Source organism: Candidatus Methylomirabilota bacterium (assembly GCA_036001065.1).
Lineage (GTDB): Bacteria > Methylomirabilota > Methylomirabilia > Rokubacteriales > CSP1-6 > MNEF01.
Genome location: DASYUQ010000222.1, coordinates 1 through 53,282, shown reverse-complemented (window position 1 = coordinate 53,282; position 53,282 = coordinate 1). Strand labels below are relative to the sequence as shown.

Annotated in this window: 49 protein-coding genes; 43 read left to right on the top strand and 6 right to left on the bottom strand. The window is 71.2% G+C overall.

The features are described from left to right. From hemW to pyrE, 32 genes are all read left to right on the top strand, one after another. The coding region (gene hemW / locus VGV13_21375; protein HEV8643637.1) for a radical SAM family heme chaperone HemW at positions 1 to 1,103 on the top strand (1,103 nt) is incomplete at its 5' end. 46 nt (positions 1,104 to 1,149) lie between these two features. Next, the gene (gene hrcA / locus VGV13_21370; protein ID HEV8643636.1) at positions 1,150 to 2,172 is read left to right on the top strand and encodes a heat-inducible transcriptional repressor HrcA; all 1,023 of its coding nucleotides are present in this window, start codon (positions 1,150 to 1,152) and stop codon (positions 2,170 to 2,172) included. Between the two features lie 66 nt (positions 2,173 to 2,238). After that, positions 2,239 to 2,775 carry a nucleotide exchange factor GrpE gene (locus tag VGV13_21365; GenBank protein ID HEV8643635.1) on the top strand — a complete coding sequence of 179 codons (537 nt, stop codon included), beginning with the start codon at positions 2,239 to 2,241 and terminating at the stop codon, positions 2,773 to 2,775. After that, positions 2,776 to 3,864, top strand: a complete 1,089-nt coding sequence (gene dnaJ / locus VGV13_21360; GenBank protein ID HEV8643634.1) for a molecular chaperone DnaJ — start codon at positions 2,776 to 2,778, stop codon at positions 3,862 to 3,864. It begins immediately after the preceding gene. Positions 3,865 to 3,890: 26 nt separating this feature from the next. Next, positions 3,891 to 4,772 (top strand): 50S ribosomal protein L11 methyltransferase, encoded by an 882-nt coding sequence (locus tag VGV13_21355; protein ID HEV8643633.1) that lies wholly within the window; start codon positions 3,891 to 3,893, stop codon positions 4,770 to 4,772. 181 nt (positions 4,773 to 4,953) lie between these two features. Beyond that, complete coding sequence (locus VGV13_21350) at positions 4,954 to 5,736, top strand: 16S rRNA (uracil(1498)-N(3))-methyltransferase (GenBank protein ID HEV8643632.1); 783 nt, start codon at positions 4,954 to 4,956, stop codon at positions 5,734 to 5,736. After that, on the top strand, positions 5,729 to 6,151 hold the full coding sequence (locus VGV13_21345) for an archease (protein ID HEV8643631.1): 423 nt from the start codon (positions 5,729 to 5,731) through the stop codon (positions 6,149 to 6,151). Before VGV13_21350 ends, VGV13_21345 begins: the two co-directional genes overlap by 8 nt. 159 nt (positions 6,152 to 6,310) lie before the next feature. Then, entirely contained in the window at positions 6,311 to 7,228 is a 918-nt protein-coding gene (lpxC, locus tag VGV13_21340) for a UDP-3-O-acyl-N-acetylglucosamine deacetylase (protein HEV8643630.1), read from the top strand. 413 nt (positions 7,229 to 7,641) lie between these two features. After that, complete coding sequence (locus tag VGV13_21335) at positions 7,642 to 8,208, top strand: DUF4390 domain-containing protein (GenBank protein ID HEV8643629.1); 567 nt, start codon at positions 7,642 to 7,644, stop codon at positions 8,206 to 8,208. Continuing rightward, entirely contained in the window at positions 8,208 to 10,445 is a 2,238-nt protein-coding gene (locus VGV13_21330; protein ID HEV8643628.1) for an ATP-binding protein, read from the top strand. The genes VGV13_21335 and VGV13_21330 overlap by 1 nt, the downstream gene beginning before the upstream one ends. 7 nt (positions 10,446 to 10,452) lie before the next feature. After that, positions 10,453 to 11,811, top strand: a complete 1,359-nt coding sequence (locus VGV13_21325) for a sigma-54 dependent transcriptional regulator (GenBank protein ID HEV8643627.1) — start codon at positions 10,453 to 10,455, stop codon at positions 11,809 to 11,811. A 28-nt stretch (positions 11,812 to 11,839) separates the two neighbouring features. Then, the gene (gene fdrA / locus VGV13_21320; GenBank protein ID HEV8643626.1) at positions 11,840 to 13,375 is read left to right on the top strand and encodes an acyl-CoA synthetase FdrA; all 1,536 of its coding nucleotides are present in this window, start codon (positions 11,840 to 11,842) and stop codon (positions 13,373 to 13,375) included. Between the two features lie 61 nt (positions 13,376 to 13,436). Then, a complete protein-coding gene (locus VGV13_21315) occupies positions 13,437 to 14,387 on the top strand; it encodes a MoxR family ATPase (GenBank protein ID HEV8643625.1) in 951 nt (316 codons plus the stop codon). Positions 14,388 to 14,609: 222 nt separating this feature from the next. After that, positions 14,610 to 15,953, top strand: a complete 1,344-nt coding sequence (locus VGV13_21310) for a DUF58 domain-containing protein (protein ID HEV8643624.1) — start codon at positions 14,610 to 14,612, stop codon at positions 15,951 to 15,953. 184 nt (positions 15,954 to 16,137) lie between these two features. Further along, positions 16,138 to 18,156 carry a DUF4129 domain-containing transglutaminase family protein gene (locus tag VGV13_21305; protein ID HEV8643623.1) on the top strand — a complete coding sequence of 673 codons (2,019 nt, stop codon included), beginning with the start codon at positions 16,138 to 16,140 and terminating at the stop codon, positions 18,154 to 18,156. A gap of 240 nt (positions 18,157 to 18,396) precedes the next feature. Beyond that, positions 18,397 to 19,809, top strand: coding sequence for a DUF1116 domain-containing protein (locus tag VGV13_21300; GenBank protein ID HEV8643622.1), 1,413 nt, complete (start codon positions 18,397 to 18,399; stop codon positions 19,807 to 19,809). A gap of 43 nt (positions 19,810 to 19,852) precedes the next feature. Continuing rightward, positions 19,853 to 20,797 (top strand): carbamate kinase, encoded by a 945-nt coding sequence (arcC, locus tag VGV13_21295; GenBank protein ID HEV8643621.1) that lies wholly within the window; start codon positions 19,853 to 19,855, stop codon positions 20,795 to 20,797. Next, positions 20,794 to 21,540, top strand: a complete 747-nt coding sequence (locus tag VGV13_21290; GenBank protein ID HEV8643620.1) for a 3-oxoacyl-ACP reductase family protein — start codon at positions 20,794 to 20,796, stop codon at positions 21,538 to 21,540. Before arcC ends, VGV13_21290 begins: the two co-directional genes overlap by 4 nt. A 190-nt stretch (positions 21,541 to 21,730) precedes the next feature. Further along, positions 21,731 to 22,447 carry an aspartate/glutamate racemase family protein gene (locus VGV13_21285; GenBank protein HEV8643619.1) on the top strand — a complete coding sequence of 239 codons (717 nt, stop codon included), beginning with the start codon at positions 21,731 to 21,733 and terminating at the stop codon, positions 22,445 to 22,447. 448 nt (positions 22,448 to 22,895) lie between these two features. Then, on the top strand, positions 22,896 to 24,293 hold the full coding sequence (locus tag VGV13_21280; protein ID HEV8643618.1) for an adenylate/guanylate cyclase domain-containing protein: 1,398 nt from the start codon (positions 22,896 to 22,898) through the stop codon (positions 24,291 to 24,293). Further along, a complete protein-coding gene (locus tag VGV13_21275) occupies positions 24,290 to 25,285 on the top strand; it encodes a polysaccharide deacetylase family protein (GenBank protein HEV8643617.1) in 996 nt (331 codons plus the stop codon). The genes VGV13_21280 and VGV13_21275 overlap by 4 nt, the downstream gene beginning before the upstream one ends. After that, on the top strand, positions 25,282 to 26,400 hold the full coding sequence (locus tag VGV13_21270) for a LysM peptidoglycan-binding domain-containing protein (protein ID HEV8643616.1): 1,119 nt from the start codon (positions 25,282 to 25,284) through the stop codon (positions 26,398 to 26,400). The genes VGV13_21275 and VGV13_21270 overlap by 4 nt, the downstream gene beginning before the upstream one ends. A gap of 14 nt (positions 26,401 to 26,414) precedes the next feature. Next, complete coding sequence (locus VGV13_21265; GenBank protein ID HEV8643615.1) at positions 26,415 to 26,942, top strand: PPC domain-containing DNA-binding protein; 528 nt, start codon at positions 26,415 to 26,417, stop codon at positions 26,940 to 26,942. A 3-nt stretch (positions 26,943 to 26,945) separates the two neighbouring features. Then, a complete protein-coding gene (locus VGV13_21260; protein HEV8643614.1) occupies positions 26,946 to 28,196 on the top strand; it encodes an amidohydrolase family protein in 1,251 nt (416 codons plus the stop codon). 249 nt (positions 28,197 to 28,445) lie between these two features. Then, the gene (gene pyrR / locus VGV13_21255; protein HEV8643613.1) at positions 28,446 to 29,009 is read left to right on the top strand and encodes a bifunctional pyr operon transcriptional regulator/uracil phosphoribosyltransferase PyrR; all 564 of its coding nucleotides are present in this window, start codon (positions 28,446 to 28,448) and stop codon (positions 29,007 to 29,009) included. Positions 29,010 to 29,044: 35 nt separating this feature from the next. After that, positions 29,045 to 29,971, top strand: a complete 927-nt coding sequence (locus tag VGV13_21250; protein ID HEV8643612.1) for an aspartate carbamoyltransferase catalytic subunit — start codon at positions 29,045 to 29,047, stop codon at positions 29,969 to 29,971. A gap of 136 nt (positions 29,972 to 30,107) precedes the next feature. Then, a complete protein-coding gene (locus VGV13_21245) occupies positions 30,108 to 31,382 on the top strand; it encodes a dihydroorotase (GenBank protein ID HEV8643611.1) in 1,275 nt (424 codons plus the stop codon). Further along, positions 31,379 to 32,509 carry a glutamine-hydrolyzing carbamoyl-phosphate synthase small subunit gene (gene carA, locus VGV13_21240; protein ID HEV8643610.1) on the top strand — a complete coding sequence of 377 codons (1,131 nt, stop codon included), beginning with the start codon at positions 31,379 to 31,381 and terminating at the stop codon, positions 32,507 to 32,509. The genes VGV13_21245 and carA overlap by 4 nt, the downstream gene beginning before the upstream one ends. A gap of 8 nt (positions 32,510 to 32,517) precedes the next feature. Continuing rightward, positions 32,518 to 32,784, top strand: coding sequence for a hypothetical protein (locus tag VGV13_21235; protein HEV8643609.1), 267 nt, complete (start codon positions 32,518 to 32,520; stop codon positions 32,782 to 32,784). 101 nt (positions 32,785 to 32,885) lie between these two features. Beyond that, positions 32,886 to 36,092 carry a carbamoyl-phosphate synthase large subunit gene (gene carB, locus VGV13_21230; GenBank protein ID HEV8643608.1) on the top strand — a complete coding sequence of 1,069 codons (3,207 nt, stop codon included), beginning with the start codon at positions 32,886 to 32,888 and terminating at the stop codon, positions 36,090 to 36,092. Next, positions 36,079 to 36,837 carry an orotidine-5'-phosphate decarboxylase gene (pyrF, locus tag VGV13_21225; protein HEV8643607.1) on the top strand — a complete coding sequence of 253 codons (759 nt, stop codon included), beginning with the start codon at positions 36,079 to 36,081 and terminating at the stop codon, positions 36,835 to 36,837. The genes carB and pyrF overlap by 14 nt, the downstream gene beginning before the upstream one ends. After that, entirely contained in the window at positions 36,834 to 37,403 is a 570-nt protein-coding gene (gene pyrE, locus VGV13_21220) for an orotate phosphoribosyltransferase (GenBank protein HEV8643606.1), read from the top strand. Before pyrF ends, pyrE begins: the two co-directional genes overlap by 4 nt. Before the next feature lie 15 nt (positions 37,404 to 37,418). Here the strand turns inward: pyrE and VGV13_21215 are convergent, their stop codons facing one another. The 6 genes from VGV13_21215 to VGV13_21190 form a co-directional block, all read right to left on the bottom strand. Further along, positions 37,419 to 37,919 carry a carboxypeptidase-like regulatory domain-containing protein gene (locus VGV13_21215; GenBank protein ID HEV8643605.1) on the bottom strand — a complete coding sequence of 167 codons (501 nt, stop codon included), beginning with the start codon at positions 37,917 to 37,919 and terminating at the stop codon, positions 37,419 to 37,421. A 195-nt stretch (positions 37,920 to 38,114) separates the two neighbouring features. Continuing rightward, positions 38,115 to 40,118, bottom strand: coding sequence for a DUF3488 and transglutaminase-like domain-containing protein (locus VGV13_21210; protein HEV8643604.1), 2,004 nt, complete (start codon positions 40,116 to 40,118; stop codon positions 38,115 to 38,117). A gap of 1 nt (position 40,119) precedes the next feature. Next, positions 40,120 to 41,121 carry a DUF58 domain-containing protein gene (locus VGV13_21205; GenBank protein ID HEV8643603.1) on the bottom strand — a complete coding sequence of 334 codons (1,002 nt, stop codon included), beginning with the start codon at positions 41,119 to 41,121 and terminating at the stop codon, positions 40,120 to 40,122. 5 nt (positions 41,122 to 41,126) lie between these two features. After that, entirely contained in the window at positions 41,127 to 42,044 is a 918-nt protein-coding gene (locus tag VGV13_21200; protein HEV8643602.1) for a MoxR family ATPase, read from the bottom strand. 391 nt (positions 42,045 to 42,435) lie between these two features. Further along, entirely contained in the window at positions 42,436 to 42,792 is a 357-nt protein-coding gene (locus tag VGV13_21195) for a hypothetical protein (GenBank protein ID HEV8643601.1), read from the bottom strand. After that, on the bottom strand, positions 42,789 to 43,292 hold the full coding sequence (locus tag VGV13_21190) for an ABC transporter permease subunit (protein ID HEV8643600.1): 504 nt from the start codon (positions 43,290 to 43,292) through the stop codon (positions 42,789 to 42,791). The genes VGV13_21195 and VGV13_21190 overlap by 4 nt, the downstream gene beginning before the upstream one ends. A 245-nt stretch (positions 43,293 to 43,537) precedes the next feature. On the opposite strand from VGV13_21190, the gene VGV13_21185 reads away from it, so the two are divergent. The 11 genes from VGV13_21185 (at position 43,538) to rpe (ending at position 53,145) form a co-directional block, all read left to right on the top strand. Then, entirely contained in the window at positions 43,538 to 43,957 is a 420-nt protein-coding gene (locus VGV13_21185) for a response regulator (GenBank protein ID HEV8643599.1), read from the top strand. 165 nt (positions 43,958 to 44,122) lie between these two features. After that, positions 44,123 to 44,995, top strand: coding sequence for a YicC/YloC family endoribonuclease (locus tag VGV13_21180; GenBank protein ID HEV8643598.1), 873 nt, complete (start codon positions 44,123 to 44,125; stop codon positions 44,993 to 44,995). A 51-nt stretch (positions 44,996 to 45,046) separates the two neighbouring features. Further along, on the top strand, positions 45,047 to 45,673 hold the full coding sequence (gmk, locus tag VGV13_21175) for a guanylate kinase (GenBank protein ID HEV8643597.1): 627 nt from the start codon (positions 45,047 to 45,049) through the stop codon (positions 45,671 to 45,673). Then, entirely contained in the window at positions 45,673 to 45,885 is a 213-nt protein-coding gene (gene rpoZ, locus VGV13_21170) for a DNA-directed RNA polymerase subunit omega (protein HEV8643596.1), read from the top strand. The genes gmk and rpoZ overlap by 1 nt, the downstream gene beginning before the upstream one ends. Continuing rightward, the gene (gene coaBC, locus VGV13_21165; protein ID HEV8643595.1) at positions 45,885 to 47,117 is read left to right on the top strand and encodes a bifunctional phosphopantothenoylcysteine decarboxylase/phosphopantothenate--cysteine ligase CoaBC; all 1,233 of its coding nucleotides are present in this window, start codon (positions 45,885 to 45,887) and stop codon (positions 47,115 to 47,117) included. The genes rpoZ and coaBC overlap by 1 nt, the downstream gene beginning before the upstream one ends. 77 nt (positions 47,118 to 47,194) lie before the next feature. Continuing rightward, complete coding sequence (locus VGV13_21160) at positions 47,195 to 47,803, top strand: uracil-DNA glycosylase (protein ID HEV8643594.1); 609 nt, start codon at positions 47,195 to 47,197, stop codon at positions 47,801 to 47,803. Further along, complete coding sequence (gene priA, locus VGV13_21155; protein ID HEV8643593.1) at positions 47,800 to 49,638, top strand: primosomal protein N'; 1,839 nt, start codon at positions 47,800 to 47,802, stop codon at positions 49,636 to 49,638. Before VGV13_21160 ends, priA begins: the two co-directional genes overlap by 4 nt. Then, the gene (gene def, locus VGV13_21150) at positions 49,626 to 50,150 is read left to right on the top strand and encodes a peptide deformylase (GenBank protein HEV8643592.1); all 525 of its coding nucleotides are present in this window, start codon (positions 49,626 to 49,628) and stop codon (positions 50,148 to 50,150) included. Before priA ends, def begins: the two co-directional genes overlap by 13 nt. Before the next feature lie 33 nt (positions 50,151 to 50,183). Further along, entirely contained in the window at positions 50,184 to 51,125 is a 942-nt protein-coding gene (fmt, locus tag VGV13_21145; protein HEV8643591.1) for a methionyl-tRNA formyltransferase, read from the top strand. Next, a complete protein-coding gene (rsmB, locus tag VGV13_21140) occupies positions 51,122 to 52,495 on the top strand; it encodes a 16S rRNA (cytosine(967)-C(5))-methyltransferase RsmB (GenBank protein ID HEV8643590.1) in 1,374 nt (457 codons plus the stop codon). The genes fmt and rsmB overlap by 4 nt, the downstream gene beginning before the upstream one ends. Then, positions 52,492 to 53,145: a ribulose-phosphate 3-epimerase gene (rpe, locus tag VGV13_21135; GenBank protein ID HEV8643589.1), complete on the top strand. Its 654-nt coding sequence runs from the start codon at positions 52,492 to 52,494 to the stop codon at positions 53,143 to 53,145. Before rsmB ends, rpe begins: the two co-directional genes overlap by 4 nt. Positions 53,146 to 53,282: the final 137 nt, after the last annotated feature.

The window sequence follows — 53,282 nt, the reverse complement described above, 5'->3', positions numbered from 1 at the left end:
TACATGTGCCGTTCTGCGCGAAGCGGTGCTACTACTGCTCGTTCAACACCGCCCCGATGGACGCCGGCGCGATGATCCGCTATCTCGGCGCCCTCCAGCGCGAGGTCGAGCTGCTGAGCACCCTGCCGTGGGCGGGCGACGTCACGCTGGCGACGGTGTTCTTCGGCGGCGGCACACCCTCGTTGCTGGCCGCCGACGAGGTGGCGGCGATCCTCGCCGCGCTCCGGACGCGCTTCCACGTGGCGGCGGACGCCGAGGTCACCGTGGAGTGCAACCCGGAGAGCGTCTCGCGGGAGAAGTTCGAGGGCTACCGCGAGGCCGGCGTGAACCGGATCAGTCTCGGGATCCAGTCGCTGGACGACACGCTCCTGCCGCGCCTGGGCCGCCTCCACAGCGCCCGCGACGCGCGCGCCGCATTCGAGGCCGCGCGCGCGGCGGGGTGCGCGAACGTCAGCGTCGACATCATGTACGGCCTGCCCGGCCTGGACCTCGCCGGCTGGACGGGGGCGGTCCAGCGGGTGCTCGACTGGCAGCCCGATCACCTGTCCGCCTACGGGCTGACGCTGGACGCCGGAAGCCTCTGGGGCGTGACCGGGGTCGCGGGGCTGCCGCCCGAGGGCACGGTGGTCGAGCAGTACTGGGCGCTGGTGCGCGCCGCCGCCACCCACGGCTTCGAGCACTACGAGGTCTCCAACTACGCGCGCCCCGGCTTCCGGTCGCGGCACAACCAGATCTACTGGCGGGCGGCAGAATATCTCGCCGCCGGGCCCGGCGCCTGCGCCTTCGCGGGCGACCTGCGCTACTGCAACGCCAAGCCCGTCCCGCGCTACTGCGAGACGCTCGAGCGCGGCGCGCTGCCCATCGCGGAGGCCGAGCGCCTGACGCCCCGCCAGCGGCTCGGCGAGCGCCTGATCCTCGGGCTGCGCACCGCCGACGGCGTACCGGCGGCGTGGCTCAGCGAGCGGCTGGCCGGCGACCCCGCGCGGGAGCGGCGGCTCGACGACTGGGAGCGCGCCGGGCTGCTCGCGTGGACCGGCGCGCGCGTCGCCCTCAGCGAAGCCGGGTTTCTCGTCTCCGACGCGCTGTTCGTGGAGCTGCTGTAGTCCACTCACCTTGACTTGGCCACACCCGGTTGCTACAAGAGCGTTGATGGATGAGCGGCATCGCGACGTTCTCATCGCCCTGATCCGCGAATACATCGACTCGGCGCAGCCCGTCGGCTCGCGCCTGCTGGCCAAGCGCTACCTGAAACAGCTCTCGGCGGCGACCATCCGGAACGCGATGGCCGACCTCGAAGAGATGGGCTACCTCGCCCAGCCCCACACCAGTGCCGGCCGGGTGCCCACGGACAAGGCCTATCGCCTCTACGTGGAGTCCTTCCCGCCGTCGCTGGCGACACCGCCGGGGCCGCCCGAGAGCCTGCCGGCGCGCCCCTCCGGCATCGACGGCTTCATGGAGCGCACGTCCGAGCACCTGTCCAGCGTCACCCGGATGACGGGGCTGCTGCTGGCGCCGCCGCTCAAGCAGACGACCATCACTCGGGTCGAGATGATTCCGCTGGAGGAGGACCGTGTCCTGGCCGTCCTGGTGACGGATTCCGGCTGGGTGACGGCCCGCGCGATCGCCGTCGACCCCCCGCTTCCCGCGGACGAGGTGCGCAAGATCGGCCGCGAGCTGACGCGGCGCTTCCGCGACCGCACCGTGGCGGAGATCGTGGAGATGGAGACGCCGCCGGCCGATCCGCTGGACGAGCTGCACACGCGGGCGCGCGCCATCATGGAGCAGATCCTGGTGCTCCTGCGCGGCCGCACGCTCTATATCAGCGGCGCCATCAACATGCTCGACCACCCGGAGTTCTGGGACATCGAGACGACCCGCGAGCTGCTGCGCACCTTCGAACAGAAGGAGCGGCTGGCCGATCTGATGGCCAACCTGGCCGAGGACGAGGGCCTGCACGTCACCATCGGCCGGGAGAATCCCTACGCCGAGATGCGCGAGTGCACCCTCATCACCTCGACCTATCTCTATCGCAACCAGGTGCTGGGCATCCTCGGCGTCGTCGGGCCCCGGCGCCTGCCCTACCCCGACGTCATCTCGGTAGTCAACGAGACCGCGCGCCACGTCACCGAGGCGCTGTCGCGCGTCCGCCAGGACCTCTACCTGCCGTCGTAGGCCCGGCCGACCGCCGGCGCCGCGACGCCGGCTGCTATAATTCGAGACATGAGCGACGCTGACCGTATGAAATCGCCGGCTGATCGCGCGGAGTCCCAGGACTTACGGGAGACCGAGAAGGTCGAGATCACGGCGGAGCGCGAGGAGCTCCGGCGGCAGCTCGACGACAAGCAGGACCGGCTCCTCCGCGCGCTGGCCGAGATGGACAACATGAAGCGCCGTACCCAGCGCGAGCGGGAGGAGTCCATCCGCTACGCCAACGAGGGCCTGGTCCGCGAGCTGATCCCCGTGCTCGACAACCTGGACCGTGCCCTGGCGGCGGCGCGCTCGGCCCCGGACGTCAGCAGAGTGGTCGAGGGCGTGGAGCTCATCCAGCGCGAGCTGCTGCGCGTCCTGGAGCGGGCCGGCGTCACGCGCTACTCGGCGGTCGGGCATCCATTCGATCCGACGCGCCACGAGGCGACCGAGCGCGTGGTCAAGCCCGACCAGCCGCCCGGCACGGTCGTGTCGGAACACGTCCCGGGCTACCTCCTGAACGGTCGCGTGCTCCGCCCCGCCCAGGTCGCCGTCGCCGTCGCCCCCGACGCGGACGCGGCCTCGTAGATGCCGCGCGACTACTACGAAGTACTGGGGGTCTCGCGCAACGCCAGCGAGGCGGAGATCAAGCGCGCCTACCGCCAGCTCGCCATGCAGTACCACCCGGACCGCAACCCGGGGGACAAGGGGGCCGAAGATCGCTTCAAGGAGGCCAGCCAGGCGTACGCCGTCCTGTCGGATCCCGACAAGCGCGCCCAGTTCGACCGGTTCGGGTCGGTCGGGGTCGGCGGCGGCTTCGCCGAGCAGGGGTTCGGCACCCTCTTCGAGGACATCTTCGAGAGCTTCTTCACCGGCACCGGGCGCGGGCGGCGCGGCCGCACAGCGCGGGGCGAGGACCTCCAATACGAGCTGAAGATCTCGCTCGACGAGGCCGCGACCGGACTGGAGACCAAGATCCAGATCCCGCGCATGGAGCGCTGCGGGGAGTGCAACGGCACCGGGCTCGAGCCGGGCAGCCGGCGCGCCGCCTGCGACATGTGCCACGGCCGAGGCGAGGTCCGGCTGAGCCAGGGCTTCCTCACCGTCGCCCGCACGTGCCCGAAGTGCCACGGCGAGGGCGAGCTGAACCGCAACCCGTGCCCGGCCTGCCGGGGCGAAGGCCGCCAGCGCGCCGAGCGCCTGCTGCAGGTCAAGATTCCGCCCGGCATCGACGACGGCATGCAGCTGAGGGTCTCGGCCGAGGGCTCGGCCGGCTACGGGGGCGGGCCGCCGGGCGATCTCTACGTGCTGGTGCGGATCAGGGAGCACGAGCTGTTCGTCCGCAACGGGGCGGATCTCTACTGCGATCTGCCGATGACGTTCGCGCAGCTGGCGCTGGGGGCCGAGGCGGATGTGCCGGTGCTGGGCGGGACGGCGAAGCTGAAGATCCCTGCCGGCAGCCAGCCGAATCAGATCCTCAAGCTCCGCGGCCGCGGCATGCCGCGCCTCCGGGAGCGGGGACACGGCGACGCGTGCTACCGGCTGATCCTCGAAGTGCCCCCGAAGCTCAACGCCCGCCAGCGCGAAGCCCTCGAGGCGTTCGAGGCGGAGTCGAAGGGGCAGGGGGGGCCGCTCATCACCTCCTTCCTCGAGCGGATGAAGAAGCTCCTCGAGTAGGCGCGGATGCGCCGTCGAGCCTCCCGATGAGCGCGGCTTCGTATTGGGAGCTCGCCCTTCCCGTCTCCGGCGACGTCGCCGAAGGGATCACCAACTTCCTCTGGGAGCTGGGCGCGCTCGGGGTCGTCGAGGAGCAGGCCTCCGGTGAGGAGCCGCGGCTGCGGGCGTTCTTTCCGGGCCACCTCGACGCGCAGCGCCTCCACGCGCGCATGAGCGACTACATCGGCGGACTGCGCGCGCTGGGCTTCGCGGCTCCGGGCGCGCCGCGCGTGGCGCCGGTCGCGGAGGCGAACTGGGCCGAGGCCTGGCGCGAGCACTTTCGGCCGCTGCGCGTCGGGCGCCGCCTGCTGGTGGCGCCGCCGTGGGACGTCCCGGCGGTCCCCGGGCGGCTGGCGATCGTCATCGAGCCGGGCCGCGCCTTCGGCACCGGACATCACGGCAGCACCGCAGGCTGTCTCGAAGCGCTCGAGACGATCATCGGCAAGCGCCCACCGCGCGCGGCGATCGATCTGGGCACGGGTTCCGGCATCCTGGCCATCGCGGCGGCGCGACTGGGCGTGGGGCGGATCCTGGCGGTGGACGACGATCCCGACGCGGTGGCCTGCGCGACCGCCAATATCGCACTCAACCGCGTAGCCGAGCGCATCGCCTGCATGACGGCCGACGCCGGCGCGCTCACGACGGACCCGGCACCGCTGGTGCTCGCCAATCTGTTGTCGGCCGCCCACCGGCGCCTGGCGGCCGCCTACGCGCGCTACGTCGCCCCCGGCGGCAGGCTCGTCCTGGGCGGCCTGCTCGACGGCGAGGCGGCCGGCCTCGGCCCCGCGTTGCGCGCGCAGGGCTTCGCGCCGGGGGCCGCCCGGTCTGTGGACGGCTGGACCACCCTCGAGCTCCGCCGCACAGGATGAGACATCCTGTGTCAATCCAAAGGTCGCACGCGCTTCCTCGAGCGCCGGCCTCGGCGGCGCCCCCTTGGGGGTGGTTCGGAGGGGGCCGCGAGGCTCCCTCCGACTATGGATTCGGAGGGGGCCGCGAGGCTCCCCTCCGACCAGGGATCTCGGAGGGGGCCGCCGAGGTCCCCTCCGACCTATGAGCGCTCTGCGGCGGTTCACGATCGCGCCCGAGCGGATCGACGGCGACCGCGTCGTCTTCGACCGCGACGAGACGCGCCACATGGCGGCGGTCTTACGATTGGCGCCCGGCGATCTCGTCGTCGCCGCCGACGGGCGCGGTCGCGACTACACCGTGCGCATCGAGTCGCTCGGCGAGACCGCCACCGGGACCGTGCTCGGCGTGGCCACCAACCGGGCCGAGACCCCGCTGGCGATCACGCTCGTCCAGGGCGTTCCCAAAGGCGACAAGATGGAGCTGATCGTGCGGGCGGCCACCGAGCTCGGCGTGGCGCGGGTGCTGCCGGCGATTACGGAGCGCACCATCGTCCACCTGGAGCCGAGTCGCTGGCGGGAGCGTGCGCGCCGGTGGCAGCGGGTGGCCAAGGAAGCGGCCAAGCAGTGCGGGCGCGCGATCGTTCCCGAGGTCGGCGTGCCTCGCCCTCTCGCCGAGTGGCTGGAGATCCCCGCCGGCGCGACCGAGCTGAAGCTTTGCCTCTGGGAGGGCGAGGGGCCGTCGCTGGCGCGCGCGCTGGAGGCGGTGGCGGCGCCGCCGCGCGTGGCGCTGGTGCTCGTCGGCCCCGAGGGCGGGCTGGCGCGCCGCGAAGTCGAGCTGGCGCGAGCGCAGGGATGGATGACCGCCCGGCTCGGTCCGCGCATCCTGCGCACCGAGACGGCGGGCCCGGCCATCGCCGCGATTCTTCAATTCAGGTTCGGCGATCTCGGTGGCGGGGCGCCGGCCGCGGAGCGCCTTCGTGACTGAGGCCGGCTACGACTACTTCGATGTGGCCGCCGACGTCGGCGTGAGGGCGTGGGGACCGACGCTGACGGAAGCGCTCGCCCAGGCCGCGCTCGGGGTTCTCGCCCTGACGATCGCCCCCGAAGACGTCGAGGAACGCGAGACGCGGGAGGTCCGCGCGCAGGGCGACTCGCCCGAGCGCCTGCTCGTGAACTGGATCAACGAGTGCCTGTACGTGCACGAGATCGAGGGGTTCGCGGTGCGGCGGGTGGAGGTGACGAGGCCGGGGCCGGCGCTGGTGCACGGCCTCCTGCGCGGCGAGGCGATCGACACCCGCCGCCACCGTCCCGGCACGGTCGTGAAGGCTGCAACCTACCACCAGGTGTCGGTCACCGAGGAGGGCGACCGGTCGGAGGTCCGGCTGATCGTCGATGTTTGATGTTTCTAAAACGAGACAATGTGGCGGCACAGCGTGTCGTGAACGCAACACGGAGACGCTTGTAAAGCCGACAATGTAAGGGACCCAGAGCGAGTGAAATCAATCTGTTATCCCTCGTAATCGCGTCTGGCACCTCAGTTGCTCTTCTCTCCGCCGGCCATGCACCAGACAACGATCCGGAAACCGGTGACGATGGACGGCGTCGGTCTTCACTCCGGAAGGCCGGTGCGGATCACGATGTCTCCCGCGCCTGCCAACTCCGGCATCATCTTCAGAGTGGCGAGCCACGACGAGCCGATTCCCGCCGCGCCAGAGAGCGTCGTCAACTGCCATTACGCGACGACCATCGGGCGCAATGGGACGCGGATTCAGACGGTGGAGCACCTCATGGCCGCCGCGGCCGGGCTCGGCATCGACAACCTCGACGTCGAGGTCGACGGCCCGGAAATCCCCGCGGGGGACGGCAGCGCCAAGCCGTTCGTCACCCTGCTGGCGACGGCGGGGCGCGCCGAGCAGTCGGCGCCGCGCCGGCCCATCAAGATCCCCTACCCGATCCGAGTGGGCAGCGGTGGGCGCTGGATCCAGATGGTTCCCTCCGAAACGCTCCGCATCAGCTACACGCTCGACAACGACCATCCTGCGATCGGCACCCAGGCGCTCACCTGCACGCCGAGCGAGCGCATGTTCATCGAGGAGTTCGCCCCCGCCCGCACCTACGGCTTCCTGAAAGATCTCGGCCCGATGCGCAAGAACGGCCTGGCCCGCGGCGCCTCGCTGGAGAACGCCATCGGCGTGGGCAAGCGCGGCGTCCTGAACGGGCTCCGGTACCGTGACGAGTTCGTGCGGCACAAGATTCTCGACCTCATCGGAGACCTCGCCCTTCTCGGTCGGCCGGTGGTGGGCCACGTCATCGCCCGCAACGCGGGCCACGCGCTGAACTTCGAGCTGGTGCTCGCGGTCCAGCGCGCGCTAGGCCTCGAGCGCCGTCCGGCCGGCGCCGGCCTGGCCGTAGTGCCGTTCCCAGCCGTCCGCCGCAACGGCGCGCTCGTTCCCGCACCCGGCCTCGCCGCCTTCTAGAAACTCGGAGGGGGGCTTCGCCCCCCTTCCGAAACCTCCCCCCAGAAAGGATTGCGCCGGCAAGGCCGGCGCTCGAACCGAGGTTACTCCGACACGCTTCTAGGCGGCGTAACCGCGCTTCGAGCGCCGGCTTTGCCGGCGCAACGAGTTTATGCGGGGAGGTGTCGGAGGGGGCGAGACGCCCCCTCCGACGTGATCGATCCGCCGGTCTCCGCCGGCGCAATCCCTTCCTGGGGGGGGCCTCGGAGGGGGCCTCGACGGCCCCCTCCGACTGAGCTAGTGCCGTTCCAACTTGTTGATACTAAATCTGTCCACGAACGACGTACACGGTGCCTTCCTCGGCGCGAATAGTTGGAACGGCACTAGGCGGCCCTCGGCCGCCCGCTGGAGGGCTATAATGGCCTGTCTGCCGTATGCGTGGTGCGCGTTCCGGACTCTGTGTGCTGGCGGCGGCGCTATGGCTCGCCGTGGGAGCGCCGGCGCGGGCCGAGATTCGTCTCAGCGATCTGACCATCTACCTCAACGACCATGAGGTGACGGTCCACGTCGTCGCGCTGGGCGCCGTGCCGCCGACGTTCTACGAATCGATCCACAGCGGCATCCCCGCCCACGTCCGCTTCACCATCGAGCTCTGGCAGTACAACCGGTTCTGGCGCGACCGCCTCCTCACCACCCAGCTGGTCGAGCGCCACCTCACCTACAACCTCGTCACCAAGGAGTACCGGGTGACCTTCCTCAAGGGTGAGACGCGGCCGGTGTACAGCACGCGCGACCTGCGCGACGCGCAACGGGTGCTTTCGGAGCTGCGGGCGACGAAGCTCACGCCGGCCTCCGAGCTCGACCCCGACGACATCATCTACGTCCGCGTCCGCGCCGCCACCGCGCTGAACGGCGAGAATACGTTCGTGGCGCGCATGGCCGGCACCGCCGAGCAGACCCTGCAGCAGTCCGACTTCCGTCGCATCAGGCGGGTCCAATAATGCCGCTCTACAGCGACCAGGGCCGGCGCCGGCGCAATCTCGTCATCATCAGCGGGCTGCTCGTGCTGGTGGCGATCGCCAGCGCGCTCAGCCTCGAGATGCGCGTGCCCCAACTGCCGCTGGCCTCGAACATCGTCGTCTTCGCCCTGTTCAACCTGAACCTCATCGTCTTCCTGCTGCTGCTGGTCCTGCTTCTTCGCAATCTCGTGAAGCTCTGGGTCGAGCGTCGGCAGAAGCTGATCGGGGCCAGGTTCAAGACGAAGCTCGTGCTGGCCTTCCTGTCGCTGGCGCTGGCCCCCGCCATCCTGATCTTCATCATCGCCTCCAACTTCATCAACAAGTCGATCGAGGGCTGGTTCAAGCCCCAGGTCGAGCGCCCCCTCGACCAGGCGCTGGGGGTGGCCCAGACGTACTACCAAAACCTCCAGGCCACCGCCCTGCGCCACGCCCAGCACATCGGCCGTGTCATCGACCGCGACGACCTCCTGGACGAGGCCAACCGGGAGGAGCTGGCCGCCTACCTGGTCGAGCAGCAGGAGCAGCTCGGACTCAGCGCGCTGACCGTGTTCAGCGCCGGCGGCCAGGAGCTGGTCCACGTGAAGGACCCCGGGCTCGGCGATCTCCCCACTCGCGAGGTCAACGAGAGCCAGCTCCGGCTGGGGCGGGCGGGTCAGAACGTGACCACCGTCCGCGAGCTGGCGTCCGGCGACTTGATCGAGGCGATCACCCCCGTCTTCTCGCACGACCCCCGGCGCGGCGTCATCGGCGTGGTGGTGGTGGGCACCCACGTCTCCGAGCGGCTGGAGCAGAAGATCCGCGGTATCGAGCAGGCGTTCCAGGAGTACAAGCAGCTCAAACTGGTGAAGAACCCGATCAAGGGCATCTACATCCTGCTCTTCCTCCTGATGACGCTGATCGTCGTCTTCTCCTTCGCCTGGTTCGGGCTCTACCTGGCCCGCGGCATCACCGGCCCCATCGCCGAGCTGGCCGAGGGCACCCGCGAGGTGGCGGCCGGCAACCTCAGCTACAAGGTGCAGGCGCGGGCGGACGACGAGATCGGCGTGCTCGTCGACTCCTTCAACCGGATGACGGACGACCTCGCCCAGTCGAAACGACAGCTGGAGGAGGCGTACCTGGACCTGCAGGACAAGCACACCGAGCTGGAGGACCGGCGGCGCTACATCGAGACCGTGCTGGAGGCCATCACGACCGGCGTCGTGTCGCTCGATCCGCAAGGGGCGGTGACGACGCTCAACCGGGCCGCCGCCGGGATGTTCGGCCTGCACAGCGCCGCCGCCGTCGGACGCCCCGTCGAAGAGGTGTTCGGCAGCCCGGCGTTCAGGGACGTGGTCGGGCTCGTGGCCCGCATCCGGCGCGCCAAGGCCGGGGTCGCCATCGAGCAGGAGTTGCACCTGCGCCGGAGCGGCGTGAGCGTGTCGCTCCTGGCCTCGGCCACCGCGCTGCGCGGCCCCGAAGGCGAGTACACGGGCGCGGTCATCGTCTTCGACGACCTCACGGAGCTGCTCAAGGCCCAGCGCCTGGCCGCCTGGCGCGAGGTCGCCCAGCGGATCGCCCACGAGATCAAGAACCCGCTGACGCCCATCCAGCTCTCGGCCCAGCGGCTCAAGCGGCGGCTGGCCCGCAACCCCGGCGACGAGCAGCTCATCACCGAGTGCACGGAGACGATCATCCAGGAGGTGGACGGGCTCAAGCGGCTGGTGGACGAGTTCTCGCGCTTCGCCCGGATGCCGGTGCTCACGCCGCGTCCCACGGACTTGAAGTCGCTGCTGGACGCGGTGGCCGGCCTCTACCGCGAGTCGCACCCCGCGCTGCGGCTGACCACGCGCTACCGCGACGACCTGCCGCGGCTCGAGGTGGACCCCGACCACATCAAGCGCGCGATGCTCAACCTCGTGGACAACGCCGTGGAGGCGGTGGGCGGCACCGGCGAGGTGGACGTCGAGGCTCTCCATCTGCCCGAGGCGGGGCGGGTGCAGGTCATCGTGAGCGACACCGGGCCCGGGATCAGCCCCGAGGACAAGGACAAGCTGTTCATGCCCTACTTCTCGACGAAGACGAACGGCATGGGGCTGGGGCTGCCGATCGTGCACGAGATCGTCACCGAGCACGGGGGCACGATCCGGGTGGAGGACAACCAGCCCAAGGGGAGCCGCTTCGTCATGGAGCTGCCCGTGTCGCGCTCCACCGCGCCCGTCGAGGCCTACGGCGGGGCCTGAGCGAGCCATGGCGGGCGAGCACATCCTGATCGTCGACGACGAGCCAGCCATCCAGGCGACGCTCCGGGGCGTCCTGGAGGACGAGGGCTACCGCGTCACCGCCGTGGGCAGCGGCGCCGACGCGCTCTCGGTCTTCGCCGACGAGGCGCCGGATCTGGTGTTCCTGGACATCTGGATGCCCGGCAAGGACGGGCTGGAGACCCTGGCCGACCTCAAGCGGCTCCGGCCCGACGTCGCCGTGGTGATGATCTCGGGCCACGGCACCATCGAGACCGCCGTCCGGGCCACGCGGCTGGGCGCCTACGACTTCATCGAGAAGCCGCTCTCGCTCGAGAAGACGCTGCTCACCGTCGCCCGCGCGCTCGAGCACTCGCGCCTCGAGCGCGAGAACGCCACCCTGCGCCAGCGGCTCGAGCAGCGCACGGAGATCATCGGCCAGAGCCTGGCCATCCGGCAGCTCCGCGAGCAGATCGCCACGGCGGCGCCGACGAACGGGCGGGTGCTGATCCACGGCGAGAACGGCAGCGGCAAGGAGCTGGTGGCCCGGGGCATCCACGCGCTGTCGACGCGGCGCGACCGGTCGTTCGTCGAGGTGAACTGCGCCGCCATCCCCGAGGAGCTGATCGAGTCGGAGCTGTTCGGCCACGAAAAGGGCGCCTTCACCGGCGCGCTGGCGCGGCGGCGGGGCCGCTTCGAGATGGCCGACGGGGGGACGCTGTTCCTCGACGAGATCGGCGACATGAGCCTCAAGACCCAGGCCAAGGTCCTGCGCGCCCTCGAGGAGCAGGCCTTCGAGCGGGTGGGCGGCCGGGAGACGATCAAGGTGGATGTCCGCGTGATCGCCGCCTCCAACCGCGACCTCACGACGCTCCTGGGCAGCGGCTTCCGCGAGGACCTCTTCTACCGGCTGAACGTGATCCCCATCGAGGCGCCCCCGCTGCGCGCCCGCAAGGAGGACATCCCGCTCCTCATCGACCACTTCATCCGCGTCTTCTGCGCCGAGAACGGCAAGCGCGTCAAGACCGTGTCCGGCGAGGCGCTCGCCTACTTCCTGGCCTACGACTGGCCGGGCAACGTGCGCGAGCTGCGGAACATGGTGGAACGCCTGGTCATCATGACGCCGGGGGACGTCATCGGCATCGACGATCTGCCGGTGCCGCTGCGCCCTAAGGAGGCGCCGGCCGCGGGAGCGGAGGCGGGGGAGCGGTCGCTGCGGGAGGCGCGCGACAACTTCGAGCGGGCCTACATCCTGACCGAGCTGCGCGCGAACGACTGGAACATGACGCGCACGGCCGAACGGCTGGGCATCGAGCGCAGCCACCTCTACCGCAAGATCAAGGCCTACGGGATCACGCCGCCCAAGTGACGCTCCCGGCCCGGCCACGCCGCTGACCATGCCGGTCTGGAACTTCGTCTGGACGCGCGCCTACCACGACTCCGTCACACTGATGCGCCTGACGCGGGACATGGAGGCGGTCCCGGGCGTGAGCCGCGCCGCGGCCATGATGGGGACGCCGGCCAACCGCGCGCTCCTCAAGGATGCCGGACTCCTGACCGATGAGGGGTCCGCCGCCGCGCCCACGGACCTCGTCATCGCCGTCGCCGGCAGCGGCGAAGCCTCCGCGCGCGCGGCCGAGGCCGCCGCCCGGGCCGCGCTGAGCTCCCGCCCGGCGGCGGGGTGGGAAGGACGGGCGAGTCCCCGACCCCGGACGCTCGCCTCCGCGCTGCGGGCCAGGCCCGACGCCACGCTGGCGCTGATCTCGGTGCCCGGTCTCTACGCCGGCGCCGAGGCGCTGAAGGCGCTGCGAGCAGGGCTCCACGTCATGCTCTTCAGCGACAACGTGCCCCTGGAGACCGAGATCGAGCTGAAGCGCTTCGCGCGGGAGCGGGGCCTCTTCCTGATGGGGCCGGACTGCGGGACGGCGATCATCGACGGGGTCCCGCTCGGCTTCGCCAACGCGGTGCCGCGGGGGCGGATCGGCCTGGCTGCGGCGTCGGGCACGGGGCTCCAGGAAGTCACCTGCCTGATCGCCCGGGCCGGCGAGGGCATCTCGCACGCCATCGGCGTCGGTGGGCGCGATCTGTCCGACGCGGTGAGCGGCATCATGATGGAGCAGGCGCTCGCCGCCCTCGCCGCCGACGGGGCCACCGAGGTGATCTGCGTCATCGGCAAGCCTCCGGGACCGTCGGCTGCCGCCCGCCTGCACGAAGCGGTGAGCCGGCTCGGCAAGCGGTGCGTCGTGCACGTCGTCGGCGGCGCCGCGGCTCCGGCGCCGACCGTCGGCGCCGGTGTCCACATCGCGGCGTCACTGGAAGACTGCGCTCGCGCCGCCGTCGCGCTGGCCCGGAAGGAACGCCCGGCTTCGACGGAGTTCACGCTGCCCGCCGCCGAGGTGCAGCGCCTCGTGGAGGAGGCGGTGCGCCCGCTCGAGCCCGGGCAGCGGTTCGTGCGGGGCGTGTACTCGGGCGGCACGCTCGCCTGGGAGGCGCTCGCCCTGCTCGGCGCCACGCTGTCCGACGTGGCGCCGGGCGTGACGGGTGGCGGCAGCGGGCATCGCGTCGTCGATGTCGGCGCGGACATCTTCACGGTGGGGCGGCCGCACCCGATGATCGACGGCACCGTCCGCCGCGAGTGGATCCGGAAGGAAGGCGCCGATCCTTCCACGGCCGTTCTGCTCCTCGACGTGGTGCTGGGCTACGGCGCTCATCCCGATCCCGCCGGCGAGCTGCTGCCGGCCCTCCACGCGGCGCGCGCGGAGGCCCGGGCCCACGGCCGCCACCTGGCCGTCGTCGCCAGCGTGACCGGCACCGACGCCGACCCGCAAGGCCGGGCTGGGCAGGTCGCCAGGCTCGCTGGCCTCGGTGCCGCCGTGATGCCATCGAACGCTCAGGCCGTCCGCCTGGCCGCCCGCGTGGCGGCGGGCCGCTGAGGATCGGGATCATAGCGACGATGCGAGCTGGCGTTCGCTGGCGTCGAGCCCCTGAGCGATCATGAGCCGCCGGCTCCCGCCGCCCCCCCGGCAGACGTTCGAGACCGTCGCCCGCAACATCGCCAGAGTGATGAAGGGCCAGTCGGCGGCCATCCGCAAGCTCCTGGCCGCCCTCGCCAGCGGGGGCCACGTGCTGCTGGAGGACTATCCGGGGACGGGCAAGACGACGCTGGCCAAAGCGCTGGCCCGCTCCATCGGGGCGCAGTTCCGGCGGGTGCAGTTCACGCCGGACCTCCTGCCCTCCGACATCCTCGGCGTGTCCATCTACGACCAGCGGGAGCAGGCCTTCCGGTTCCACCGCGGTCCCATCTTCACCAACATCCTGCTGGCCGACGAGATCAATCGAGCGTCGCCGCGCACCCAGTCGGCGCTGCTGGAGGCGATGGGGGAAGGCCAGGTCACGGTGGACGGGACCTCGCACCGTCTGGAGACGCTCTTCTTCGTGATCGCCACCCAGAACCCTGTCGAGTTCCGGGGGACGTATCCCCTGCCCGAGGCCCAGATGGACCGCTTCGCCTTCCAGTTCGGCTTGGGCTACGTGTCGCCGGAGGACGAGGCCATCATCCTCTCGGAGCAGGAGCAGGGCCATCCGCTCGACGGCATCGCGGAGTGCGCCGCCGGCGAGGACATCCTGGCCCTCAAGCGGGCGGTCGCCGCCGTCCGCATGGGGGACGAGATCAAGCGGTACATCGTCGACATCGTCCAGGCCACGCGGAGCGCGCCGGGCGTCCAGCTGGGAGGAAGCCCGCGGGCCTCGCTGGCGCTGATGAAGGCCGCCCAGGCGCTGGCCCTCTTCGACGGCGTGGAGTTCGTCACCCCCGAGCACGTCCAGGAAGTCGCGGTGGCCGTCATCGCTCACCGGCTCGTCGTCGATCCGCAGGCGCGCTTTTCGGGCACGACGGCGCCGGGGATCGTGGAGGACATCCTCAAGGCGATCCCGGTGCCGGCCTAGAGACGGTGGGGCGAATGGCGCGCGCTCACTACGGGCACTCCTCGCCGTCTCGAGCGCCGGCTTCGCCGGCGCAATCCCTTTCTGGGGGAGGCCTCGGAGGGGGCCGTCGCGGCCCCCTCCGATTGAACTAGTGCCGTTCCAACTATTCGCGCCTAGGAAGGCACCGTGTACGTCGTTCGTGGACAGATTTAGTATCAACAAGTTGGAACGGCACTAGAGACGGTGAGGCGAGCCTTCTACCTCGGCTTCCGGCACCTGTCGTCGCTGGAGTGGCGGATCCGACGGCGGTTCACGGGCACCGGCATCTGGCTCCTGGGCGTCCTCTTCGCCTCCGCGGTGCTCGGGCTCGACACCAACCAGACGGTCGCCTATCAGGCCTTCAGCTTCGTGCTGGCCGCTCTCGTCGTCGCCCTCGCCGCGAACCGCTCTTGGCGCGCGCGGCTCAGCGTCGACCGGGTGGTGCCGCGCTTCGCCAGCGCCGGCGAGCGGCTGATCTACAAGATCGCCGTCCGCAATCACGGACCGCGAGCCCTGCGCGGGCTCCTCCTGTCGGAGGACCTCGAGGATCCTCGCCCCTCCTACGAAGAGTTCCTCCAGGCCCGGGAGCCCGGCGAGGACCGGCGCAACCGGTTCGACCGGGCCATCGGGTATTTCCGATGGGTCTGGCTCGTCTCGAAGAGACAGTCGGCGCTCGCCGGACATCTCCCGGTGCCGGCCCTCCCGCCCGGCGGCCAGTGCGAGCTACGGGCCGAGATCACCCCGCTGCGCCGCGGCCGGCTCACGCTCACCGGCGTCACGGTGGCCCGGCCAGACTCGCTGGGAGTCTGCAAGGCGGCGGTCTCGGTGCCGGCGACGCACTCGGTGCTGGTGCTTCCCCGACGCTATCCGGTGCCCCCGCTCGAGCTTCCCGGCACGCGCAAGCACCATCAGGGCGGCGTGGCGCTGGCCTCGTCGGTCGGCGACTCCGAGGAGTTCGTCTCACTGCGCGAGTACCGCCCCGGCGATCCGCTGCGCCGCATCCACTGGCGAAGCTGTGCCAGGGTGGGCAAGCTCATCGTGAAGGAGCACCAGAACGAGTTCTTCGTCCGGCATGCCCTCGTGCTCGACACCTTCGTCGACTCCGAGCCCAGCGACCTCTTCGAGGAGGCCGTGTCCGTGGCCGCCTCCCTGGCCTACACGATCCAGACCCAGGAGTCGCTGCTCGATCTTCTCTTCGTGGGACCCACGGCCTACTGCTTCACGGCCGGGCGCGGGCTCGGCCAGGCGGAGCGGATGCTCGAGGTCCTGGCCTGCGTGCGAGCCTGCCGGACGGCGCCGTTCAGCGCGCTCCACCACCTCGTCATCCAGCACCACGCCCTGGTCAGCGGCTGCATCTGCGTCCTGATGGCGTGGGACGAGGACCGCCGACGCCTGGTGGGAGAGCTCACGGCGCTCGGGGTGCCGACGCTGGTGCTGCTGATCGCCGGGGCCGAGGCCGCCGACACGCCGGACGCGGAGGGCGCTCGACTTGCTCGCTTCCACCGGCTCGAGGTCGGGCGGATCGCCGAAGGGCTGGCCAGGCTGTGAGACACCCTGTGTCAACCCAAGAATCGCGCGCGCTCCCTCGAGCGCCGGCTTCGCCGGCGCAACCATTGGGGTGGCTTGGAGGGGGCCGGGAGACCTCCCACCAACTATGGATTCGGAGGGGGCCGGGAGGCCTCCTCCGACTATGGATCTCGGAGGGGGCCGTAACGTCCGCCCCCGCCGACCTATGAACACGCCGCCGGGCCTCGTCGGCGCCGCGGTGCTCTTCTGGGGCTGGCAGACCGCTCTCCTGCCGCTCGCCGTCGTCGCAGCCCTCATCCTGGAAGCGTCCCGCCTCGTGCCCTGGCGCTGGCACTTCGCGCGCGCCGAGTTCGACCGCCTCGCTGATCTCTCTACTCTGCTGCTCCTGGGCGCCGTGGTTTACCTCGGCCTGACGGCCGGAGCCAACCGCGCCGTCATCGGCGTGCTGCAGTGGCTGCCGCTGATCTGTCTGCCGCTCGTCGCCTCCCAGGCCCTGAGCGGCGGCGAGCCGATCGAGCTGGCCACGCTCTTCTGGACGCTCCGCCGACAGGCGCGCCGGGAGGGCGCCGCCCGGAGCCCCGGCTTCAACCTCGCCTACCCATACGTCGCCCTCTGCGTCCTCTCGGCGAGCGCCGCCAACGTCCGCAGCGGGGCGTTCTACGTCGCGGTGTGCGTCCTGGCCGCATGGGCGCTCTGGTCGGTGAGGCCCCGGCACGTCTCGGCGGCCGTCTGGGTGGGCGCGGTCCTGGGGGTCAGCCTCCTGGGCTACGGCGGCCACCTCGGCCTGCATGACCTCCAGCAGGCGATCGAGGCCCGCATCACGGAATGGTTCGAGGCCCTGATCGGACGGCATGTCGACCCGTTCCGCACGACCACCCACATCGGCCAGATCGGGACCCTGAAGCTCGGCGAGCACATCGTGCTGAGAGTCGAGCCGCGGGAGGGCCGCGCCCAGCCCCTTCTCCGTGAGGCCACCTACAACGCCTACCACTCGTCCACGTGGTTCGCCGTCGATTCGTCCTTCGCCGAGGTGCCGCCCGAGGGCGACGGCGCCACCTGGAAGCTCCGCCCGGCCACGGGCCGTAGCGGGGCCATGACGGTCTCGGGCGCGCTCCGACGAGGCAAGGGCGTGCTGGCCCTGCCGGGGGGCGCGTTCGAGCTCCAGCACCTGCCGGCCGTGGGGCTGAAGGTGAGTCGTTTAGGCGCGGTCAAGGTCGACGAGGGACCGGCGTTCGTCAGCTACACGGCGCTGCTCGGGCCCGGCTCTTCCCTCGACGGTCCGCCGACGGAGAACGATCTGAAGCTCCCGCCGCGGGAGGCGCCGCTCCTGAGCCGCGTCGTCGAGGACCTCCGCCTGCGCTCCCAGCGGCCCCCCGAGGCGCTCGCCACCCTCGGCAGCTTTTTCAGGACCAGGTTCCAGTACGCGATGTTCGTCCCCGAGCGGACGGCGGGACCGGCGGCCCTGGAGGACTTTCTGGTCCGCAGCCGGGCCGGCCACTGCGAGTACTTCGCGACCGCGACCGTGCTCCTGCTCCGCGCGGCGGGCATGCCCGCCCGCTACGCCGTCGGCTACTCCACCGACGAGTTCAGCCGGTTCGAGAACCGGTACATCGTGCGGGCCCGCCACGCGCACGCGTGGGCGCTCGCCTACATCGACGGGGCGTGGCGGGATGTCGATACCACGCCCGGCGAGTGGCGCAGCGCCGAAGCCGCGACCGCGTCGGCGCTGGAGCCGTTCTGGGACCTCTGGTCGTGGGCGGGCTTCCTCTTCTCACGGTGGCGGTGGAGCGAGGGCCAGGGGACGTGGGCCGGTTACCTGGGCTGGTTCCTGATCCCCCTCAGCGCGGCGCTGATCTGGCGGATCTACTCCCGCACGCGGCGGGGGCGCGCGGGCGCCCGCACCGATGCGCCTGAGCGTGTCGCAGCCCGGCCCGGCGCCGACTCCGAGTTTTACATGGTCGAGCGGCGACTGGCCGAGCTCGGCTTCGAGCGGGCGCCCGGCGAGCCTCTGACCCCGTGGATTCGCCGGATCGAGGCCACGCGCCCCGCGTCGATCACCACCGCTCCCATCGAGCCCCTGGTGCGGCTCCACTACCGGTATCGGTTCGACCCGCTGGGGGTGAGCGCGTCGGATCGCGAGGCCCTGCGGGCAACCGCGCGCTCCTGGCTGGCGAGCCACGACGCGGCCGGCGTCGGCGAGGCCCTCGGAAGTAAAGAGCGCTGACGAAGCTGAACACCTCGCCCAGTGGCACGCCGCCGGCTTGGCGCAGCCGGTGCGCGAGATCGAAGTCGGCGCGCTCGCGCATGAGCATCCGGGCCCGAGGCCCACCGAGGTTCGCCGGCGACAATACGAAAACGCGATCCATCGCCGGATACTACCTTGCATTCTGCATGCCTGGACGGCAGACGGGGCTACGCGGGTTCGTCTCCCGCGCCCGGCAAGTGTGATATTGTCGCTCCCTCGATGAGCGACTCGGCCCGGGCGCTCTTGCACGCGCGCCCGCGGGTCGTGAGCCTGGGGCTGCCAATCTTCGCCCAGGAGCTGACCCGCTTCGGCGTTCCCGTCGTGCACGCCGACTGGCAACCTCCCGCGGCGGCGGACCCCCAGCTCCTGGCGGCGCTCGAGCGGCTGGAGCAGCGCCGGGAGGTCATCGAGCGGGCCAACGCCGAGGCCCTCAGGCACCTCGTTCACGGTGAGCCGGTCCTGGTCGACTGCCGGCCGGCGTGGGAGGCGCTGGGGCTGCCGCAGCGCACGGTGCTGCACGCGGGGCCGCCGATCGAGTGGACCCGGATGTGCGAGCCGATGCGCGCCGCCATCCTGGGCGCCATCCGCTACGAGGGGTGGGCGGCGAACGACGACGCGGCGGCCGCGCTCATCGAGCGCGGCGAGGTGACGCTGGCGCCCTGCCATCACTGGCAGGCGGTCGGCCCCATGACCGGCGTCGTCACGTCCTCCATGCCCGTCTTCGTCGTCGAGAACCGGGCGCACGGCAACCGGGCTCACGCGACCATCAACGAGGGGCTAGGCAAGGTGCTCCGCTTCGGCGCCAACGACGAGAGCGTCCTCGCCCGCCTGCGCTGGCTCGCCGTGGAAGCGGGCCCGCTCCTCGGCGCCGGCCTCCGGACATCGGGGGGCGTCGAGCTGCGCCCGCTCATGGCCCAGGCGCTCCGCATGGGTGACGAGATGCACCAGCGCAACCTGGCCGCCTCGGCGCTGCTGGCCCGCGCGCTCATGCCCCATATCGCCCGCGTGGGGCAGAAGCACGGCGCGGTCGCGCGCCTGGCGGATTTCATCGCCGGTAACGACCAGTTCTTCCTCAACATCGCCATGGCCGCCGGCAAGGCGCTGGCCGATCCGGCGGGCGGCGTCGCCCACTCGACGCTGGTCACGGCCATGGCCCGCAACGGCACCGACTTCGGCATCCGCGTGAGCGGCACCGGCGAGCGCTGGTTCACCGCGCCGGTCCTCACGCCGGTCGGCCTCTACTTCCCCGGCTTCTCGGCCGAGGACGCCAACCCGGACATGGGCGACAGCGCGATCGTCGAGACGATCGGGCTCGGCGGAGGAGCCATGGCGGCGTCGCCCGCGGTGGCCCGCTTCGTGGGCGCGGGAGGGATGGCCGAGGCGGTGGCCGCGACCGACGAGATCCGCGAGATCTGCGTCGGAGAGCATCCGCACTTCCGCATCTCGACGCTCGACGAGCGCGGCGCGCCGGCGGGCATCGACGTCCGGCTCGTCGTCGAGACCGGGATCGCGCCGCTCATCAACACCGGCATCGCCGGCCGCCGGGCCGGCACCGGCCAGGTCGGCGCCGGCGTCGTCCGGGCGCCGCTGGCCTGCTTCGAGCGGGCGCTCCTGGCGCTGGCCGAGCCGTGACCCTCCGGGCGGTGCGGCAGCGTCGGAGCCCCCTCCCAGGACTATGAGCCTCATCGTCGTCGCCATCGGAGGCAACGCCCTGCGCACCGAGGACGGCGTCGGCGCGCCGTCCGAGTGGTTCGACGCGCTGACGCAGAGCTTGCCGCCGCTGGTGGACCTCGTGGTCGAGGGCCACCGGCTCGTCCTCACCCACGGCAACGGGCCCCAGGTGGGCGAGGAGCTACTGCGCATGGAGATCGCCAAGCCGGTGATGCCGGCGCTGACGCTCGATCTCTGCGTGGCCGAGACGGAGGGAAGTATCGGGTACGCCATCCAGCAGGTGATGGACAACCTGCTCGGCCAGCGCGGCCTGGCGGCCCGGGTGGCGTCGGTGGTTACCCAGGTCGTGGTCGACCGGAGCGATCCAGCCTTCGCGAGTCCCACCAAGCCGATCGGCGCCTTTTATCGCAAGGCCGAGGCCCTCCGTCAAGCGCGCGAGCACGGCTGGAGCGTCGTGGAGGACAGCGGCCGGGGCTGGCGCCGCGTGGTGCCCTCGCCGCGTCCCGTGCGCGTGGTGGAGACGCCGCTGATCCGGACGCTCGTGGAGGCGAGGATGATCCCCATCGCCGTCGGCGGTGGCGGGATTCCGGTCTTCGAGACGCCCACGGGCTTGCACGGCGCCGAGGCGGTGATCGAGAAGGACCTGGCGACCGCCGTGCTGGCGGGCGAGCTCGACGCCGACCGCGTCTTCTTCCTCACTGGTGTCGACCGGGTGGCCGTCGGCTACGGCACCCCCGCCCAGCGCTTCCTCGATCGGCTCACGGTTGCCGAGGCCCGCCGCCTGCTGGCGGCGGGCGAGTTCCCGCCGGGGAGCATGGGGCCCAAGGTCGAGGCCGCGGTGCAGTTCGTCGAAGCCGGCGGGCGCGCGGCCATCATCACCTCGCTCGGCCGGATAGGGGAAGCCACGAGGGGGACGGGCGGGACTATCATCCAGCGGGAGGCGGCATGAATCGCCTGCAGGACAAGGTGGCCATCATCACGGGCGGCAACACCGGGATCGGGCGCGCCGTCGCGCTCGCCTACGCCGACGAGGGCGCGGACGTCGCGGTGGCCTGGATCGCACGCGAGCCCGAGGCCCGCTCGCTGGTGGAGGCCGTCGAGAAGAAGGGCCGCCGCGCGCTGGCGCTCAGGACGGACGTCACCGTCGAAGCCGACGTCAAGGCGATGGTCGCCGGGGTGGGCCAGGCCTTCGGCCGCATCGACGTCCTGGTGAACAGCGCGGGGATCCAGAAGGCCCAGCCGATCACGGAGATGACCGCCGAGGACTGGGACCGAATGATCGCGGTGCACCTGCGGGGGGCGTTCTTGTGCTGCCGCGAGGTGGCGCCGGTGATGATCGGGCAGAAGAGCGGGCGCATCATCCTCGTGACCTCGCAGCTCGCCTACAGCGGCCGCCCGCGCTACGCCGCATACTCGGCTGCCAAGGGCGGCCTGCTGACGTTCACGCGCGCGCTGGCCCAGGAGCTGGCGCCGCACGGGATCCTCGTGAACTCGGTGGCACCGGGGCTCATCGACACCGGCTTCGATCCGCTGCCCGAGGAGGCCAAGCGCGCCCACGCCGCCTCGCTCCCGCTCAAGCGCCTGGGGACGCCGGATGATCTCGCGGGGGCGTTCGTCTTCCTGGCATCCGACGAGAGCCGCTACTTCTGCGGGCAGACGCTGCATCCGAACGGTGGGGAGATCATGCCGTGACGCGCGTCTGCGGGCCCGGGGGCGGCAGGGCCCTCGTCGACCACGAGGTCGGCGCCGGTGAAGGCGGCTCGCGTTCCCGCCTCTGCGGCTCGGCCCAGTCAGGCGCGGCGGGAACGGGTCTCCGAGGACCCTGCCGCCCCCGGCCCCGAGCCGCATCGTCCCCTCATAGCTTCCAGCAAGGAGTCGCCCCATGAAGATCGCGGTGATCAATCCGAACAGCTCGGAGACCGTGACGGGGGCGGTCATGGAGTCGGCGAAGCGCGCGGCGTCCCCCGGCACCGAGCTGATCGGCGTGACCACCAAGGGCGGGACGCGCAACATCGATTCTGCCTTCGGCGACTACCTCTCGGGTGCGTTCATGATCCGCACCTGCCTGGAGTCCGTGGCCGTGCACGCGCCCGACGCCGTCGTGCTGGCCGGCTTCGGCCGCGTCGGCATCGACGCGCTCAGGGAGGCGCTGACCATCCCGGTCGTCTCGATCGCCGAGGCGTCGATGGCCGTGGCCTGCCTGCTCGGCCATCGGTTCACGACCCTCACCATGCTCCAGCAATTCATCCCCTATCAACAAGATCTGGTCCGCCTCTTCGGCTTCGAGGCCAAGTGCGCGTCGGTCCGCGCCATCAACATCAACGTCGAGGAGTGCGTGACCAACCGCGACAAAACGCTGGGTGAGCTCGCGCGCGAGATCCAGAGGATCGTGGCCGAGGACCGCGCCGAGGTCGTCATCCTGGCCTGCGCGGGCCTCTGCGGCTACGACACCGAGCTGTCGCGCCGGGCAGGCGTCCCCGTGCTCGATCCGGTCGCGGTGGGCGTGAAGGTCGCCGAGAGCCTGGTCGGGCTCGGCCTCTCGCACTCGAAGATCCGGAAGTTCGCGGCCCCGCCCCAGCCCCTCGAGCACTACCTCTGATGCCGGCGCCTCTGCCCCACGACATGATCATCGCCGCCCGCCACCCCTGGCGGTACGAGTACGACTTCGGCGTCCGGGGTCATCGCAACTGCTCCGACAACTTCCTGGAGGCGCTGGCGCCGTGGAAGATCGAGCGCGGCCCCGGGGCAGGTCGCCCTTCCGCTCCGGCAGCGGGAGGTCGCGGGGAGCGCGCCGGACCACCTCGAGCCGGATCGTGGCGGCGCGGGTCAATGCGGAAGGCGTGCCTCCCGGCCCCCAGGTAGCTGATGGCCTTGGTCGACGGCTGGCGCCGGCTCAACGAGTACAAGCGGACCGGGCTCGACGAGCTCCGCGACGACATGCGGTGGATGGCGCGGTGCGCCTGAAGCCAGATGTTGACGGTGGCGAACCGCTCCCGTTAGAGTCATTAACACGCCGTTGCCGATTCCATCACGCTGAAAGACGGGGGATGCCAGAGCCAGAAGCCGGTCGCGGGTCGCGGATCCGCCTGCCGCTGAAGCTCAAGCTCGGCCTGCTCATCACCGCGCTGCTGGTGGTGACGGTGACCTTCCTGAGCGCCTTCCTCCTCTATCGCGCCGAGAAGAGCCTGACCGCCCAGATGACCAAGCGGGGCCTCACCATCGCTCAGCACCTTGCCAACGCCGCCAGGAACCCCCTTCTCACCAACGACGGGCTCACGCTGAACCTCCTGGTGAAGGACGCCATGAAGGACGAGGACGTCGCCTACGTGATCATCGCCGATCACGATGGCAAGGTCGTCGCCCATACCGACGTCAATCTGATCGGCCGGCGGGTCGAGCGGATCACCGAGCTGACGCGGCTGGGCGAGGACCCGTTGATCCAGACCTACACCGATCCCGAGCAGGGACGGATCATGGACTTCGCGATCCCCCTGACCTTTCGCAAGGTGCCGGTGGGCGCCATCTACCTCGGGTTCAGCCAGAAATCCATCGGACAGGCGCTGGCGCAGGCCCGCAACCAGACGATCGCCATCAGCGTGGTCATGATCCTGATCGGGATCGGCGGGGCCGTGGTCCTGGCCGGGCTCCTGGCCCGGCCGATCCTCCGCCTGGTCGAGGGCACGCGCGCCATCGCCGAGGGCGACTTCACGGTCACGCTGGCCGTCCCCTCCCGGGACGAGATCGGCATGCTCACCGAGGCCTTCAACCTGATGGCCAAGAACCTCCGCGAGAAGGAGATGATCAAGCGGGCGTTCGCGCGCTACGTGGCCCGCGAGGTGGTGGAGGAGCTGTTGAAGGACCCCGAGCGGCTGGTCCTCACCGGCGAGCGGCGCGAGGTGACCGTGCTCTTCTGCGACATGCGCGGCTTCACCGCACTCTCCGAGCGCATGAGCCCGGAAGAGGTCGTGATGCTGCTGAACGACTTCTACGACCTCATGATCGAGGCGACGTTCCGGCACGAAGGCACCCTGGACAAGTTCCTCGGCGACGCGGTCATGGCGGTCTTCGGCGCGCCCATCGCCCATCCGGACCACACGATCCGAGCGGTTCGCACCGCAGTGGCCATGCGGGAGGGGATCGAGCGGCTCAGCGCGCAGCGGATCCGCGCCGGCAAGGAGCCCCTCACGGTGGGGGTCGGCGTCAGCACCGGGGAGGCGGTGGCGGGCACCGTGGGCACGCAGGATCGGATGGAATACACCGTGATCGGTGACAGCGTGAACTTGGCCGCCCGGCTCGAATCCAACGCCAAGTCCATGCAGATCCTCATGAGCGGACGCACCTATCGGGACGTGAAGGAGCACGTGGAGGCGCGCCCGCTGGGCGTGGTGAAGGTGAAGGGCAAGGAAGAGGACGTCGAGGTGTACGAGGTGCTGCGGCTCAAATGAGCGGCACCGGGGGTCTGGGAACCCTCGTGGTGGCCGCGGCCGCGCTCGCGGTCAGCGCCTGCGCCACGGCGACGGAGTGGCAGACCCGGGAGGTCTTCGAATCGAGCGACTTCATCGTCACCTTCGCCAAGAGCGGCGACACCACGCAGAGCCTCGCCGGGCGCTTCCTCGGCGATCCCGCCAAGGCGTGGATGATCGAGGACTACAACGGCCTGGCCCGCCTCACCCCGGGCCGGGAGGTCGTCATTCCCAAGAAGCCGTGGAGCCCGGCCGGCGTCTACGCGACCGGCTATCAGCTCGTGCCCGTGCTCGTCTACCACAACCTCGCGCCCCAGGCCAAAGGCCGCCTGATCATGGCCGCCAGCGGCTTCGAGCAGCAGATGCGTTATTTGAAGACTCACGGCTACCGGGTGATCAGCCTCACCGACCTGATGGAGTACATGGCGCTGGGCCGCCAGCTCCCCCGGCGCAGCGTCGTCCTCACCTTCGACGACGGCTACAAGTCGTTCCTCCAGCACGCCTATCCGCTCCTGAAGGACCTGGGCTTCCCGGCCACGCTGTTCGTGTACACCGACTACGTCGGCAACGGGCGCAATGCGCTCGACTGGGACGACCTCAAGTGGCTGGCCAACGACGGCTTCCAGGTCGGCGCCCACTCCAAGACGCACAGCGATCTGCGTCGCCATCCCGGCGAGCCGAACGAGGAGTTCACCCGGCGCATGCAGATCGAGCTGGCGGAGCCGCTCGCGCTCTTCCGGCGGCGCCTGGGCCGGACGCCGCACGTGCTCGCGTATCCCTACGGCGCCCATAACGACGAGCTGGCGCAGAAGGTCCGCGAGCACGGGTACATCGCCGCCTTCTCCGTCCGCCGCGAGGGCAACGCGTCCTTCGTCCACCCGCTCCGCATCCGCCGGAGCCAGATCTACGCGGACATGACCCTCGAGGAGTTCGCCCGGAATCTCGACATCTTCCACCAGGAGGCGCTCCAGTGACGGCGCGCCGCTGCGTCGACCGGCTCCCGGCGATCGGCCTGGCCCTCCTCCTGGGGGCCTGCGCCCCCGCCGCGGCAATGTCGCCCGCTTACGAGCGGCTGGTGGCGGCTCACCGACAGAAGGCCGTCGAGCTGGAACGGAGCGGGGATCTCCGGCGGGCCCTGGACGAGTGGAAGATCGCGCTGACCCTCAATCCCCGCGACGCCGCCGCCCGGGAGGGCCGGGGGCGGCTGCAGGCGCGGCTCGACGGGGCGGTGGCGAACCGCCTTCGCCAGGGGCAGGAGGCGCTGCGAAAGGGCGCTCCGCTGGAGGCGCGCCGCCACTTCCTGGCGGTCCTGGCGCTCGATCCCGGCAACAAGGCCGCGTTCGAGGCGCTCCGCGAGGGCGTGAAGGAGATCCGCTTCGTCCTCCACACGGTGGCCCGCGGGGAGACGCTGGGGGCGATCGCCGAGCGCTACTACGGTGATCGCGCGCGCGCCGAGGTCATCTGGGAGACCAACCAGCTGCCGCCGAATCCCCGGCTGGCCCCGGGTAGCCAGCTCAAGATCCCGGAAATCGCCGGCATTCCCTTCCGGCCTCCGGAGCCGCGGACGGCGGCGAGCGCGCGGCCGGAGCCGGCGCCGCCGGCCCCCGGACCGCGAGAGCCCGTGCGGGAAGACGTCACCACCGAGACGAATCCGCTGCTGGTGGACACCCGCGAGGCGCTCGAGCGGAAGGAGTATGACGTGGCGCTGACCGGGGTGGACAAGCTGCTCGAGGGCAGTCCCCGCAACCCGGAGTGGCTCGACCTCAAGAAGTCCATCCTCTACGAGTACGGCAAGGAGAGCCTCGACCAGAAGGACTATGATGACTCCTACCGCGCGTTCTCCCAGCTCACCAAGCTCGACGCCCGGTACAAGGACTCGGCCGCGCTGCTCCAGGAGGCACGGACGCAGACGATCCAGCAGCACTACAGCGAGGGCATCCGCCTCTACCGGGAGGAGCAGATCGAGGCCGCGATCGCTCACTGGCGCGCCGTGCTCGAGTACGACCCCCAGCACGGGGACGCCCGGAAGAACATCGAGCAGGCCGAGCGCATTCTGAAGGCGCTCCAGGAGCGGCAGCGGAAGCAGTAGGCGAGGAGACAGACATGGCAGCGAAGCGCATGATCGCCCCCGGCGCCCGGGCCGGCCACATCGTCGTCGTACGCTTGGCCTACGGCGACCTCCTGCTCGAGTCCCTCCAGGAGATCTGCCGACGGGAGAAGATCCGCAACGGCGTGATCCTCACGGGCTTCGGCAGCCTGACCGACGTCTCGGTGACGGGGGTCCTGGGCCCGGAGTTTCCGCCGCGGCGCTTCTTCAACCGGCGGCGGCCGCGGGGCGTCGAGATCATCGCGATGAGCGGCGTCATCGCCGACCACCACGTCCACTGCCACATCGTCCTCGCCAACAGGGCGGGGGCCTTCGGCGGCCACCTCGAGGCGGGCTGCCGGATCCTGAGCCTCGCCGAGATCGCGATCATGCGCGTGGACGGCATCAAGCTGGCCCGGCTCCTGGACCCGGCCACCGGGCAGAAGCTCCTGCAAGCCGTCCGCGCCTATGCGCGCCGCAACGGGCGCCCCGATCAGGAAGGCAGTCTGGCGTCGGTGCAGAAGCGGCTGGCCCGGCGGCGCTGAGACGTGACCTCGCTCCGCCTGACGGGCTGCCGCCTGCCCGGCCGCGACGGCCTCGCCGACATCGCCATCTCCGAGGCCCGCATCACGGCGATCACCGCTCACGAGCCGACGCCGCCCCGGAGCAATCTCGTGGACGTCAGAGGGCGACTGGTGACCCCGGGGCTGATCGAAGCCCACATCCACCTGGACAAGGCGCTGCTCTCCGAGCGCATCAGCGCGCCCGCCGCCTCCGCCCAGGAGGCGATCCGTCTCGTCGCCGAGGCCAAGCGCCACTTCACCGTCGAGGACATCCAGCTTCGGGCCCGGCGGGTGCTCGATCTCGCCGTCGCCGCCGGGACCACCGCGATGCGCAGCCACGTCGAGGTCGATCCGATCATCGGCCTGGCGGGCATGGAGGCGATCCTGCCGCTCAAGACGGAGTACGCGCCCGCCATCGACCTCCAGCTCTGCGCCTTCGCCCAGGAGGGCATCCTCCAGGCGCCGGGGACCGAGGCGCTCCTCCGACGGGCACTCCAGATGGGCGCGGACCTCGTCGGCGGCTGTCCGTACAACGACACCGACGCCCTCAAGCACATCGACATCGTCTTCCGCCTCGCCGAGGCCTTCAACGTCGACGCCGACTTCCACGTCGACTTCTTCGACGAGCCCGAGCACCTGCACATCCGCGAGATCGTGGACCAGACGATTCGCATCGGATGGCAGGGGCGCGTGGCCGTGGGCCACCTCACCGAGCTGGCGGCGGTGCCGCCCTTCGAGCAGGACGAGATCATCGCGGACATCGCCACGGCCGGGATCGGCGTCATCTGCCTGCCGGCCACCGACCTCTACCTCATGGGACGGCACGACGACGCCAACCCCCGGCGGGGCCTCACGCCGGTGCGCCGGCTCCTCGCCAGCGGCGTGCCGGTCGCGCTCGCCTCCAACAACATCCGCAACCCCTTCACCACCGTGGGGACCGCCGACCTCACGCACATGGCATTCCTGGCCTCCGTCGCCGCCCACATGGGCACCGCCGACGAGATGCGCCAGCTGGTGGACGCGGTGACCATTCATCCCGCCCACATTCTCCGCCTGCCCAACTACGGCCTGGCCATCGGCTGCCGCGCCGATCTCGTCGTCTGGGAGTGCGCCGAGCCCGAAGACATCGTCGCTACGCTGGCCGGGCGCGCGCTCGTCATCAAGAGCGGCCACGTGACCATCGAGCACGAGCGGCACGTCCGCGAGCGCTGGCGCGAGGGGCGCGCGTCCCCCTAGTGTTCCCCGTCCCCGACACCACCCATCTGCCCCATGTGCTCTGAGCCCATCCACCCGGGCGAGAGTGTGGCCTTCGTCAAGGGTCAGATGGTCCACGTCAAGTGTTATACGAAGGGCCGCGAGGAGCGGAAGCAGCCCCCACCGCCGGGGGAGAGACGTTGACAAGAAGGCGAGACCCTGTGTAGAGTGCGTTAGGTCGGTGTAGTGAACTCCTTTAAGCAGGCCCGGCGAGGCCCGCAAGGAGCAGCGATGAGCGCCCCACCTCCGCGGTCCCGAGAGAAGGCCCAGATTCTCGACGAAACCTCGCTCGACCGCGCGCTGACCCGCATCGCCCACGAGATCCTGGAGCGGAACGCCGGCGCCAAGGACCTGGCCTTCGTGGGCCTGCGCACCCGCGGCGTGACGCTGGCCCAGCGGCTGGCCGCCAAGATCGCCCGCATCGACGGCACCACCCTGCCCGTCGGCACGCTCGACATCTCCCTCTACCGGGATGACCTCGACATGCGGGGCGCGCCCGTGGTGCGGGGCACGGACATCCCGTTCACGATCAAGGACAAGACGGTCATCCTCGTGGACGACGTCCTCTTCACCGGCCGGACCATCCGGGCCGCGCTGGACGCGATCATCGATCTCGGGCGCCCCAAGATGGTCCAGCTCGCCGTCCTGATCGACCGCGGTCACCGCGAGCTGCCGATCCGACCGGACTACGTGGGCAAGAACCTGCCCACCTCGGGCCGCGAGAGCGTGGCGGTGCGCCTCCGGGAGCACGACGGGGAAGATCGCGTGGTCATCGAAGAACCGGAGGAGGCCTGATGCGGCCCCTGCTCCGACCCCGGGAGGCCTGAGCCATGGGCTGGACGCGCAAGGATCTTCTGACCATCCGCGACCTCGACGTGAGCGAGATCACCCTGCTGATCGACACCGCGGCGTCGCTGCAGGAGATCGCGACGCGCGAGATCAAGAAGGTCCCGGCCTTGCGCGGCAAGACGATCGTGAATCTCTTCTACGAGCCCTCCACTCGCACCCGCACGTCCTTCGAGATCGCCGGCAAGTGGCTCTCGGCCGACGTGGTGAACTTCTCGGTCGGCGGCTCCAGCGTCAGCAAGGGCGAGTCCATGATCGACACGGCCAAGAACATCGCCGCCATGGGCCCGGACGTCGTGGTCGTCCGCCACTCGTCGGCGGGCGCCGCCGAGCTGCTGGCCCGCGAGCTCGGCTGCTCGATCGTCAACGCCGGCGACGGCGCCCACGAGCACCCCACGCAGGCCCTGCTCGATCTCCTGACCATCCGTGAGAAGAAGGGCCACTTCGAGGGGCTGCACGCGGCGATCATCGGCGACGTCGCCCACAGCCGGGTTGCACGCTCGAACATCCAGGGCATGCGCAAGCTCGGCATGGCGGTCACCGTCGCCGGCCCCCCCACGCTCATCCCGCCTTTCGTCCAGGAGCTGGGCGTGAAGGTCAGCTACCGTCTGGAGGACGCCATCCGCGACGTGGACGTCATCATGATGCTGCGCCTGCAGCAGGAGCGGATGACGAGCGGCCTGATCCCTTCGCTGCGGGAGTACTCGCGCTACTGGGGGCTCGGACTGGACAAGCTCCAGGCCCACGCGCGGCCCGACGTGCTGATCATGCATCCAGGACCGGTCAACCGCGGCATCGAGCTCAGCCCCGAGGTGGCCGACGGCCCCTACTCGGTGATCCTGGACCAGGTCGCCAAAGGCGTCGCCGTGCGGATGGGGGTGTTGTTCCTGCTGGCCGGCAGCCGCGGCTGAGACAGCGCATGAGTGACCGCACCCGACGAGTGTTCCTCGCCCCCAGCGCACTCTTTCGAGCGCCGGCTTCGCCGGCGCCATCGGTCCTGGGGGGAGGCTTCGGAGGGGGCCATCGAGGCCCCCTCCGAGGGAGCGCATGAGCTTATTGATCCGCAACGGCCGCGTGATCGATCCCGCCAACAACGTGGACGCCGTCCAGGACGCGCTCGTCGAGGGCGGGGTGATCGCCCGGGTCGGGCCCCGGCTGGCCGCCCCGGAGGGGACCGAAATCGTCGAAGCCACCGGCAGGATCGTCTGTCCCGGCTTCATCGACATGCACGTCCACCTGCGGGAGCCGGGCTTCGAGTACAAGGAGACGGTGGCGACCGGTACGCGCGCGGCGGCGGCGGGCGGCTTCACCGCGGTCTGCTGCATGGCCAACACGGATCCCGTCAACGACAACGGCTCCATCACCGAGTACATCCTGGACCGGGCCCGGACCGAGGGCCGCGTCCACGTCTATCCCATCGGGGCGGTGACGCGCGGGCTCCGGGGCGAGGAGCTGGCCGAGCTGGCGGAGCTGGCCGAGACCGGGTGCGTGGCGTTCTCCGACGACGGCAAGTGCGTCATGAACGGGGCGCTCTACCGGCGCGCCATGGAGTACACGCTGCCGTTCGGCACGCCGCTCATCAGCCACGCCGAGGACGACAACCTCTCTCGGGGCGCGGCGATGAACGAGGGCGTCGTCTCCACCGAGCTGGGGCTGCCGGGGGCGCCGGCGGCGGCCGAGGACGTGATGGTGGCTCGCGACATCATCCTCGCCGAGCTGACGGGGGCGCACGTCCACATCGCCCACCTCTCGACCGCGGGGGCGGTGCGCCTCGTCCGCGATGCCAAGGCGCGGGGGGTGCGGGTGACGGCGGAGGTGACGCCCCACCACCTGGTGCTGACTGAAGAGGCGTTGCGGACGTTCGACGGCAACACCAAGATGAATCCGCCGCTCCGCACCAAGCGCGACGTGGAGGCGCTCATCGAGGCGCTGGCCGACGGGACCATCGACTGCGTGGCCACCGACCACGCCCCCCACGCGCTCAGCGAGAAGGAGGGGGAGTTCGACCAGACCGCCTTCGGCGTCGTCGGCCTGGAGACGGCGGTGGCGGTGCTGCTGGACCGACTGGTGGGGCCCGGCCTGCTCCCGCTCAAGACGCTGATCGCGCGCCTCAGCTCGGGCCCCGCGCGCGTGCTCAACCTCGCGGGCGGCAGCCTGGCGCCGGGGGCACGGGCCGACATCACGATTCTCGACCTCGAGCGGGAACTCACGGTCGATCCCACGCGGTTTCATTCGCGCAGCCGGAACACCCCGTTCAGGGGCTGGACGCTCCGCGGCGGCCCCTGGATGACGATCGTGAACGGAAAGGTGGTGGCCCGATGACGCCCGCCGTCCTCGTACTGCGCGATGGGCGGGTGTTCCGGGGCCAGGCGCTGGGCGCGGTAGGGCAGGCCTGGGGCGAGGTCATCTTCAACACCGCCATGCAGGGGTACCAGGAGATCCTGACCGATCCGTCGTACCGCGGGCAGATCGTCGTGATGACCTATCCGATGATCGGCAACTACGGCCTCAACGCCGAGGACGTGGAGTCGCGACGGCCCTGGGTCAACGGCTTCGTCGTCAAGGAGGCCTCCCCCTACCTGTCCAACTGGCGCGGGCAGGTCTCCCTCGACGCCTATCTCCGGACCCACGGCATCGTCGGCATCCAGGGGATCGACACCCGCGCGCTGACGCGCCACCTCCGCGACCAGGGCGCCCAGGACGGGATCGTCGCGTCGGTGGAGACGGACGAAGCGCGGTTGAAGGAACAGGCGCGCGCCCTGCCCGGACTGGTCGGGCGCGACCTGGTCCGCGAGGTGACGAGCGAGGCGCCCGCTCCGTGGCGCCAGTCCATCTGGGACCCGGCGCGCGGCTACCGCGAGCCCGGCCCGGCGCGCGCCAGGGTGGTCGCCTACGACGCCGGGATCAAGTTCAACATCCTGCGCCAGCTCGCCAGCGTCGGCTGCGACGTCACGGTCGTCCCGGCGACGACCCCGGCCGGGGCCGTGCGGGAGCTCGAGCCCGACGGGGTGTGCCTGTCCAACGGCCCCGGGGACCCCGAAGCGGTCCCCTACCTGATCGACGCGGCCCGCGCGCTGCTGGGCCGCGTGCCGATCTTCGGCATTTGCCTCGGCCACCAGATCCTGGGGCTCGCCGCCGGCGGCCGGACCTACAAGCTGCCGTTCGGCCACCACGGCGCGAACCATCCGGTGAAGGACCTGGCCACCGGCCGGGTCGAGATCACGGCGCAGAATCACGGCTTCGCCGTGGACCCCGCGTCGGTCGAGCGCGCGGGGTGGGCCACCACCCATGTCAACCTCAACGACGGCACCTGCGAGGGGCTGCGTCACCGCGAGTGGCCGGTGTTCTCGGTGCAGTACCACCCGGAGGCGTCGCCGGGGCCGCACGACGCGAACTATCTCTTTCACCGCTTCATGGAGCTGATGAGCGGGAGCGGGAAAGGAGGCTGAGCCGCCTTATGCCGCTGTACCTGATCTCGTACCGGAAGACGGAGGGAGTAGGTCACAAGCCCGAGTGGGCTTCGTTCACGACCCAGAGCGAGGCCTCCCTCGAGGCGCACGCCGTTCGCGAACGGGTCGAGAAGCGCATCAGTGTGCTCGGCGAGCAGCTCTGGGGCAACGGCGAGGCCGTGTGGATCGGGGGCGGCCGGCTCGACGACGTCCTCTACCGCCGGGAGGAAGCCGCCCCCGAAGTCTCCATCGTCTACGGGCAGGTCGAAGAGTGATGCGTGGACCGAAGACGGCGTGCTCCTGCGGTACCGCGGGGACCAACTGGTGGGAGTGACCATTCTCAACGCGAGCAAGCGCGGGGCGGGGCGTAGGTAGCGTGCCGAAGCGGACGGACCTCCGCAAGATCCTGATCATCGGCTCGGGGCCGATCGTCATCGGCCAGGCCTGCGAGTTCGACTACTCGGGCACCCAGGCCTGCAAGGCCCTCCGCGAGGAAGGCTTCGAGGTCGTCCTGGTCAACTCCAATCCGGCCACGATCATGACCGATCCGGAGATGGCCCACCGCACCTACATCGAGCCGCTCACGCCGGAGGTCGCCGCCAAGATCATCGAGCGCGAGCGGCCCCAGGCGCTGCTGCCCACCCTCGGCGGGCAAACAGGGCTGAACCTCGCGGTGGCGCTGGCCGAGGACGGCACCCTCGATCGCTTCGGGGTGGAGCTCATCGGCGCCAAGCTCGGGGCCATCAAGAAGGCGGAGGACCGCGCCCTCTTCAAGCAGGCGATGGAGCGGATCGGCCTGGCCCTGCCGCAGTCCCGGCAGGTCCGGAGCCTGGAGGAGGCGCGAGAGGTCGTGCGGCAGATCGGCTACCCGGTGATCATCCGCCCCTCCTTCACGCTGGGCGGCAGCGGCGGCTCTATTGCCTACAACCCCGACGAGCTGGAGGAGTCGATCCGCTGGGGGCTCCAGACCTCGCCGGTGGGTGCCGCCCTGGTCGAGGAGTCGGTCATCGGATGGAAGGAGTTCGAGCTGGAGGTGATGCGCGACCTGGCCGACAACGTCGTCATCATCTGCTCGATCGAAAATGTGGATCCCATGGGAATCCACACAGGCGATTCGGTCACTGTCGCTCCCGCCCAGACTCTCACCGACAAAGAGTATCAACTGATGCGCGACGCCGCCATCGCGATCATCAGAGAGATCGGCGTCGAGACCGGCGGCTCCAACATCCAGTTCGCGGTTGACCCTACCGACGGCCGCCTGGTCGTCATCGAGATGAACCCGCGGGTGTCGCGCTCCTCGGCGCTGGCCTCGAAGGCGACCGGCTTCCCCATCGCCAAGATCGCGGCCAAGCTCGCGGTGGGCTACAGACTGGACGAGATCCGCAACGACATCACCCGCGAGACCCCGGCCTCCTTCGAGCCGGTGCTGGACTACTGCGTCGTGAAGTTCCCCCGCTGGGCGTTCGAGAAGTTCCCGGAGGCCGACCCTACGCTCGGCCCCCAGATGAAGTCCGTGGGCGAGGCGATGGCCATCGGACGCACCTTCAAGGAGGCGCTGCAGAAGGCCCTCCGCTCGCTCGAACAGGACCGCTGGGGCCTCACGCTGGACCGCCAGGTCGATGAGGAGGAGCTCCGGCGCCTGCTGAGCATCCCCAGCCCCGACCGCATGTTCGCGATCGGCGACGCCTACCGGGCCGGGTTCTCGACGCCGGAGATCCACGCGCTGACGCAGATCGACCCCTGGTTCCTGGAGAACATGCGGGAGATCGTGGCCTTCGAGCCCGAGATCGCCCGGAGCGCGCTGGGCGCCCCGCAGGTGCTGCGCCGGGCCAAGCAGATGGGCTTCGCCGACCGGCGGATCGCCCAGCTCACCGGGACGACCGAGCACGACGTGCGGCGGTTGCGCACGCGGCAGGGCATCGTCGCCACCTTCAAGACCGTCGACACCTGTGCCGCGGAGTTCGTCGCCCACACGCCCTACCTCTACTCGACCTACGAGGAGGAGGACGAAGCGCCGGCCACCGGCCGGACGAAGGTGGTCATCCTGGGCTCGGGGCCCAACCGGATCGGACAGGGCATCGAGTTCGACTACTGCTGCGTCCACGCCGCCTTCGCCCTGCGCGAGCTGGGCGTGGAAGCGATCATGATCAACTGCAACCCCGAAACCGTCTCCACCGACTACGACACCTCCGACCGGCTCTACTTCGAGCCGCTCACCCTCGAGGACGTGCTGAACGTCGTCGAGAAGGAGCGCCCGCTCGGCGTCATCGTCCAGTTCGGCGGCCAGACGCCGCTCAAGCTGGCCGTGCCCCTGCAGGCGGCGGGCGTGCCCATCCTCGGCACCTCCCCCGACGCCATCGACCGGGCCGAGGACCGCCAGCGCTTCAGCGCGCTCCTCACCGAGCTGGGCCTGACCCAGGCCGCCGGCGCCACCGCCCGCTCGCTGGAGGAGGCGCAGGCCATCGCCGCCGCCATCGGCTATCCCGTGCTGGTGCGGCCGTCCTACGTGCTCGGGGGGCGGGCGATGCAGATCGTACACGATGAGGAGGATCTGAGGAACTACATGCGCGAGGCCGTCCGGGTCTCGCCCGAGCACCCCATCCTTCTCGACCGCTTCCTGGAGGACGCCATCGAGATCGACGTGGACGCGGTCGGCGACGGCGCGCGGGTGGTCGTGGCGGGCGTGATGGAGCACATCGAGAAGGCCGGCGTCCACTCGGGCGACGCTGCCTGCGCGCTGCCCCCCTACTCGCTGGGCGACGACCAGGTCCGGATGCTCCGTGCGCAGACGAAAACGCTGGCCCGCGCGCTCGAGGTCGTCGGCCTCATCAACGTGCAGTTCGCCGTCCGCAACGACGTCATCTACGTGCTGGAGGTCAACCCGCGCGCCTCGCGGACCGTGCCGTTCGTGTCGAAGGCGGTCGGGGCGCCGCTGGCCAAGGTCGCCACCCGCGCGATGCTCGGCCACTCGATCGAGCCGCTGGCCGTGGTGGAGGAGCGGGAGCCCGGCCACATCGCCGTCAAGGAGTCGGTCTTCCCCTTCATCAAGTTCCCGGGCGTAGACGCGGTGCTCGGCCCCGAGATGAAATCCACGGGCGAGGTGATGGGCATCGACCGCGACTTCCGGAAGGCCTATCTGAAGTCGCAGCTGGCCGCGGGCTCGACGCTGCCCACGTCGGGCAAGGTCTTCGTCACCGTCAAGAACCCGGACAAGCGCGTGGTGATGACGCTGGCCAAGCGGCTCTCCGAGATGGGCTTCGCGCTCGTCGCCACGACGGGGACGGCGCGCGTTCTCGAACGTCACGGGATGGCGGTGGAGGTGATCCACAAGGTCGCCGAAGGCTATCGCCCCAATATCATCGACCTCATGAAGCGGGGCGAGATCGCGCTGGTGTTCAACACGCCCGAGGACGGCCGCGCCCGCAAGGACTCGGCGGTGATCCGCCGGACCGCGGTGATCCACCAGATTCCCTACTACCTGACCGTGGACGGCATCCAGGCGGCGATCGGTGCCATCGAGGCGCTGCTGAAGGGCGAGCTGGGGGTGCTGAGCCTCCAGGAGTATCACGGTGGCGCCGCCTGACCCGTCCGAGCGCCTGCTGGTCGCGCTCGACGTCGAGAGCCTCGCCGACGCCTCGGCCCTGCTCGACCGGCTGGCCGGCGTCCTCAGCCGGTGCAAGATCGGCAACCAGCTCTTCACGGCGGCGGGACCGGCGGCGGTGGAGCTGGCGCGGAAGCGCGGCTTCGGCGTGTTCCTGGACCTCAAGTTCCACGACATCCCGAACACGGTGGCGGGGGCCGTGCGGGAAGCGACGCGCCTGGGCGTCTTCATGCTCAACGTCCACGCCAGCGGCGGGGTCGCCATGATGCGCGCCGCCGCCGAGGCGGCTACGAAGGCGGCCACGGACTTCGGCGTGCCCCGGCCCCTCTGCCTCGGCGTCACGGTGGTGACGAGCCTCGACCGCCGCGCGCTCGACGTCGAGGTCGGAGTGCCCTCGACGGTCGAGGCCCATGTCCTCCACCTCGCCCGGCTGGCTCGCGAGGCGGGCCTCGACGGCTGCGTCGCCTCTCCCCGGGAGATCACGCCGCTCCGGCTGGCCCTGGGCAAGGGCTGGGTCATCGTGACGCCGGGCGTTCGGATGTTGGACCGGGGGGCCCCGACACGGCCCCCCGGATCCCCCAACGCTGATGATCAGGCGCGGACGGCAACGCCGGCGGCGGCCATCCGCGCCGGCGCCGACTACCTCGTCGTGGGCCGTCCCATCACCGCTGCGCCGGACCCGACCGCCGCCGCGCGCGCGATCCTGGAGGAGTGTCGACAAGCATGACCGAGCGCGAGACGCTCGTCCTCTACGAGAAGACCGGCGCCCTCATGCACGGCCACTTCCGGCTGACCTCCGGCCTGCACTCGGACGTTTATCTACAATCGGCGCTCGTGCTCCAGCACCCCGAGCACGCCGCCACGCTGGGCGCCGCCCTGGCCGCGCCCTTCCGGGACGCGCGCGTCGCGACGGTGCTGGCGCCCGCCATCGGCGGCATCCTCGTCGCCCACGAGGTCGCGCGGGCCCTGGGCGCGCGCTCTCTCTTCACCGAGCGCGAGGGCGGCGTGATGAGCCTGCGCCGCGGCTTCACGCTCGGCCCGGGCGAGCGCTGCCTGGTCGTCGAGGACGTCATCACCACGGGCGGCTCCACGCGCGAGGTGGTCGAATGCGTGGAACGGCACGGCGGCGGCGTGGTGGGGGTGGGCTCGCTGATCGATCGCAGCGGCGGCGCGGCCCGGTTCTCGGTGAAGCACGTCGCGCTGGCGCGGGTGGCGGCGGCGACCTGGCAGCCCGAGGAGTGCCCGCTCTGCAAGGGCGGCAGTCAGGCCATCAAGCCCGGCAGCCGCGCGTAGGATCGAAACGGCGGGCTAGATCCCGAGGTTGCGGAAGAACCGCCGGACCGCGCCCGGCTTTTCCACGGGCTTCGCCGGGGGAGGCGGCGGGAGGGGACGCGGGGCCAGCGCGAGGTGCACTTCGGCGGTCTGGCCTGCAATGACCAGCACCTGCCGGACTTCCGGAACGAACCGGGGGTAGGTCACGCGCACCCGGTACTGGCCTTCCTTCAGCCTCTGGCGGACGCGCCCGTCGTCCATGGAGACCAGGGTCGTCACGATGGCGTTCTGCGCCGTCACGATCTCGACGGTCGCCTTGATGAGGGGCCGGCGCGAGCGCGCGTCCTGCACGACCCCCACGAACTCACCGTGCGTCGCAACCCTGGTAAGTCCGACCAGCGGGAAGAGAGCGCCTCCCACGGAGAGCATCCCGGCCGTGATGCCCACGATCGCCTGGACCTTCGTGAGCGGCTGTCTCAGGGCGGAGAGCCAGGAGGTCCCCCCGAGGCTCTGGTTGCCGATCTCTTCTCCAGCCATGGTCACCCGTCATTGCGCAAGGATCGGGCCAGGGTTGACAGTAAGGGACAGGACACCTAACCTGTCGAGAATTAAAGGATCCATCCCGAAGGCGCCTCCCCCATGCCTGGAGAAATTCCCTGGACCTGACAAGCCTGTGACCACCCCAGGGTCAGAACGGCAACAGCCGCCGGCGGGGCAGATCCCGGGCTAGTGTCAGGGCCGGAAGTGGGCCAGGGCCCCGAGACACGCATCCATCCGGGCCGTGTCCAACGCAGAGAGCGTCGCCGAGCCGAACCTCACGGCCTCGTATGCCGCCGTGATCACCGCGAACGGCGCGGCCCGAGCCGGCGTCTCCGCACCGACGCGGGCGGAAAACTCGCGCGCCGTCTCTGCCGGCGCCGGACGCAACCCCCGTCGCGCCAGGCAGCGTAATGCGCGCCGGTAGAAGTCGGGCACCGCCGGCGGCGGGATCCGCACCGCGCCAGGGCGCGCGTGGCGCCAGACGAGCCAGGCCAGGCCACCCGTGGCGAGCGCCAGCGCCAGCAGCGCCGCGTTGGAGCCATCGCCCGATGCCCGCCACGGCACGCGCCAGGGCTGCGCCGTCCAGGCCGCCCGGCGCAGCGTGGCCGCGACCCGCACCTGATCCTGACGGCTCCAGTTCACGATGTAGCGGTACCAGCGCAGCCGCAGGGCATCGATCCAGAGGCCGGCGCCGCTCGAGGTGGCGAACGCGCCCGCGCTGCCCCGCGGCGATGGATCGAACGTCACCCAGCCGGCGCCGGCGAGGTAGGCCTCGACCCAGGCGTGCGCGTCGCCCATCCGGACCAGGAAGTGCTGGCCGTAGGGGTTCCACTCTCCCTGCTGAAAGCCGGTGATCACGCGGGCCGGGATGCCCAGCGAGCGGAGCATGACGGCCAGCGCGGTAGCGAAGTACTCGCAGTTGCCCGCCCGACGCACGAAGAGGAACTCCTCGAGCGGCTCGAGCGCCGTGGTGCGCTCGAGCTTGAGCGTGTAGCGGAACTCCCGGGAGAGAAAATTGGTGAGCGCCAGGGCGGTGGCCGTCGCGTTGCCCGCGCCCGCGCTGACCTCGCGGGCCAGGGCCGGGATCCGCGGCGGCAGCGACGGCAGCTGCAGGTAGCGCGCGGCATCGACGCTCCCCAGCCGCTCGGGCCAGGCGCGCCCCACCTCCGACTCCACGGTGTACTGCACGCGGCCCAGCGGAGTGGGAACGGAGATGGCGCCCATGTCGTCCGCCAGCGCGCCGCCGCGGATCCGCAGGCGCACGGCGTGCGGGGCGGCGAAGAGGGCGTCCGTGCCGATCGGCTCCAGGAAGACCTCTTGCGTGACGAGCCGGCCCGTGCCCCGCGCGGTGCCGAGCTCCAGCGGACCGCCGGGGGAGCGCAGCAGGGGAACGCGGCGGTGAAGCTGGGCGCTCCACGCGCGGCCATCGAAGCGATCGAGGGCGACGCCGCGCCAGCGGAGCCGTGGGAGCAGATCCGGCGAGGGCGGCCCGTCCGCCAGATAGACGCGCATGGCCACCGCGGCGTCGGTCTCCAGCTCGCCGATCGCGCCCAGCTCCACGCGGTCGCTGAACCCGATGGGCGTCCGGCGCGCGGCGCTCCGTAGCGCGACGGTCGCCTCGCCGACTCGCGGGATGACGAAGAAGAGACCGAGGGTCGTGAGCAGCGCGCCCGCCGAGGCCGCCAGACCCAGGCCCACCAGGCCGGCGCCCACCGGGAGCGGGTCGGCCGCGCCGGCGCGCTCGGTCTCGGACAGCTCGTGGGCCAGGAGGAGCATGCAGATGCCGGCGACCAGGAAGGCGACGAGGACGAAGAAGAACTCCAGGCCGACGGTGATCGCGGACGACGCCACCAGCATGAAGAAGGCGAGCAGCCCCGCGTCCCGGAAGTCCCGCGGCCGTCGGGCGGTGCCGAGCCGGAGGAGCACCAGCAGAACCAGGAGGTGCACGAACGCGTCGAACGGGCTCTCGGCGAGGTAGAGGAAGTCGACCCCCGCGAAGACGACGACGCCGGCGGCGAGCACGCCGCCGAGCGCGGCGGTCGGGTGGGCGCGCTCGCGGAGCCGCCAGCCGATTCCCAGGGCCAGCGCGACGAGAGCGAGGCCGAGCGGGCCGATCAGCGCGCCGAGGTACAAGGCGGCGACGCCCGTGGCCACCACCAGGTAGGCCGCGATTCTCAGCGCGCGCTCGGCCGACATCTCAGTCGAGGTCCACCGCGATCTCGCGCATCGGCCTTTCCGGCTCGCGCACGTCCCGGGGAGCTGGCGCGAGCCCCGGGCTCCCAGGCGCGTAGAGCGCGAGCGCCGTGAGGAGCTGGCGTTCGTGCTCCCGGCCACGGCCCCGCCGGACGGACAGCCCGGCCCCGACAAGCGACACCGCGGCGCCCTGCCGGGTGAAATGTCCGGCCAGCGATGCCGCCTCCGAGAGCCCGCGCTCGAGCCGCACCGGATCGCGCGCGCCCGTTCCCCGCAGGACCAGCCGCACGTCGCCGGCTGCCTCCGCCTCCAGCTCACGCACCGTCGTCACTCCAGTCTTGGCGGTCACGCGCCAGTGGATCAGTCGCGGATCGTCGCCGTCCTGGTACTCACGCAGGTTGTGCAGGTCCTGGCCGCGGCCGCGGCGCCGGAGGGCGGCGGCGGCGGCGCCCGCGGTCGGGCGGAGGCGGTCGGCCGCCACCGGCCCCACCGCCGGGTAGACGACGATCTCCGACTGGAGCTGGACCGGCCCGGCCTTGACGAACAGCCCGAAAGGAAACCGCGTCGTCACGCGGAGCCCGGCCACCCGCTGTCGGCCCCGCGCCGGGAAGGTCTGCTCCCACGTCACCACCCGTTCGGCGCCCGCAGCCAAGCGGGGCAGATAGATCACCCGCCTCCCGTCGAGAATCTCCAGTGCGATCGAGCGGGCGGGCAGGCGACGCTTGGCGTTGGCCACGGTGGCGCCCAGCATGGCCGGGCGTCCCGCGTAGATCTCGTCGGGCACGAGGGCGGCGAGCCGGAGCCGGCGCATGGACTGCTCCGAGAGGACGCCCGAGACGATGATGAGCGCCAGCAGCATGGACTCCAGCAGGTAGAGCATATTATTGCCGCTGTTGATCGCGGTGAAGCCGAGCCCGACCGCGACGAGCAGACACCACCAGCCCTCGCGCGTCGGATGGATCGTGCGGTGGGGCCGGAGGAAGCGCGGTGGCCACCAGAACGCCACCCGCCTCACCGCGGGACGGGGATTTCCTGCAGGATGGAGCGGACCGCCGCGTCGCCGTCGATCCCGCCGGCGCGGAGGATCACGCGGTGGGCGAGCACCGCGACGGCGAGCCGCTTGATGTCGTCGGGCACCACGTACTCGCGGCCATCGGCCAGCGCGGAGGCCTGGGCCGCCCGGAGCAGGGCCAGCGACCCGCGGGGGCTGACGCCGAGACTCAGCAGGGGCGACGTGCGCGTGGCGGCCACGAGCCTCATCAGGTAATCGAGGATCGACTCTTCCACACGCACGCGCCCGGTCTGCTCCTGGAGCGCGACGACGGCGGCGCTGTCGAGGGCCGGCGCCAGCGTTTCGGGGGGCGCGGCGGCGCCGCGGAGGATCGCCTTCTCGTCCGGGGCCTCGGGATAGCCGATGCGGATGCGCAGCAGGAACCGGTCGAGCTGGGACTCGGGGAGCGGATACGTGCCCTCGTACTCCCGGGGGTTCTGGGTCGCGAGCACCATGAACGGCCGCGGCAGCGGGTAGGTCGCGTGGTCGATGGAGACCTGCGCCTCGTTCATCGCCTCCAGGAGGCTCGATTGGGTCTTCGGCGTCGTCCGGTTGATCTCGTCCGCGAGGACGATGTTCGCAAAGAGCGGACCCGGCTTGAAGATGAACTCTGCGCGGTCGGGCTGCCACACCGAGACGCCCAGAATATCGGACGGCAGCATGTCGGAGGTGAACTGGATGCGCTGGAACTGGCCGCCGATGGAACGGGCCAGGGCGGCGGCCAGCGTCGTCTTGCCCACTCCCGGCGCGTCCTCGATCAGCACGTGGCCGCGGGCCAGAAGCCCCACGACGGCCAGGCGGACCACCTCGGGCTTGCCGACGATGCACCGGACGATGCTGGCCTCGAGCCGGGCGATCGAGCCGCGCGAATCGCTCACTCAACCATCTAATACCAGGCGCGCGGTGACCACAAGCCCGCGGGCCGAGCGCCCGCGCGGGCTAGTGCCGTTCCAACTTGTTGATACTAAATCTGTCCACGAACGACGTACACGGTGCCTTCCTAGGCGCGAATAGTTGGAACGGCACTAGCACGCGGGCGGCGCGTAAACGGTCACGAAGAAAAGCGGCGGGCGGCCGGGGTTGCGCACGTGGTGACGGGTCTTGGCGGGAATCGTCAGCAGGGCTCCCGGCCCGCAGCGGTGCTCCCCGCTACCGATCCGCACGATCACGCGGTTGTCTAGTCCAAGTGGGAAGGTCGGGGACCGTGCAACGCGGCGGGCGGACGGCGGCAAAGTTTTGCGGACACGACGGCGCCGGCGGAGCCGGCCGTCAGGGGCCGAACAGGCCGTTCTGGGCCCCGACGATGGCCAGCCACGCGAGCTGGCCGCCCACGAAGACCGCCAGCGCCGGCTCCCGGCCGGCCCGGACGCGCGTCCGGTACTGCCAGAAGCCCATACCCAGCGCCAGGAGACCGAAGAGCGTGCTGTCGTAGACGCTCAGGGCGCCGTAGCGGAGGGCGAGGCCGCCGGCGAAGGTCCACAGCGCGTAGGCGCCCAGCCAGTGAGCGGTCACCGATGCGAGGATGGACCCGCGCGAGCCCGACCCGCCGAAGAACCGGGCCACGGCCACGGCGGCGGTCCCCGCCAGGAAGAGGGCCGCCAGCGTGGCGATGGTCGCGCGCGTCATGGGCGGCTCCGGTACTCCGGCCGCCAGCGGAGCAGCCGCATCTCGACCTGCTTGATCCCCAGGGCCATGACGCTGCCGATGACGCCCAGGGTGAGCAGCGCCACCATCATGTCCGCGGCATTGAGCGTGCCGAGCGACTGGATGATCAGGTAGCCGAGGCCGCCTCCGGACTCGCCGCCCAGGAACGCGCCGACGACGACGCCGATCAGCGCGAACGAGATGGAGGGCGTGAGGGAGGCGAAGGTCCAGGCCAGGGCCGAGGGGACGATCACCGTGGTCATGACCTGGCGCTCGTTGGCGCCCAGGAAGCGCGCGGAGTGGATCAAGTCCGCGTGGACGCTCCGCGCTCCCTGAAACGTGTTGAAGAACACGATGAAGAAGACGATGGTCCAGGCCAGCACGATCTTCGCCAGCAGGATCCTCCTTGAGGATTCCGGAGTGTACGTCGCTCCATCAGATGGTGTCAAAAAGCCCTCGGGACCGCGTGCCGACCGGCGCACTCGAGGCGGCGGGTCGTCGTTCGTTTAGGGGACATTTTCCCCGACGCGGTTGTCGCCCTGGCACGGTTGCCATCGCGGCCGCGACGGGTCCCGACCGAGACGCGAAGAATCATCGGGGCTTGCGCGGTCCGGTTGGCTTGGTACCTGGTTTGCTGTCCTTCCATTGACACCATGATCAGCCTCTCCGGGCCCGCCGCGCGCGCTTCCATCTCCCCCTCGAGAGCCCCGTGGCGTCGTGACCCCTGGTGAGCAATCCGAACCCGGTCCGAATCCTGATCGTCGACGACGACCCCACAGTCGTTGAAATGCTGAGCGCTGTCCTGCGCGACTCGAAGCAGGCGTATGCAATCGAGACCGCCTCGAAGGGCTCCGACGCGATCGCGACCCTCTTCTGGCAGCGTCCGAATCTCGTCCTTCTCGACATCAAGCTCCCCGACATGAGCGGCATCGAAGTGCTCAAGCGTATCCGCAAGGCCGACCCGAACATCCCGGTCCTCATGGTGAGCGGAAACGCCACCGAGACGGCCTTCGCCGAGGCACTGAAGCATGGAGCGTTCGCCTACATCCCGAAGCCCTTCAACGTTCTCTACATCGACCATCTGGTGGCGGCGGCGCTGGCGACGCGGCGGTCGAACCGTCGCGGCCCCGTCCCCAGCTCCAGCTGAGCCCCGGCGAGGGTCCGGCCCCGCCCGCGCAGCAGGCCCGCCTCGAGCGGGGTCCGGCTCCGGTAGCAACCGCAACACATTGACACTACAAGCGATTTTCGCCTATCATCCAGCGATGAGCGGTACCCGAGTCGCCCCCGCCAAGGCCCTCCGATGATCCGCAGCATGACCGGGTTCGGTCGCGCGGAATCCATCGGGGACACCTGCGCGTTCACCGTGGAGACACGCTCCGTCAACCACCGCCATCTCGACATCGCGGTGCGCCTGCCGCCGGCGCTGGCGAGTCTCGAGATGGAGGCGCGGCGGCTCATCCAGTCACGGCTCGAGCGCGGGCGGATCGACGTCGCGGTGCAGCTCACGCCCGCGGCCGGTCAGTCGGCGCAGGCGGTACGGGTGAACACGGCGCTGGCGCGGCGCTACCTCGCCGAGGCGCGGGCGCTGGCCAGCGAGCTGGGCCTGACCGAGGAGGGGACGGTAGCGTGGCTGCTCGAGCGCCCGGGCGTGACTGAGCTCGAGGACGCGCTGCCCCTCGACGCCGCGGCGGCGTGGCCCCTGCTGGCGCAGGCGTTGGGCGACGCGCTCGACGCGCTGGTCGCGCGACGCGCCGCCGAGGGAGCGGCGCTCGTCTCCGAGCTGCGGGGGCTCGTGGCGGAGCTGGCCGCGCACACGAGCGCGATGGCGGGGCGGGCGCCGCTGGCGGCGGCGCGCCGCGGCGAGCGGCTGCGGGAACGGCTGCGCTCGTTGCTGGGCGAGCTCCCGCTCGACGAGGCGCGCATCATCACCGAGGTGGCGGTGTGGGCGCAGAAGACCGACGTGACCGAGGAGCTGGTGCGGCTGCGGGTGCACCTGGACGATTTCGCGCTGACGCTCGACAAGGGCGGGCCGGTGGGACGGCAGCTCGACTTCCTGATCCAGGAGCTCAACCGGGAAGTGAACACCGTCGCCGCCAAGGCCGACGACCTCGAGCTGAGCCAGGCCGCCCTCGCCGCCAAGGGCGTTCTCGAAAAGATGCGGGAACAGGTTCAGAACCTTGAATAGACGGAGGGACCTGGCGCGGCGCCTCGCCAGCGAGGGGAGTGCCGGCGGTTGATCCGGCGTCGGGGTGCGCTCTTCGTCGTCTCCGCACCCTCCGGGGCGGGCAAGACGACCCTGTGCCGCGAGGCGCGCCTGCGGCTCCCCGATCTCGCCTACTCCGTGTCCTACACGACGCGGGCGCCGCGACCGGGCGAGATCGACGGCACCGACTTCTGGTTCGTGGCCGAGGCGCGGTTCCGCGATCTGCGGGCCCGGGGCGAGTTCGCGGAATGGGCCACCGTGCACGGCCACCTCTACGGCACGCGGGCCAGCGTGCTGGAGGAGGCGCAGAGCGCCGGTCGGGACATCCTGCTCGACATCGACACCCAGGGCGCGGCGCAGCTGCGGCGCCGTTACCCCGAAGCCGTGCTGGTGTTCATCGTCGCGCCCTCGATGGCCGAGCTGGAGCAGCGCCTGCGCGAGCGCCGTTCGGATGCCGACCGGGAGATCGCGCGCCGGCTCGAGCGGGCCCGCGAAGAGATCGCGATGTGGCGAGAATACGATTACCTGATCGTGAACCGGGACCTGAAGGAGGCCGTCGACCGGCTCACGGCCATCATCGTGGCCGAGCGCGCGCGGATCAGCCGCCTCGTGCTCGGTTTGCCCGATCTAGATCTGCCGCAGAAGGAGGTTCGTCACTGATGGCATTCCCATCGCTCGAAAACGCGCTCAACAAGGTCTCCAACCGCTACCTGCTCGTCGTCCTCTCCGCCAAGCGCGCCCGCCAGATCAACCGGGGGGCGCCGGCGCGGGTGGAGAGCAAGCACAAGAAACCGACCAGTGCCGCGCTGGAGGAGATCTCGCAGTCGAAGATCGAGTACCGCATGAAGGACGAGGGCGAGACGAAGGCCTGATGGCGCTCGACGGCAAGGAGCTGGTCCTCGGCGTCACCGGGTCCATCGCCGCCTTCAAGGCAGTGTACCTGCTGCGCGAGCTCGTGCGGCTGGGCGCCCGGGTCACCGTCTGCCTGACCGAGCACGCCCGCGAGTTCGTGGGCCCGCTGACGTTCCGCACCCTCTCCGGCCGGCCGGTCCTCTCTAACCTCTTCGACCCGCAGAGCCCGGAGGCCGTCGAGCACGTCGCCCTCGCCGAGCGCGCCCAGGCCATGATCGTGGCGCCGGCCACGGCCAATCTGCTGGCCAAGGCCGCCCACGGGCTCGCCGACGACTTCCTGACGACGCTGCTACTCGCCGCCCGCTGCCCGGTGCTGATGGCGCCGGCCATGGACGGCGGCATGTGGGATCATCCCGCCGTCGTCGCCAACGTCGCCACGCTGCGCCAGCGCGGCGTGACGGTGCTGGAGCCCGAGGCGGGCGAGCTGGCCTCCGGGCTCAGCGGCAAGGGACGGCTGCCGGAGGTCGAGCACATCATCGAGGCCCTGCTGACGATCCTCAACCCCGTCCGTGACCTGGCGGGCGAGCGGGTGCTGATCACCGCCGGCCCGACGCGCGAGCCGCTCGACCCGGTGCGCTACATCTCCAACCGCTCCTCGGGCAAGATGGGCTTCGGGCTCGCCGTCGCCGCGCTCCGTCGCGGCGCGCGGGTGGTGACGTTGATCTCGGGCCCCACCGCGCTGACGCCGCCGCCCGGCGCCGTCTTCGTCCCGGTGCAGACGGCCGAGGAGATGCGGGAGGCTGTGCTCCAGCACGCGGGCGGCGCCACCATCGTCATCAAGGCGGCGGCCGTCGCCGACTACCGCCCCCGGCACCTGGCCACGACGAAGATCAAGGGCAAGCGCGACCTCACGCTCGAGTTGACGCCGAACCCCGACATCCTCAGCGAGGTTGTCGCCCGGAAGACAGGCGCCTTCGTGGTGGGCTTCGCCGCCGAGACGCAGGACGTCGTCGCCAACGCCCGGGCCAAGCTCTCCAGCAAGGGGATCGACCTGCTCGTCGCCAACGACGTCAGCCAGAAGGGCATCGGCTTCGACACCGACGACAACCAGGTGCTCCTGATCGACCGCTGGGGCGGCCAGCGCGCGCTGCCGCGCATGGCCAAGTCGGCCGTGGCCGATGCCATTCTCACTCACATCCTGGCCCTGCGCAGCGCGGCCGCCGCGCGGCCCGCCGACCGGGTGTCTCCCTGAGCGCCGACCCGCGGGCCGCGCTGGCCGAGGCCCTCGGCGCGCTGGGGGCGACGCTGCGCCACCATCGGGACCTCGGCGTGAGCGAGCTGCCGCTCGGCGGCGCCTATCTGATGGGGCCGGAGGAAGCGCTGCAGGCCCAGGAACACGCGCTCCAGGGCTGCCGCCGCTGTCGGCTCTGCGAGGCACGGACGACCGTCGTTTTCGGCTCGGGCAGCGCCCGCGCCGAGCTGGTGGTGATCGGCGAGGGACCCGGCGCCGACGAGGACGCGCAGGGCAAGCCGTTCGTCGGGCGCGCGGGACAGCTTCTCACCAAGATGCTGGAGTCGGTGAAACTCTCGCGCGACGAAGTCTACATCACGAACGCCGTCAAGTGTCGCCCCCCATCCAACCGCAATCCCGAGCCCGACGAGCTGGCCACCTGCGCGCCGTTTCTCGCGGCGCAGCTCGCCGTGCTCCAACCCAAGGTCGTTCTGGCGCTGGGAAGCATCGCCACCCAGACCCTGCTCAGAACCCGCGAGCCGATCGGCAAGCTGCGCGGTCGCCTCCATCCGTTCGGCTCGGCCGTGCTGATCCCCACGTTTCACCCGGCGTTCCTGCTCCGCAATCCCGGCCCGGAGTACCGGCGCATGGCCTGGGAAGACCTCAAGCTCGCCAAACGGGAGTACGACCGCCGCCGGACGCGATGATCGCGGACGTCGCCTTCGACGCCCCGATCGCGCATCCCTTCTCCTATCGCGTCCCCGACGGCTGGACGCTCGCGCGGGGGCAGCGCGTCGTGGCGCCGCTCAAGGGAGGGTCGCGGGTGGGCGTCGTCGTGGCGCTGCGCGACGGTGACGACGAGCGGCTCAAGCCCGTGCTCCGCCTCCTCGACGAGGTTCCGCTGCTCTCGCCCGCGCCGCTCGACCTGATCGGCTGGATGGCGGCGGAGAGCCTGACCAGCTTCGGCTCGACCTGCCTCGCCCTCCTCCCACCGCCCCAAGTCACACCGCCGGGGGAGCGGGGACGTCCCCAGCGAAGTAGGGACCTTTCTGAGCGCAGGGACGTCCCGGCTCCCCCGGCTCCTGAGCTCTTCATCGGAGCCGGCCGCGAAGCGAAGCTGCTCGAGCTGATCGCCGCGGCGGAGCCGCCGGCGCTCCTCCTTACGGCTGACGTGGAGGCGGCGGGACGCTGGGCGCAGCGGCTCGCCAAGATCGGGCCCGTCGTGCGTCTGGACTCGGGCGTCGCCGACGCCGAGCGGGCGGCGGGGTGGATGCACCTCGCCAGTGGCGCCGCCAGACTGGGCGTGGGGACGCGCTCGGCGTTGCTGGCGCCGCTGCCCGCCGGCGCGACGCTGGCGATGATCGACGAGCACGAGGCGGCCCACAAGCCGCCGGGCGCTCCGCGGATGCACGCGCGCGACGTGACGCTGGAGCGCGCCGCGCGCGAGGGCCTGCGTGCGCTCTTCACGGCGGCGACGCCCAGTGTGGAGATGTGGTGGCGGGCCGACAGCGGCCGCGCCCGCATGGTCCCCGTCCGCCCCTCGCCCTGGCCCACCGTGACCGTGGCCGACACGCGCGGCATCGCGCGGCGCGAAGCGCTGACGCCGGTGCTGGCGCGGACGATCCGCGAGACGCTCGCCACCGGGCGCCGCGTCTTCCTGGCGGTGAGCCGCCTGACCTCGGCGCTGGGCTGCGACGAGTGCGGCGCGATCCTCCGGTGCCGGACGTGCGCGATCGCGCTGGCCTACTCGCCCGCCGGCCGCACGCTGGCCTGCCGGCTCTGCGGCGCCAGCGTCGCCCTGCCCGAAACCTGCGCCGGTTGCCAGGGCCGCCGCCTGGCGCCGTTCGGATGGGGCGCCGAGCGCGTGGAGCACGCCGTCCGCCGCCGCTTCGCCCGCGCGCGCATCGTCCGCTACGATCCGGACGCCGCCCGCAGCCGGCGGGGCGAGGGCCAACGGGCGGCGGCGCTGGCCGCCGAGATCGTGATCGGCACTCGCGGCGCGCTCCGGCTCTTCGGCCCTGCGTCGCTGGGGCTGGCGGGCTTCGTGTCGCCCGACCAGATGCTCGGCGTGCCCGACTTCCGCGCGGCCGAGCGGACGTTCGCCCTGCTGTGGGCGGCCGCCGAGCGCGTCCGGCCCGACGGCGCCCTCATCGTGCAGTCGCAGAACCCGACCCATTATGCGCTGGCCGCCGTCACCGGGCAGGATCTCACCGCCTTTTACCGGCCCGAGCTGCGGTTCCGCTCCGAGCTCGGCTACCCGCCGTTCCGGCGACTGGCGCTCATCACGGCCCGCGGCCCCGATGCCGCCGCCGTCCAGCGGCTGGCGGACGCCGTCGCCACGGCCCTCCCGGGCGGATCCGGGCTGACGGTCTATCCCGCGATCCCGGACCGCCGCGCCCGGGCGCGGCGCATTGTCGTGAAGGGCGGAGACGATCTGCCGCGTGTGGTCGCCGACGCGCTGCGGACGCTCGGCTCGGATCGAGCTCCGCGGAGTCGCGGTATCATAGACGTGGAGGTGGACCCGGTCGAATGGCCGTTCTGAAAGTCCGCAAGTACGGCGACCCGACTCTCCGGCGGCGCGCCGAGCCCGTGGGCGTGATCACGCCGGAGATCCGCACGATCGTCGCGGACATGGTGGACACGATGTACGACGAGGTCGGCATCGGCCTGGCCGCGCCGCAGGTGGGCATCTCGCTCCGGCTCATCGTCGTCGGCGACGAGGAGACGCGCGAGGCCCGCGCCCTGATCAACCCGGTGATCACCGAGCAGAGCGGCCAGGCCACGGCGGAGGAAGGGTGCCTGTCGATCCCGGGGATCTTCGCGCCCGTGACGCGCTCCGCCTGGGTCAGGGTGGAGGCGCTCGACCTCGGCGGACAAACGGTGAAGATGGACGCCCGCGGCCTGCTGGCCCGGGTGCTCCAGCACGAGATCGACCACCTCGACGGCGTGCTCTTCATCGACCGGCTCGATCCGGTGACGCGCGACCGCATCAAGCGGAAGATCAAGAAAGAGGGCCTCTCCGAAGGCGCGTCCCACCACGCGTTCGCGCTCTAACCGGCGCCGGCCTCGCGTACGTCTGGTGAAGCGGTGAAGGTCCTCTTCTATGGCACGCCCGAGTTCGCGCTGCCCACCCTGGATGCCCTGCTCCGCCGGCACGAGGTCGTCGCGGTGGTCACCCAGCCGGATCGTCCCGCCCACCGCGGCCAGCGGCTGACGCCCCCGCCCGTGAAGGTGCGGGCGACGGCGGCCGGCCTCCCCGTGCTCCAGCCCGCGCGCCTGCGCGAGCCCGAGTGGCCGGCGCGGCTGCGCGAGTTCGCGCCCGAGGTCGCCGTGGTCGTCGCGTTCGGCCAGATCCTGCCCAAGGCGGTGCTGGAGGTGCCGGCGCGCGGCTCCATCAACGTCCACGCCTCGCTGCTGCCGCGCTACCGCGGCGCGGCCCCGGTCGCGCGGGCGATCATGCGGGGCGAGACCGTCACCGGAATCACGACCTTCCAGATGGACGAGGGCATGGACACGGGCCCGATCCTGCTGCAATCCGAGCCCGTCCCGATCGGGCCCGAGGAAACCGCCGGCGAGCTGGCGGCGCGGCTCTCGGCGCTGGGGGCCGACATCCTGATCGAGACGCTCGCTCGCCTCGACTCGATCACGCCGGTTCCCCAACCACGCGAAGGAGGACCACCGGCGCCCCGCCTCAAGAGATCGGACGGCTACCTCGATTGGGACCGTCCGGCCCGGGAGCTGGTCAACGTGATTCGCGGCTGCAACCCCTGGCCGGGAGCGCTGACGACGAGTGGGGCCGGGCGCCTGACGGTCTGGCGCGCGACCGTGGTCGGCTCGGGCCATCTGAATCCGCCGGGCATGCTGAGTCCCCACGAAGACCGGTTGGTGATTGCGACCGCGGACGGCGCCGTCCTGCCCATCGAGGTGCAGCCGGAGAACAAGCGCCGGATGTCCTGGCCCGAATATCTGCGGGGCGCGCGGCTCGCCGCGGGGGCCCGGTTCCTGCGGCCCGCCTTCCTCGAACCATGAGCGCGCCCGCGCCGGCGCGGGCGGCGGCGGCCCGCGTCCTCGAGCGCGTGCTGACCGACGGCGCCTTCGCCGACCTCGCGCTCGAGGCCGAGCTCGGGCGGCGGAAGCTTGCCGCGCGCGACGCCGCGCTGGCCACGGAGCTGGTCTACGGCACGCTGCGCTGGCAGCGTTACCTCGACTGGATCCTGGCCCCCCACTGCAAGCGTCCTCTCGACGCGCTCGACCCGGTGCCGCTGGTGCTCCTGCGCCTGACCGCCTACCAGATCGCCTGCCTCGAGCGCGTGCCGCCGTTCGCCGCCGTCAACGATGCCGTGAGCCTGGCCCGCCGGGGCGCCAAGCCCGGCGTCGCCGAATTCGTCAACGCGGTGCTGCGCTCGCTCGCCCGCCGGGGCCTCCGCGAGCGCGAGCCGAAGCCACCGGCCGATCCGGTGGACGCGCTGGCGACGCGCTGCTCGTTCCCCACGTGGCTCGGCGCGCGCTGGGTCGCGCGCTACGGGGTGGGCGAGGCCGAGGCCCTCATGCGGGCGCTGAACGAGCGCCCACCGCTCACGTTGCGGGCCAATACCCTGCGCTCCACTCGCGAGGCGCTCGCCCGGCGGCTCGAGAAGGAGGAAGGCCTGGCCGTGCAGCCCACCACCCACGCGCCGGAGGGCCTGGTGGCCGGGCACGGAGGGCGTCCGGGGGACTGGCGCGCGTTCGCCGACGGCGACTTCGCCGTCCAGGACGAGGCCTCGATGCTCGTCGCGCGCCTGCTCGAACCCCAGCCCGGGGAGACGGTCGCCGACGTCTGTGCCGCGCCGGGGACCAAGACGACGCACCTGGCGCAGCTCATGGACAACCGCGGTCGCGTGCTGGCCTTCGATCCCCAGCCGGCGCGCCTGGCGCTGGTCGGCGAGGCGGCGGCGCGCCTGGGCGTGACCATCGTCCGGACGCTCAACGGCACGGTCGAGACGCTGGCGCTCGAGTTCAGCGCCGCGTGCGATGCCGTGCTGGTGGACGCGCCCTGCTCGAATCTCGGGGTGCTGCGCCGCAACCCGGAGGTGAAGTGGCGGCGGCGGCCGGAGGACCTCCCGGCCAACGCCGCCCGCCAGGGCGCGATCCTCGCCGCGGCGGCGACGATGGTCAGGGCCGGCGGCCGGCTCGTTTATGCCACCTGCTCGCTCGAGCCCGAGGAGAACAACGACGTGGCCCGGGCCTTCCTGGCCACCCGGCCGGACTTCCGGCTCGACCCGCCCGCCGCCTTTCCGCTGCCGCTCGACCCCGACGGCGTGCTGCGGTGCCGCCCGGACCGCCACGACACCGACGGATTCACCGCGCTCAGGTTCCGCCGGTCGGGCGGAGCCGAGCGCTCTGATAAGATGGGCGCGTGAAGATCGCGCCCTCGATCCTGTCTGCCGACTTCGCCGCGCTGGCCGACGACATCGCGCGCGTCGAGGCCGGCGGCGCCGATCAGCTCCATGTGGACGTGATGGATGGGCGCTTCGTCCCCAACATCACGATCGGCCCCGTGGTCGTGGAGGCGATCCGCAAGCGCACCCGGCTGCCCCTCGACGTCCACCTGATGATCGTGGAGCCCGAACGCTACCTGGCCGACTTCGTTTCCGCGGGCGCCGACATGGTGACCGTCCACGTGGAGGCATGCCCGCATCTGCAGCGCGCGCTCGCCCAGATCCGCGAGCTGGGGGCCAAGGCGGGCGCCGCGCTGAATCCCGCCACGCACCCCGAGGCCCTCCAGTACGTGCTCGACGACCTGGACCTGGTGCTCGTGATGTCGGTGAACCCCGGCTTCGGCGGCCAGAAGTTCATCCCGAGCGCCTATCCCAAGATCCGCCACGTCCGGACGCTGCTGGGCGGCCGCCCGGTCGAGGTGTCAGTGGACGGCGGCGTCAAGGTGGAGCACGCCCGCCCGCTGGCCGAGCACGGCGCGACCGTCCTGGTGGCAGGCTCGGCGATCTTCGGGACCGCCGACCCCGCGGCGGTCGTCAAGGAGATGAGGAGCGCCGCCCAACTCTGCGTCTAGTGCCGTTCCAACTATTCGCGCCAAGGGAGGCGCCGTGTACTACACGTACGTGTTGCGGAGTGATCGAGATCAACGGCTCTACACCAGAACGACGCACGACCTCCGCACCCGAATCAAGCTGCACGCTGACAGAAAGG

Coding starts and splice junctions, on each gene's coding strand:
- VGV13_21365 (HEV8643635.1), top strand. CDS start 2,239: ATGAAATCGCCGGCTGATCGCGCGGAGTCCCAGGACTTACGGGAGACC.
- pyrE (HEV8643606.1), top strand. CDS start 36,834: ATGACCGAGCGCGAGACGCTCGTCCTCTACGAGAAGACCGGCGCCCTC.
- hrcA (HEV8643636.1), top strand. CDS start 1,150: ATGGATGAGCGGCATCGCGACGTTCTCATCGCCCTGATCCGCGAATAC.
- arcC (HEV8643621.1), top strand. CDS start 19,853: ATGAGCCTCATCGTCGTCGCCATCGGAGGCAACGCCCTGCGCACCGAG.
- fdrA (HEV8643626.1), top strand. CDS start 11,840: ATGCCGGTCTGGAACTTCGTCTGGACGCGCGCCTACCACGACTCCGTC.
- VGV13_21245 (HEV8643611.1), top strand. CDS start 30,108: ATGAGCTTATTGATCCGCAACGGCCGCGTGATCGATCCCGCCAACAAC.
- dnaJ (HEV8643634.1), top strand. CDS start 2,776: ATGCCGCGCGACTACTACGAAGTACTGGGGGTCTCGCGCAACGCCAGC.
- VGV13_21210 (HEV8643604.1), bottom strand. CDS start 40,118: ATGTCGGCCGAGCGCGCGCTGAGAATCGCGGCCTACCTGGTGGTGGCC.
- def (HEV8643592.1), top strand. CDS start 49,626: ATGGCCGTTCTGAAAGTCCGCAAGTACGGCGACCCGACTCTCCGGCGG.
- VGV13_21235 (HEV8643609.1), top strand. CDS start 32,518: ATGCCGCTGTACCTGATCTCGTACCGGAAGACGGAGGGAGTAGGTCAC.
- VGV13_21355 (HEV8643633.1), top strand. CDS start 3,891: ATGAGCGCGGCTTCGTATTGGGAGCTCGCCCTTCCCGTCTCCGGCGAC.
- VGV13_21300 (HEV8643622.1), top strand. CDS start 18,397: ATGAGCGACTCGGCCCGGGCGCTCTTGCACGCGCGCCCGCGGGTCGTG.
- VGV13_21275 (HEV8643617.1), top strand. CDS start 24,290: ATGAGCGGCACCGGGGGTCTGGGAACCCTCGTGGTGGCCGCGGCCGCG.
- VGV13_21315 (HEV8643625.1), top strand. CDS start 13,437: ATGAGCCGCCGGCTCCCGCCGCCCCCCCGGCAGACGTTCGAGACCGTC.
- VGV13_21265 (HEV8643615.1), top strand. CDS start 26,415: ATGGCAGCGAAGCGCATGATCGCCCCCGGCGCCCGGGCCGGCCACATC.
- VGV13_21325 (HEV8643627.1), top strand. CDS start 10,453: ATGGCGGGCGAGCACATCCTGATCGTCGACGACGAGCCAGCCATCCAG.
- VGV13_21305 (HEV8643623.1), top strand. CDS start 16,138: ATGAACACGCCGCCGGGCCTCGTCGGCGCCGCGGTGCTCTTCTGGGGC.
- carA (HEV8643610.1), top strand. CDS start 31,379: ATGACGCCCGCCGTCCTCGTACTGCGCGATGGGCGGGTGTTCCGGGGC.
- VGV13_21285 (HEV8643619.1), top strand. CDS start 21,731: ATGAAGATCGCGGTGATCAATCCGAACAGCTCGGAGACCGTGACGGGG.
- pyrR (HEV8643613.1), top strand. CDS start 28,446: ATGAGCGCCCCACCTCCGCGGTCCCGAGAGAAGGCCCAGATTCTCGAC.
- VGV13_21335 (HEV8643629.1), top strand. CDS start 7,642: ATGCGTGGTGCGCGTTCCGGACTCTGTGTGCTGGCGGCGGCGCTATGG.
- VGV13_21180 (HEV8643598.1), top strand. CDS start 44,123: ATGACCGGGTTCGGTCGCGCGGAATCCATCGGGGACACCTGCGCGTTC.
- VGV13_21280 (HEV8643618.1), top strand. CDS start 22,896: ATGCCAGAGCCAGAAGCCGGTCGCGGGTCGCGGATCCGCCTGCCGCTG.
- VGV13_21215 (HEV8643605.1), bottom strand. CDS start 37,919: ATGGCTGGAGAAGAGATCGGCAACCAGAGCCTCGGGGGGACCTCCTGG.
- VGV13_21195 (HEV8643601.1), bottom strand. CDS start 42,792: ATGACGCGCGCGACCATCGCCACGCTGGCGGCCCTCTTCCTGGCGGGG.
- VGV13_21330 (HEV8643628.1), top strand. CDS start 8,208: ATGCCGCTCTACAGCGACCAGGGCCGGCGCCGGCGCAATCTCGTCATC.
- VGV13_21350 (HEV8643632.1), top strand. CDS start 4,954: ATGAGCGCTCTGCGGCGGTTCACGATCGCGCCCGAGCGGATCGACGGC.
- VGV13_21290 (HEV8643620.1), top strand. CDS start 20,794: ATGAATCGCCTGCAGGACAAGGTGGCCATCATCACGGGCGGCAACACC.
- lpxC (HEV8643630.1), top strand. CDS start 6,311: ATGCACCAGACAACGATCCGGAAACCGGTGACGATGGACGGCGTCGGT.
- priA (HEV8643593.1), top strand. CDS start 47,800: ATGATCGCGGACGTCGCCTTCGACGCCCCGATCGCGCATCCCTTCTCC.
- rsmB (HEV8643590.1), top strand. CDS start 51,122: ATGAGCGCGCCCGCGCCGGCGCGGGCGGCGGCGGCCCGCGTCCTCGAG.
- rpoZ (HEV8643596.1), top strand. CDS start 45,673: ATGGCATTCCCATCGCTCGAAAACGCGCTCAACAAGGTCTCCAACCGC.
- coaBC (HEV8643595.1), top strand. CDS start 45,885: ATGGCGCTCGACGGCAAGGAGCTGGTCCTCGGCGTCACCGGGTCCATC.
- VGV13_21250 (HEV8643612.1), top strand. CDS start 29,045: ATGGGCTGGACGCGCAAGGATCTTCTGACCATCCGCGACCTCGACGTG.